Source organism: Rhizobium sp. TBD182, from assembly GCF_001950375.1.
In the GTDB taxonomy this organism is placed as follows: Bacteria; Pseudomonadota; Alphaproteobacteria; order Rhizobiales; family Rhizobiaceae; genus Agrobacterium; species Agrobacterium tumefaciens.
Genome location: NZ_BDLN01000004.1, coordinates 137,969 through 195,639, shown reverse-complemented (window position 1 = coordinate 195,639; position 57,671 = coordinate 137,969). Strand labels below are relative to the sequence as shown.

Annotated in this window: 40 protein-coding genes, 1 pseudogene and 1 riboswitch (1 of these 42 cut by a window edge); of the genes and pseudogenes, 20 read left to right on the top strand and 21 right to left on the bottom strand. The window is 59.3% G+C overall.

All coding sequences use genetic code 11. The annotated features are described in order from the left end of the window. Window positions 1–94: the beginning of an ABC-F family ATP-binding cassette domain-containing protein gene (locus T18_RS15065; RefSeq protein WP_038492460.1), read on the bottom strand. The gene continues 1,733 nt to the left of window position 1, outside the view; 94 of the gene's 1,827 nt are visible here — the first part of the coding sequence; the start codon lies at window positions 92–94; its stop codon lies beyond the left edge, outside the window. A gap of 4 nt (window positions 95–98) precedes the next feature. After that, window positions 99–752 carry a thiamine diphosphokinase gene (locus T18_RS15060; RefSeq protein WP_038492463.1) on the bottom strand — a complete coding sequence of 218 codons (654 nt, stop codon included), beginning with the start codon at window positions 750–752 and terminating at the stop codon, window positions 99–101. 90 nt (window positions 753–842) lie between these two features. Then, window positions 843–919: riboswitch (SAM riboswitch) on the top strand. Between the two features lie 82 nt (window positions 920–1,001). Between T18_RS15060 and metA the strand changes: the two genes are divergently transcribed. Then, window positions 1,002–1,928 (top strand): homoserine O-acetyltransferase MetA, encoded by a 927-nt coding sequence (gene metA, locus T18_RS15055; RefSeq protein WP_003516567.1) that lies wholly within the window; start codon window positions 1,002–1,004, stop codon window positions 1,926–1,928. 74 nt (window positions 1,929–2,002) lie between these two features. Further along, window positions 2,003–3,022, top strand: coding sequence for an aldose epimerase family protein (locus T18_RS15050; RefSeq protein ID WP_038492466.1), 1,020 nt, complete (start codon window positions 2,003–2,005; stop codon window positions 3,020–3,022). 16 nt (window positions 3,023–3,038) lie between these two features. Here the strand turns inward: T18_RS15050 and mtgA are convergent, their stop codons facing one another. Then, window positions 3,039–3,785 carry a monofunctional biosynthetic peptidoglycan transglycosylase gene (gene mtgA, locus T18_RS15045; RefSeq protein ID WP_003516563.1) on the bottom strand — a complete coding sequence of 249 codons (747 nt, stop codon included), beginning with the start codon at window positions 3,783–3,785 and terminating at the stop codon, window positions 3,039–3,041. 135 nt (window positions 3,786–3,920) lie between these two features. Between mtgA and T18_RS15040 the strand changes: the two genes are divergently transcribed. Next, window positions 3,921–4,835 (top strand): polyprenyl synthetase family protein, encoded by a 915-nt coding sequence (locus tag T18_RS15040; RefSeq protein WP_038492963.1) that lies wholly within the window; start codon window positions 3,921–3,923, stop codon window positions 4,833–4,835. A 32-nt stretch (window positions 4,836–4,867) separates the two neighbouring features. Here the strand turns inward: T18_RS15040 and T18_RS15035 are convergent, their stop codons facing one another. The 7 genes and pseudogenes from T18_RS15035 to T18_RS27730 form a co-directional block, all read right to left on the bottom strand. Then, window positions 4,868–5,530, bottom strand: a complete 663-nt coding sequence (locus T18_RS15035; protein ID WP_019566011.1) for an OmpA family protein — start codon at window positions 5,528–5,530, stop codon at window positions 4,868–4,870. Between the two features lie 66 nt (window positions 5,531–5,596). Next, window positions 5,597–6,847 carry a flavodoxin-dependent (E)-4-hydroxy-3-methylbut-2-enyl-diphosphate synthase gene (ispG, locus tag T18_RS15030; RefSeq protein WP_038492469.1) on the bottom strand — a complete coding sequence of 417 codons (1,251 nt, stop codon included), beginning with the start codon at window positions 6,845–6,847 and terminating at the stop codon, window positions 5,597–5,599. Window positions 6,848–6,967: 120 nt separating this feature from the next. Beyond that, window positions 6,968–8,158: an MFS transporter gene (locus T18_RS15025; RefSeq protein ID WP_003516553.1), complete on the bottom strand. Its 1,191-nt coding sequence runs from the start codon at window positions 8,156–8,158 to the stop codon at window positions 6,968–6,970. Window positions 8,159–8,170: 12 nt separating this feature from the next. Beyond that, a complete protein-coding gene (locus T18_RS15020; RefSeq protein ID WP_038492471.1) occupies window positions 8,171–8,971 on the bottom strand; it encodes a DeoR/GlpR family DNA-binding transcription regulator in 801 nt (266 codons plus the stop codon). Between the two features lie 144 nt (window positions 8,972–9,115). Continuing rightward, the gene (gene pyc, locus T18_RS15015; RefSeq protein ID WP_038492474.1) at window positions 9,116–12,577 is read right to left on the bottom strand and encodes a pyruvate carboxylase; all 3,462 of its coding nucleotides are present in this window, start codon (window positions 12,575–12,577) and stop codon (window positions 9,116–9,118) included. Between the two features lie 106 nt (window positions 12,578–12,683). Next, complete coding sequence (locus T18_RS27735; protein WP_233285227.1) at window positions 12,684–13,019, bottom strand: response regulator transcription factor; 336 nt, start codon at window positions 13,017–13,019, stop codon at window positions 12,684–12,686. 29 nt (window positions 13,020–13,048) lie between these two features. Then, window positions 13,049–13,420, bottom strand: a pseudogene (locus T18_RS27730) (autoinducer binding domain-containing protein); the annotation flags it as partial. A gap of 337 nt (window positions 13,421–13,757) precedes the next feature. Between T18_RS27730 and T18_RS15005 the strand changes: the two are divergent. Continuing rightward, entirely contained in the window at window positions 13,758–15,521 is a 1,764-nt protein-coding gene (locus T18_RS15005) for a glucan ABC transporter ATP-binding protein/ permease (protein ID WP_038492477.1), read from the top strand. Window positions 15,522–15,962: 441 nt separating this feature from the next. On the opposite strand, the gene T18_RS14995 is transcribed toward T18_RS15005, so the two are convergent. Next, complete coding sequence (locus tag T18_RS14995) at window positions 15,963–24,458, bottom strand: GH36-type glycosyl hydrolase domain-containing protein (RefSeq protein WP_038492483.1); 8,496 nt, start codon at window positions 24,456–24,458, stop codon at window positions 15,963–15,965. A gap of 567 nt (window positions 24,459–25,025) precedes the next feature. On the opposite strand from T18_RS14995, the gene T18_RS14990 reads away from it, so the two are divergent. Both T18_RS14990 and T18_RS14980 read left to right on the top strand, forming a co-directional pair. Beyond that, complete coding sequence (locus tag T18_RS14990; RefSeq protein ID WP_038492486.1) at window positions 25,026–26,204, top strand: M20 aminoacylase family protein; 1,179 nt, start codon at window positions 25,026–25,028, stop codon at window positions 26,202–26,204. 452 nt (window positions 26,205–26,656) lie between these two features. Beyond that, window positions 26,657–27,760 (top strand): NAD(P)/FAD-dependent oxidoreductase, encoded by a 1,104-nt coding sequence (locus T18_RS14980; protein WP_038492489.1) that lies wholly within the window; start codon window positions 26,657–26,659, stop codon window positions 27,758–27,760. A gap of 13 nt (window positions 27,761–27,773) precedes the next feature. On the opposite strand, the gene T18_RS14975 is transcribed toward T18_RS14980, so the two are convergent. The 4 genes from T18_RS14975 to denD form a co-directional block, all read right to left on the bottom strand. Then, on the bottom strand, window positions 27,774–28,748 hold the full coding sequence (locus T18_RS14975) for a threonine/serine dehydratase (RefSeq protein ID WP_038492492.1): 975 nt from the start codon (window positions 28,746–28,748) through the stop codon (window positions 27,774–27,776). A 127-nt stretch (window positions 28,749–28,875) separates the two neighbouring features. After that, entirely contained in the window at window positions 28,876–30,660 is a 1,785-nt protein-coding gene (locus T18_RS14970; protein WP_003516539.1) for an IlvD/Edd family dehydratase, read from the bottom strand. Window positions 30,661–30,669: 9 nt separating this feature from the next. Then, window positions 30,670–31,572 carry an NAD(P)-dependent oxidoreductase gene (locus T18_RS14965; RefSeq protein WP_019566003.1) on the bottom strand — a complete coding sequence of 301 codons (903 nt, stop codon included), beginning with the start codon at window positions 31,570–31,572 and terminating at the stop codon, window positions 30,670–30,672. Then, entirely contained in the window at window positions 31,569–32,555 is a 987-nt protein-coding gene (gene denD, locus T18_RS14960) for a D-erythronate dehydrogenase (RefSeq protein ID WP_038492495.1), read from the bottom strand. The genes T18_RS14965 and denD overlap by 4 nt, the downstream gene beginning before the upstream one ends. Before the next feature lie 200 nt (window positions 32,556–32,755). Here denD and T18_RS14955 point away from each other — a divergent pair, with 200 nt between their 5' ends. The 6 genes from T18_RS14955 to T18_RS14930 all read left to right on the top strand — a co-directional run bounded on the left by T18_RS14955 (window position 32,756) and on the right by T18_RS14930 (window position 39,377). After that, a complete protein-coding gene (locus T18_RS14955; protein ID WP_038492498.1) occupies window positions 32,756–34,201 on the top strand; it encodes an FAD-binding oxidoreductase in 1,446 nt (481 codons plus the stop codon). Between the two features lie 119 nt (window positions 34,202–34,320). Further along, entirely contained in the window at window positions 34,321–35,037 is a 717-nt protein-coding gene (locus T18_RS14950) for a FadR/GntR family transcriptional regulator (RefSeq protein ID WP_003516533.1), read from the top strand. Window positions 35,038–35,243: 206 nt separating this feature from the next. Beyond that, on the top strand, window positions 35,244–36,404 hold the full coding sequence (locus T18_RS14945) for a fumarylacetoacetate hydrolase family protein (RefSeq protein ID WP_025594629.1): 1,161 nt from the start codon (window positions 35,244–35,246) through the stop codon (window positions 36,402–36,404). A 116-nt stretch (window positions 36,405–36,520) separates the two neighbouring features. Then, the gene (locus tag T18_RS14940) at window positions 36,521–37,051 is read left to right on the top strand and encodes a TRAP transporter small permease (protein ID WP_003516529.1); all 531 of its coding nucleotides are present in this window, start codon (window positions 36,521–36,523) and stop codon (window positions 37,049–37,051) included. Between the two features lie 4 nt (window positions 37,052–37,055). Next, window positions 37,056–38,333: a TRAP transporter large permease gene (locus T18_RS14935; RefSeq protein ID WP_019566002.1), complete on the top strand. Its 1,278-nt coding sequence runs from the start codon at window positions 37,056–37,058 to the stop codon at window positions 38,331–38,333. A gap of 36 nt (window positions 38,334–38,369) precedes the next feature. Next, window positions 38,370–39,377 (top strand): TRAP transporter substrate-binding protein, encoded by a 1,008-nt coding sequence (locus T18_RS14930; protein WP_003516523.1) that lies wholly within the window; start codon window positions 38,370–38,372, stop codon window positions 39,375–39,377. A 105-nt stretch (window positions 39,378–39,482) separates the two neighbouring features. Here T18_RS14930 and acs read toward each other — a convergent pair whose 3' ends face one another. Continuing rightward, window positions 39,483–41,438: an acetate--CoA ligase gene (gene acs, locus T18_RS14925; RefSeq protein WP_003516521.1), complete on the bottom strand. Its 1,956-nt coding sequence runs from the start codon at window positions 41,436–41,438 to the stop codon at window positions 39,483–39,485. A 232-nt stretch (window positions 41,439–41,670) separates the two neighbouring features. Here acs and T18_RS14920 point away from each other — a divergent pair, with 232 nt between their 5' ends. Continuing rightward, window positions 41,671–42,375: a DUF1013 domain-containing protein gene (locus tag T18_RS14920; protein ID WP_003516519.1), complete on the top strand. Its 705-nt coding sequence runs from the start codon at window positions 41,671–41,673 to the stop codon at window positions 42,373–42,375. Between the two features lie 109 nt (window positions 42,376–42,484). Here the strand turns inward: T18_RS14920 and T18_RS14915 are convergent, their stop codons facing one another. Continuing rightward, a complete protein-coding gene (locus T18_RS14915; RefSeq protein WP_003516516.1) occupies window positions 42,485–43,144 on the bottom strand; it encodes a YggS family pyridoxal phosphate-dependent enzyme in 660 nt (219 codons plus the stop codon). A gap of 193 nt (window positions 43,145–43,337) precedes the next feature. Between T18_RS14915 and leuS the strand changes: the two genes are divergently transcribed. The 3 genes from leuS to holA are packed head-to-tail and all read left to right on the top strand — an operon-like array spanning window position 43,338 to window position 47,555. Beyond that, entirely contained in the window at window positions 43,338–45,968 is a 2,631-nt protein-coding gene (gene leuS, locus T18_RS14910; protein WP_038492503.1) for a leucine--tRNA ligase, read from the top strand. Between the two features lie 46 nt (window positions 45,969–46,014). Beyond that, a complete protein-coding gene (lptE, locus tag T18_RS14905; RefSeq protein ID WP_003516512.1) occupies window positions 46,015–46,506 on the top strand; it encodes an LPS assembly lipoprotein LptE in 492 nt (163 codons plus the stop codon). Window positions 46,507–46,517: 11 nt separating this feature from the next. Continuing rightward, a complete protein-coding gene (gene holA / locus T18_RS14900) occupies window positions 46,518–47,555 on the top strand; it encodes a DNA polymerase III subunit delta (protein ID WP_038492506.1) in 1,038 nt (345 codons plus the stop codon). An 86-nt stretch (window positions 47,556–47,641) separates the two neighbouring features. On the opposite strand, the gene fdxA is transcribed toward holA, so the two are convergent. The 4 genes from fdxA to T18_RS14875 form a co-directional block, all read right to left on the bottom strand. Continuing rightward, the gene (fdxA, locus tag T18_RS14895) at window positions 47,642–47,980 is read right to left on the bottom strand and encodes a ferredoxin FdxA (RefSeq protein ID WP_003516508.1); all 339 of its coding nucleotides are present in this window, start codon (window positions 47,978–47,980) and stop codon (window positions 47,642–47,644) included. A 158-nt stretch (window positions 47,981–48,138) separates the two neighbouring features. Then, on the bottom strand, window positions 48,139–48,555 hold the full coding sequence (locus tag T18_RS14890; protein ID WP_003516506.1) for an RNA-binding S4 domain-containing protein: 417 nt from the start codon (window positions 48,553–48,555) through the stop codon (window positions 48,139–48,141). Between the two features lie 3 nt (window positions 48,556–48,558). Beyond that, window positions 48,559–51,645, bottom strand: a complete 3,087-nt coding sequence (locus tag T18_RS14885; RefSeq protein ID WP_038492508.1) for a helicase-related protein — start codon at window positions 51,643–51,645, stop codon at window positions 48,559–48,561. Between the two features lie 461 nt (window positions 51,646–52,106). Continuing rightward, on the bottom strand, window positions 52,107–53,459 hold the full coding sequence (locus T18_RS14875; protein WP_410118141.1) for a ubiquinone biosynthesis hydroxylase: 1,353 nt from the start codon (window positions 53,457–53,459) through the stop codon (window positions 52,107–52,109). Between T18_RS14875 and tesB the strand changes: the two genes are divergently transcribed. The 4 genes from tesB to T18_RS27725 all read left to right on the top strand — a co-directional run. Next, the gene (tesB, locus tag T18_RS14870; RefSeq protein WP_038492516.1) at window positions 53,408–54,292 is read left to right on the top strand and encodes an acyl-CoA thioesterase II; all 885 of its coding nucleotides are present in this window, start codon (window positions 53,408–53,410) and stop codon (window positions 54,290–54,292) included. The two genes, T18_RS14875 and tesB, sit on opposite strands and share 52 nt — an antisense overlap. 211 nt (window positions 54,293–54,503) lie before the next feature. Further along, window positions 54,504–54,854, top strand: coding sequence for a P-II family nitrogen regulator (locus tag T18_RS14865; protein WP_019565993.1), 351 nt, complete (start codon window positions 54,504–54,506; stop codon window positions 54,852–54,854). 28 nt (window positions 54,855–54,882) lie between these two features. Further along, complete coding sequence (locus tag T18_RS14860; protein WP_003516494.1) at window positions 54,883–56,232, top strand: ammonium transporter; 1,350 nt, start codon at window positions 54,883–54,885, stop codon at window positions 56,230–56,232. Window positions 56,233–56,449: 217 nt separating this feature from the next. Next, the coding region (locus tag T18_RS27725; protein WP_323455228.1) for a DNA translocase FtsK 4TM domain-containing protein at window positions 56,450–57,671 on the top strand (1,222 nt) is incomplete at its 3' end.

Sequence of the window (57,671 nt, the reverse complement as noted above, 5' to 3'; positions counted from 1 at the left end):
CGCCCGGCTCCACCTGAAGATTGGCGCCGTCGAGCAGCGGGGTCACGCCGAAGGTCAGCTTGATGTCATCGAGTTTCAAAATTGGGGGTGCCAAGGCGTCAGGCTCCGGTCAGATCATAAGGGCGGGCGAGCACGATGGCTTTTCCGCTTTTCAGCGAGAAATGCACAGGGCCGCCATTCGCGACATTGGAAATAGTGCGGGAAGAGCCGAAAGCAAGCGGGAAATCCTTGAGAGGATAACGCACATTGCCGATATCGAGCCCCACAAGGTCGGTAAACCCGGCAACGGAAAACAGCGTACCGGGTGGCAGATCAAGGTCGAACGACCCCGCCAGCAGCGGGCGGGCCTCCTCTTCGCCGGAGGTCAGCGTAACGTTGAGACCACGCTCAGTAAGCGCCACCGCGTAAAGTAGGTGCTGAAGTGCGTGGTCGCTTCTCGCTCCACCAAGCGCACCGGCAAGCACCAGAGAACGCGCGCCGCGGGCAAGGGCCTCCGACACCGCAATTTCGCCATCGGTCACAGCCTTTGCAGCGGGATAGGGCTGTCGCACCACATCGGGCCAAGCGTCCAGCAGGTTCTTGTCGGTGGAATCGAAATCCCCCACCCAGAGCTCGGGTGTGAGCCCGAGCGGTGCGGCATGGCGCATGCCGCCATCGGCCGCAATCACACGGCTACCCTCAACCGCCGCTTTGAGGCGGTCGGTAACGGTGACATCGCCGCCAAGCAGAATGGTGAAGCGTTCTCTATCCATGCCCTGCCTTATCGCACCTCAGGCAAAAATGGAAAGGCAGAAACCCGATGAAATCAGCCGATATTGATTTTCGTCGGCTTCGGGATTATGAAACGCCTCAGTGGTGATTTGCCGACCGGCTTGCAGCCACTTTAAAGAAGTCGCTAAAGGGTCGAGGAAAAGGGTAATTTCCTGGGACCGGCTGCGATTTCGCTGCCGGTTTTTTTGTTTTCGCAACGTTCTTTACGTCATCCGAAAAGAGAGTTCGACATGCCGATCAAGATTCCCGATACGCTTCCCGCCTTCGACACCCTCGTTCATGAGGGCGTGCGGGTCATGACAGAAACGGCGGCCATCCGGCAGGATATCCGCCCGCTCCAGATCGGGCTTCTCAATCTCATGCCGAACAAGATCAAGACGGAAGTGCAGATGGCGCGCCTCGTCGGCGCATCGCCGCTGCAGGTGGAGTTTTCGCTGATCCGCATTGGCGGCCATCGTGCCAAGAATACGCCGGAAGAGCACCTTCTGTCCTTCTATGAGACATGGGAGGAAGTGCGCCACCGCAAGTTCGACGGTTTCATCATCACAGGCGCGCCCATCGAGATGCTTGATTATGAAGACGTGACCTACTGGAACGAGATGCAAAAGATTTTCGACTGGACGCAAACCAACGTCCATTCGACACTGAACGTCTGCTGGGGCGCGATGGCCGCCATCTACCATTTCCATGGTGTGCCGAAATACGAACTGAAGGAAAAGGCTTTCGGTGTCTATCGTCACCGCAATCTCTGCCCCTCGTCGATATATCTCAACGGTTTTTCCGACGACTTTCAGGTTCCGGTCTCACGCTGGACGGAAGTGCGCCGCGCCGACATCGAAAAACACCCGGAACTCGAAATCCTGATGGAGTCAGAGGAAATGGGCGTATGTCTGGTGCATGAAAAAGAGGGCAACCGCCTCTATATGTTCAACCACGTCGAATATGATTCAACCTCGCTTTCGGATGAATATTTCCGCGATGTGAACTCGGGCGTTCCAATCAAGCTGCCGCATGATTATTTTCCGCACAATGATCCCGAGCTTGCCCCGCTCAACCGCTGGCGCAGCCACGCCCATCTGTTTTTCGGCAACTGGATCAACGAGATATATCAGACGACGCCTTACGATCTCGAAGCGATCGGTAAACTAGCGGCGTAAATTGCGGGATTGCGAATTGCCGGAAAATGACGCAACGTCCGCCGGCAATTCAAAGATATCGGGAGAATGACGCAATGAGCGACGCGGCGGCACGGGAGAATTTTGGTTTCACGGCAACCGGCGAAAAGGTTGAGCGCGTCACCATCTCGAAGGGCGGGCTGACGGCCAAGGTTATCACCTGGGGCGCCGTCATTCAGGACCTGCGCCTCGATGGGCACCAGCCGCCGCTTGTTCTCGGCTTCGATACATTCGAGGACTACAAATATTCATCCTATTTCGGCGCCACACCCGGCCGCAACGCCAACCGTATCGGTGACGGAAAATTCTCGATCGACGGGCACGAATACCAGTTGGAGCTGAACGAAAAAGGCGTTAGCCACCTGCATGGCGGCAGCGACGGCATGGGCAAACGTAACTGGATGCTGATGGAACACGACGAAAGCCATGCGGTTCTGCAGATCATTGATCCCGACGGCCGCGCCGGTTATCCCGGCAATTGCACGGTGACCGCGACCTATACGATCCGCGACGGCGGCGTGCTTTCGGTGGTCTATGAAACGGTGACCGACCAACCGACCATCGCCAATATCTGCCAGCATTCCTATTTCAACCTCGACGGTGCTGATACCGCACTTGGACATGAGATCAGCATCGCCGCTGACTTTTATCTGCCAACCAACGACAAACAGATCCCGACAGGCGAAATCCGCTCCGTCGAAGGCACCGTCTTCGACCTGCGCCACCCGACGCCGATGCGGCGAACGGAGGATGGCGAGCAGGTGCTCTACGACCATAATTTCTGCCTTTCGCCAGAACGTCGCGCCAAGCGCAAGGTTGCCCGCGCCTATTCGCCCGCCTCCGACATTGCCCTTGAGGTTCACACCACCGAACCCGGCGTGCAATTCTATTCAGCCTTCAAGCTGAATGTTCCCGTTCCAGGCCTCGATGGCCGCCATTATGGCCCCTTTGCCGGTTTTTGTCTGGAAACGCAGATATGGCCTGATGCCGTCAATCATCCCGATTTCCCCTACGCGATCCTGCGTCCCGGCGAGACCCTGCGTCAGGAAACCGACTATATTTTCAAGAAGGGTTGAGGCGGCGGGGCTGGGCTCAGTCCAGCACGCATCCCACATAACCGCCCGATGCTCGGGCACGCCGTTCAATAAGGCCAGCAAGCCGTTGCAAACCACGCCCCGGCTTGCTGGCAACTCGATCGATGGGATTGGGCAGGGAAACGGCAAGCAGTGCCGCCTGGCGGGAGCTTAGCTTTGCCGCCGGTACCTTGAAATGGTGCTGTGCTGCGGCCTCGATGCCGTAAATGCCGGGTCCCCATTCGGCAACGTTGAGATAAATCTCCATCATCCGTTTTTTGGACCAGACGAAATCGGCAGCAATCGCCAGCGGCAACTCCAGCCCCTTGCGCAAGAACGAGCGGCCGTTCCAGAGGAACAGGTTCTTGGCCGTCTGCATGGGAATGGTGCTGGCGCCACGAGTAGACGCGCCTTCGAGCGCATTGTTGACCACGGACTGCATCTGGTTCCAGTCAACGCCGCCGTGGAAACAGAATTGTCCGTCCTCGGACATCATTACGGATTGCACAAGGCGCGGCGAAATATCCTCGAGCGGCACCCAGCGCCGGTCATAACCCTGAAGTGTCACCAGATCGGCAAGCATCAGCGTCGAGACCGGCCGCATGAAAGGCAGGGCGTAAACCGGGATCAGCAGATAGGGCAGGATCAGCAACGCCAGCAAGGTCATGATGATACGCTTTGCCAACGTGCGAAAATCCACCTTCGGACTGCTCCGGTCTTCCGCCAGCACGGCGTAATCTGCGTCGCTTTCAGGCGTACTGCTCAATATTCGTCAAAGCCCCGCACCAATCGAAGCCTTTCATATTCCATTGCCGCCTTCAAGGCGAGTCCAGTCAAACAGTTGACCTCAGGAATCACGAAAAGGTTGCCTGGCCCCGCGCGCCATGCCAAAGAGCGCGGCATGGACGCTCAGATGACGAATTTCGAAACGAAGCTGCGCGATAACGCGGCACAGACCGAATCCCTGCTTGGTCGCCTGCTTTCCGCAGAGGCGCGTGCGGATGAGATTACACGCCCGCAAAACCTGCTCGACGCCATGCGTCATGGTGTGCTGAACGGCGGCAAACGCCTGCGGCCCTTCCTGGTCATAGAAAGCACGGCCTTGCTCGGCGGAAATGCCGAAGCAGCCCATCACGTCGGTGCCGCGCTGGAATGCCTGCATTGTTACTCGCTGGTGCACGACGATCTGCCAGCGATGGATGACGACGACCTGCGCCGCGGCCAGCCGACAGTGCACCGCAAATTCGACGAGGCGACCGCCATTCTCGCGGGCGACAGCCTGCTGACACTCGCCTTCGACATTATCGCATCGGACGAAAATCCTCTCGAGGCAGACCGCAAGGCGTCTCTCGTGCTCTCGCTCGCCCGCGCCGCAGGCATCGGCGGCATGGCGGGCGGTCAGGCGCTCGATCTGGCTGCAGAAAAGAACGCACCTGATGAGACCGGCATTATTACATTGCAGGCTATGAAAACCGGTGCTCTGCTTCGCTTCGCCTGCGAGGCAGGCGCGATCATCGCCGGCAGCGATGTTTCCGAAAGGCAAAGACTGCGCCTCTTCGGTGAAAAGATCGGCCTTGCCTTCCAGCTTGCCGACGATCTCCTGGATCTGACCGCCGATGCCGCCACCATGGGCAAGGCAACCGGCAAGGACGCCGCACGCGGCAAAGGAACGCTCGTGGCACTACGCGGTGAAGACTGGGCGCGCCTCAAGCTTCAGGAACAGGTGGCGGAAGCCTCCGAACTTCTGGCCCCCTACGGCGAAAAGGCCGCGATACTCATCGCGGCCGCCAGATTCATCGCCGAACGGAAAAGCTGAGCCGGTTTCCCGGCTCACCGTTTTTCAGCCAATCAGCCCTTGAGCGGCGAAATTAGCACTTCGACACGACGGTTCTGGGCGCGGCCATCCGGCGTTGCGTTCGAAGCGATCGGCTGCGAGGGGCCGAAGCCGAGCGTCGAAATACGGCGCTGGTCGACGCCGCGTGCGCCGAGATAGTTTGCAACAGACGCCGCACGACGCTCGGAAAGCGCCTGGTTGTGCTGCTGGCTGCCGGTGGAGTCGGTATGGCCGTTGATGTCGATGAGCGTGCGGTTGAACTTGTTCAGCACGATGGCGACGGAATCGAGTGTCTGATAGAAAGGCGGGATGACCTGATCCTGGTCCGTCGCGAAGGTGATGTTTGACGGCATGTTGAGAACGATGCTGTCGCCACGGCGGCTAACGGAAACGCCAGTGCCCTGAAGCTGGGCGCGAAGCTCGGATTCCTGACCATCCATGTAATTGCCGATTGCGCCACCGGCGAGTGCACCGATGCCGGCGCCGATGAGGGCTGCGTTGCGGCGACCGACCGGCGAACCGCCAACAGCCAGACCACCGAGAGCACCGACGACAGCGCCGATACCAGCGCCGCCCGCCGTGTTCGACATCTTCTGCTCACCCGTATAGGGATCGGTGGTGGTGCACGCGGAAAGATAGGTCCCGCAAAGGGCAACGATCGCGATTTTTTTGATCATGTGTTTTGATGCTCCGAAGGGTTCAGGCGGTATGACAGTGGAATTTCGGCATTTTCACGGTAGTTTTTACTCCGCCGCATCTTTCCGGCCAAAACGCTTTTCGATGTAATCGATCACAAGCGCTTCAAAATCCGCGGCGATGTTGGGACCGCGCAGGGTGAGCGCCTTCTCGCCATCGATGAAGATCGGTGCAGCGGGGCTTTCGCCGGTTCCGGGCAGTGATATGCCGATATCGGCATGTTTGCTTTCTCCGGGGCCATTAACGATGCAGCCCATGACAGCAACATTGAGCGCTTCCACACCGGGATACTTTTCACGCCAGATCGGCATGTTCTTGCGAATGTCATTCTGGATATTCTGGGCAAGTTCCTGAAAGACGGTAGAGGTGGTGCGCCCGCAGCCGGGACATGCCGCAACCACCGGAATGAACTGGCGGAAACCCATGACCTGCAGCAATTCCTGCGCCACCTGCACTTCGCGGGTGCGGTCGCCGTTCGGCTCCGGCGTCAGCGAGACGCGAATCGTGTCGCCAATACCGTGCTGCAGCACATAACCCATGGCAGCAGACGAGGCGACGATGCCCTTGGAACCCATGCCGGCTTCGGTAAGACCGAGATGCAGTGCGTGGTTGGAGCGTTCCGACAGCATCGAATAAACGGCAATCAGGTCCTGTACCTGGCTGACCTTGGCAGACAGTATGATGCGGTTGCGCGGCAGGCCGATTTCTTCGGCAAGCTCTGCGGAAATCAGTGCCGACTGGACGATGGCTTCGCGGGTGACCTGACGGGCAGAGAGCGGAAAACCCTGCTCCTTGTTCTTGTCCATCAGCGTCGTCAGCAATTCCTGATCGAGCGACCCCCAGTTCACGCCGATGCGAACCGGCTTGTCATAACGGATCGCCATTTCGACGATTTCGCCGAACTGCTTGTCCTTCTTGTCCTTGAAGCCGACATTGCCGGGATTGATGCGGTATTTCGCCAGTGCTTCGGCACAGGCCGGATGATCGGCCAGAAGCTTGTGGCCGATATAGTGGAAATCGCCAATCAGCGGCACGTCCATGCCAAGGCGTAGCAGCCGTTCGCGGATTTTCGGCACAGCGGCAGCGCTCTCATCGCGATCGACGGTGATGCGCACCATTTCAGAACCGGCCTGGAAAAGTGCCGCCACCTGCTGCACGGTGGCGTCGATATCCGCCGTGTCGGTATTGGTCATGGATTGTACGACGACAGGCGCACCGCCACCCACGATGACGCCCCCTACGTCGACGGCAACGGATGCACGGCGGGGCTTTGGATCGTAATCGGCGTGTGACGTCATGGCGGTCTCTGGAGCTTGCGGCAAGGTCTGGCAATTGAGGTGAAACAAGGGGGCCTGCTTGTCAACACCCAACGCATAAGAGCTTCTACTTTACCGCAATCATGGCAAAATTCGAGACGCCTATTCCTTGCCCGCACCATCCGCATGCCGGGCGAGCCGCGAAAGCAGCAAAACCACCACATGCAACAACGGCAGAGCGAGAAATACGCTGGCCAGGCCGGTATGTTCGGCAATGAAGCCGATGGCCGAGGGTGCTACCAGAATCCCGGAATAACCCATGGTGGTGACGACCGACAGGCCGATGCCGGGTGCCAGTCCCGGCATGTTCCCCGCCGCCGAAAAGGCGATCGGCACCATGTTGGAAATACCGATGCCGGCAATCGCGAAGCCGATGATCACAAACGTGGAATTTCCCGCAAGACCCGCAATCAGAAGGCCCGCAATCGACATGACCGAGCAGAACCGCAGGGTGTTGACCGCGCCGAACCGGTCGCGCACCAGATCGCCGGCAAAACGCATGGCCGCCATGGTCATGGAAAAGGCCGCGAAAGCAAAACCGGACTGGGACACGGAAGCGCCGAGTTCATTGCGCAGATAAAGGGCACCCCAATCGAGGATTGCGCCTTCCGGAATCATCGAAAACAGCGCCATCAGACCGATAATCCACGGCAAGGGCGTCAGCGGCAAGCGACCTTTCGGACGCTCCTCCTCGGCATGCGGGCGATCCGCAAGAACGCGCGGCCACGCAACGACGAGCAAAACAAGGGCGATGACCGTCAACGCGATCGCATGTCCCTGCACGCCAATGGCCGTGATGAGATAGCCGCCAAGACCGGCGCCGATCAGGCCGCCCAGGCTCCAGAAAGCATGGCACGACGACATGATGGCGCGGCGCATGTCACGCTCGACCGCCACCGCATTGGCGTTCATGGCGACATCCATCGCCCCTGTCAGCCCACCGAACAGGAAAACCGCAATCACACCTGCCCAGATCGTGTCTGCCCAGGAGATGAAAAGCAGTGTCGGCAAGAAAATAGCCGCACTCGCAAGGCTGACCGTTCGCGATCCGAAACGGGCGATCTGGGAACCGGCGATCGGCATGAAAACCAGCGAGCCGACGCCGAAAACCAGAATGATCAGGCCAAGCGCACTTTCACTGAGGGATAAGCGCGCCGCAAATTCCGGTATTTTGGGCGCCCACGATCCCATCATGAAACCGTTCATCAAAAACAGCAGGGATACACCGAGCCTGTGCCGCGTCAGATAGGACGAGCGCTTGACCGTCGGCGAAAATGTCGTGGGGCCGTTCATCGGTAATATCCTTCAGACTTGACCGTGAGAGAGTTGGACGGCGTCATCGTCGCCGAAATGAACTTGTACGCCTTTAGCCGATAGCGCCTCGACCAATGTGCGGTCGGCGTCATGTTCCAGCACCAGGGAAAGAGGCGGAGAAAAGTCGTGCACGTGAAACGCCGCCTTGTGGCCCAGCTTTTCCGTGGTGATGGCGGCAACAATCCGCTGGCTGGCGCTACAGGCAAGCCGCTTGAACACGGCATCCTCGAAAATATCCGCCGACAGGCCGGTCTCAGCCGCAACACCGCAAACGCCAAGAATACACAGCTCGGGCCGCATCAGCTCGAGTTGCCGCAACGCCATGGCGTCGATGGCCGCACCGACGGCCGGATCGACCTTGCCGCCGATCATGATCAAAGCGATATCGGCGCGCCCCGTGAGTTCAGCGGCAATAGCAGGCGTATTCGTTACCACCGTCAATTTGAGACCGGCGGGGATAGCCCTTGCAATGGCCAGATTGGTGGAGCCGGCATCGATGAAGACGACCATGCCCGGCTCAAGCAGCGGAATTGCTGCGCGCGCCAACGAAGCCTTGCGATCGGCATCCTCGGCGATCCGTGTCTTCAGCGGCACCGTCTTGCTATCGGAAAGCAACGCCCCGCCATAGACGCGCAGACACTCCCCGCGCGCCGCCATATCCCGCAGATCCCGGCGGACCGTGTCTTCCGAAACGCCGAAATTCTGGGCCAGATCCTGCGCAAGCACTCGGCCGCTTTGCCGCAACTGTGCAAGGATGAGCGCCTGCCGCTCGCTGACAAAATGATCGCTCATCGAGACTCATGCATAAACAGGAATAAACGTGCACGAACATGCATATTTGAGTTTCAGCGAAGGTGCAACAGCAAAACGCCCGCCGGGAGGGCGGGCGTTTATAACGAAAGACAAAATATCGCTGCTAGCGATGCCGTATGGGCATCATTCCGCGTAAGCGATCAGCAGATCCTTTGCGTCGATCTGGTCACCCGGGCGCACGAGAACCTCGGCGACCTTGCCATCGCGTTCGGCGTGAAGCGCAGTTTCCATCTTCATGGCTTCGATGGAGAGCAGCACGTCGCCGGCCTTGACCTCCTGACCCTGGTTGATGAAGACGCGGCTGATGACACCCGGCATCGGCGCACCAATATGCGTGCCATTGCCGAGTTCCGCTTTGCGGCGCACCGCAGAGCCGGATGCGCCATGAGCGCGATCCGGCACCTTGATGCGGCGCGGCTGGCCGTTGATCTCGAAGAACACCGTCACCATGCCCTTATCGTCAGTGCCGGAAGAGGCTTGATTGACGATGACCAGCGTTTTGCCGCGCTCGATATCGGCAAACAGCTCTTCACCGTCCTCCATGCCGTAGAAATACGCATGGGTGGGAAGCACGGAAACCGGACCGTAGGTCTCGGAGGTCAGGGCGAAATCGGTAAACACCTTCGGATACATCAGATAGGATGCGAATTCGAAGTCGTTGACGGAACGCTCGAGTTTGGTCTCGATCGCCTTTCTCTCAGCATCGAGATCGGCATCCGGCAGCAAAGAGCCGGGACGAACCGTATAGGGCGCGTCACCCTTCAGCGCCTTTTTCTGCAGGGCTTCCGGCCAGCCGCCTGGCGACTGTCCAAGATCGCCCTTCAGCATCGAAACCACCGAGTCCGGGAAGGACACTTCGCGATCAGGATTTTCCACGTCGGCGACCGTCAGATCCTGGCTCACCATCATCAGCGCCATATCGCCGACAACCTTGGAGGACGGCGTGACCTTGACGATATCGCCGAACATCCGGTTGGCGTCGGCATAGGCCTGCGCGACCTCGTGCCAGCGGCTCTCAAGACCGAGCGAGCGCGCCTGCTCCTTGAGATTGGTGAATTGCCCACCGGGCATTTCATGCAGATAGACTTCCGAGGCAGGGCCCTTCAGATCGCTTTCGAAAGCCGCATACTGGTTGCGCGCCGACTCCCAGTAGAACGAGATGCGGCGGATCCATTCCGTATCGAGACCCGTATCGCGTTCCGATCCGGCCAGCGCTTCCACGATGGAACCGAGGCAGGGCTGGGACGTGTTGCCCGAAAGCGCATCCATGGCGGCATCCACCGCATCCACGCCCGCATCGACGGCGGCAAGCACGGTCGCAGCCGCAATACCGGATGTATCATGCGTGTGGAAATGGATAGGCAGGCTGGTCGCCTCCCTAAGCGCCTTGAACAGCACCTTGGCAGCGGCAGGCTTCAGAAGTCCCGCCATATCCTTGACGGCGATGATGTGCGCGCCTGCACGCTCCAGCTCGGCGGCGAGGTTGGTATAATATTTCAGGTCGTATTTTGGACGCGCAGAATTGAGGATATCGCCCGTGTAGCAGATGGCCGCTTCGCAGAGCTTGTTCTCCTCGGCGATCGCATCCATCGATACGCGCATATTCTCCACCCAGTTCAGGCAGTCGAACACGCGGAACAGGTCGATACCGCCCTTCGCAGCCTGACGGACGAAATATTTCACGACATTGTCTGGATAGTTCTTGTACCCGACGCCGTTCGCACCGCGCAGCAGCATTTGCAGCAGCAGGTTCGGCGCACCCTCCCGGATCAGCGCCAGGCGCTCCCACGGGTCTTCCGTCAGGAAGCGCATGGAAACATCGAAAGTGGCGCCGCCCCAGCACTCCAGAGACAGAAGCTGCGGCAAGGCCTTGGCATAGACACTTGCGACGCCGGCAATGTCATGGGTACGCATGCGCGTGGCCAGCAGCGACTGATGGCCGTCGCGCATCGTCGTGTCCGTTACCAGCACCCGCTTTTCGTTGCGCATCCAGTCGGCAAAGCCCTTCGGCCCCAGCCGGTCGAGCAATTGCTTGGTGCCATCAGGCGTCGGCGCATCGATGTAGGGAACCACCGGCTGTGCCGCATTTGCCGGTGGCTTAACGCGGCCCTTGGTTTCCGGATGCCCGTTCACCGTCACATCGGCAAGATAGGTGAGCAGCTTCGTAGCGCGGTCCTGACGCTTGACCTGTGCAAACAGCTCCGGCGTCGAATCGATGAAGCGGGTCGTATAGGTGTTGTTGCGGAAACTCGCATGGCCAATGATGGCCTCGAGGAAGGTGAGGTTGGTCGCAACACCGCGAATTCGGAATTCGCGCAGCGCGCGGTCCATGCGGCTGATTGCTTCATCCGGCTGCGGCGCCCAGGCCGTTACCTTCACCAAAAGCGGATCGTAATAACGGGTGATGATCGCCCCCGAATAGGACGTCCCGCCATCCAGACGAATGCCGAAGCCGGACGCCGAGCGGTACGCCGTTATACGGCCGTAGTCGGGAATGAAATTGTGCTCCGGGTCTTCCGTGGTGATACGGCACTGCAGCGCATGGCCGTTGAGGCGGATATCCTCCTGTTTCGGCACACCCGATTCCGGCGTGCCGATGGCGGCCCCTTCCAGAATATGGATTTGCGCCTTGACGATATCGATGCCGGTCACGACTTCGGTGACGGTATGCTCCACCTGAATGCGCGGATTGACCTCGATGAAGTAGAATTTGCCGGTATCGACATCCATCAGATATTCGACCGTGCCGGCGCCGATATAATTGGTCGCAGCCGCGATCTTCAAGGAATAGGCGGCCAGTTCCTGACGCTGCGCTTCGCTGAGATAGGGTGCCGGCGCGCGCTCAACCACTTTTTGATTGCGGCGCTGGATCGAACAATCGCGCTCGAACAGATGAACGACATTGCCGTGGGTATCACCGAGAACCTGGCTCTCGACGTGGCGGGCGCGCTCGAGCAGCTTTTCGAGATAGACCTCGTCCTTGCCGAAAGCGGCCTTCGCCTCGCGCTTGGCCTCGGTGACCTCGCGTGCCAGATCCTCCTTTTTGCGGATGGCGCGCATGCCGCGACCGCCGCCGCCCCAGGAGGCCTTCAACATCACGGGATAACCGATCTCTTCGGCCAGCCGCTCCACCTCGGCCATATCGTCCGGCAGCGGCTTGGTTGCAGGAACAACGGGAACATTGACCGAGATCGCCAGATTGCGGGCGGCAACCTTGTTGCCGAGCTGGCGCATCGTATCCGCCGTCGGTCCGATGAAGGTAATGCCAGCCTTGTTACAGGCCTCAACGAATTCGGGGCTTTCGGACAAAAGGCCGTAACCGGGATGGATCGCGTCCGCGCCGGAAAGTCTGGCCACGCGGATGACCTCCTCAATCGAAAGATAGCTCTCGATCGGTCCCATATCCTTGGCGAGATGCGGACCCCTGCCGACCTGATAACTTTCATCCGCCTTGAAGCGGTGCAAAGACAGCTTGTCCTCTTCCGCCCAAATGGCGACGGTTTTTATCCCCAGCTCGTTCGCTGCCCGGAAAACTCGGATCGCAATTTCGGATCGGTTGGCAACAAGTATTTTCGATATTTTCAAGACGGTCTCCCCACACGCCAAAACAGAATTTCTGCTGCACTGCGGAATTAAGCAGCAAAACCCGGTCTTGAAAAGGGCAATTCGGGAGAGAAGCGTACTGTCGTAACTAGCTCAGCAAGCCGTTGCGAAAGGCGAGTGCTACAGTATGCTGCCTGTTCTTGGCGCTGAACCGACGCTGGATTCCATTGATATACCAGTCGACCGTGTGATTGGAGATCGATAGCTGGCGTCCAATTTCGGTTGAGGTCATGCCATCAGCCATCAGCGTCAGAACTTCCATTTCCCGCCTTGTAAGTTCAAGAGCGGAAACATTCGGCGCGTTGTTGAGGTTATGGACCTGGCCTGAAAGATCGAGCAGACGCCAGAACACCGCGCGCGTGGCCGCATCCAGCAGCTCAACGTGCAACGAGGGCAATTGCCGGTCCTCGCCGCCAAGGAACACCGCGCCGATGAATCCCGCGGCCCGTGCACCGGAAAGGCATACCCACCCTGCAGACCGTAACGCCCGGCATCGTGAAAAAACACATTCGCCCTTTTTCGATGCATCGCGCGGGGCAGGCCCTCAAGCGCCTCTTTCCACTGAAACGGCTTGTGCACCATGCCGATCACCTTACGGACGGGATCGACAAGATTATACTTCTTGGCGCGGTAGACCTCGATCCACCCTTCCGGGAGATGTTGTGCGAGAATCTGGCCGGTGGAAGCAAGCTCCCCGGTCATCCGCAGGCTGACGAGGAAATATTCGAAACCATATTCGCGAATAAGTGTTACAAATTCGGAGCGAACACGATCAGCGTTTCCCGCCTGGTAGCACGCAGAGATGAAGTGAAGAATATCATGCATAAAGACACATGCCCGGAGCTTGGCTGGAAGGGATGACATGAAGGACATGGTCCCGCGAGGACATCATGTTACTCGGGCGCCGGTCGGTTCAGACTGAACATATCGTCGTTAGCAATCCCTGAAACGAACATGCAAAATCTTGTGACGGCGTCCCCTAGAAACATCGGGTTCAGTTTTTTTTCGGTTCGCACGCGTGCTCGGTTTGTTAAGCCGCCATTCAGACTGAAAGAGCGATAATTACACAAATTTCGCCGTCTCATGCAACCTTGCTAAAACAGCATTGTATTGAGACCGAACAATCAACCGCTCGAAACAGACGCTGGACTGGATTGAAAATTTGACTTTGTTTCAGGTTTACACACGCGCCCTGCGCTATCTGACCGTACATAAATGGCGGGTGTTGATCGTTGTCATCGCCAACATCATTCTTGCAGCGATCACCATTGCCGAACCCGTGCTGTTTGGACGGATCATCGACGCCATCTCCTCCGGCTCCGATGTCACGTCCATCCTCATCCTGTGGGCGGGTTTCGGCGTCTTCAACACCGTGGCTTATGTCGCTGTCGCCCGCGAGGCCGACCGGCTGGCCCACGGTCGCCGCGCGACCCTGCTGACGGAAGCCTTCGGCCGGATCATCTCCATGCCGCTCTCCTGGCACCATCTGCGCGGCACCTCGAACGCGCTGCATACGCTTCTGCGCGCCAGCGAGACGCTGTTCGGCCTGTGGCTCGAATTCATGCGCACGCATCTGGCGACTTTCGTCGCACTCGTACTGCTTATTCCGACAGCCATTGCCATGGACCTGCGCCTCAGCTTCGTCTTGATCGGTCTTGGCATCGTCTACTGGTTCATTGGCAAGTGGGTGATGGGCCGCACCAAGGATGGCCAGGCTTCGGTCGAGGAGCATTATCACAGCGTTTTTGCCCATGTCAGCGATTCCATCAGCAACGTGTCCGTCCTGCACAGCTACAACCGCATCGAGGCTGAAACGAAGGCGCTGAAATCCTTCACCGAAAAACTGCTGAGCGCCCAATATCCGGTGCTCGACTGGTGGGCTTTCGCAAGTGCCTTGAACCGCACTGCCTCCACTGTTTCGATGATGATCATCCTCGTCATCGGCACCGTGCTGGTGAAGAACGGCGAATTGCGCGTCGGTGACGTCATTGCCTTCATCGGTTTCGCCAATCTTCTCATCGGCCGTCTCGATCAGATGCGTCAGTTCGTGACCCAGATTTTCGAGGCGCGCGCAAAGCTCGAGGATTTCTTCGTGCTCGAGGATTCCGTCAAGGAACGGGAAGAACCGGGCGACGCCCGGGAATTGTCCAATGTCTCCGGCACCGTGGAGTTCCGCAACGTCAATTTCGGTTTCGCCAACACCAAGCAGGGCGTCCACGACATCTCGTTTACGGCCAAGGCCGGCCAGACGATTGCCATCGTCGGACCGACGGGCGCGGGCAAGACCACGCTCATCAATCTTCTGCAGCGTGTCTATGATCCGGATTCAGGCCAGATTCTGATCGATGGAACCGACATCTCGACGGTGACGAAGAACTCGCTCAGAAACTCCATCGCCACCGTGTTCCAGGATGCTGGCCTTCTGAACCGCTCCATCCGCGAAAACATCCGCCTTGGTCGCGAATCTGCTACCGACGCGGAGGTCGTGGAAGCAGCAGCAGCTGCTGCTGCGACGGATTTCATCGACAGCCGTATCACCGGCTACCTGACCCAGGTGGGTGAACGCGGCAACCGCCTGTCCGGTGGCGAGCGCCAGCGTATCGCCATTGCGCGTGCTATCCTGAAGAACGCTCCCATCCTGGTCCTTGACGAGGCAACCAGCGCGCTGGACGTGGAAACGGAAGCACGGGTTAAGGCCGCCGTGGACGCGCTGAGAATGAACCGCACGACCTTCATCATCGCTCACCGCCTTTCCACGGTGCGCGATGCCGATCAGGTGCTGTTCCTCGATCAGGGCCGTATCATTGAAAAGGGCACGTTCGACGAGCTCAGCCAGCGTGGCGGACGCTTCACCTCGCTGCTGCGCACCAGCGGCCTGCTGACAGAGGAAGAGGGCCAGCCCCGGCCTAAAGCCATCGCCTCCTGACACTCTGGCTTACGGAATATAATAAGGGCGGGCACCGTGGTGTCCGCCCTTTTTCTTTGTCCGTTTTCCAAAGTCTGCGAAGCTGGAGACATGTGCCTTGATAATGCAGGAAAGGGCCAAGCCTTAGCCTTAGCCTTAGCCTTAGCCTTAGCCTTGGCCATCAGCATTCAGCGATCCAACAGCGCAGAAACATGGCCCTGTAAAACTGCTCTGCCTGTGTGCCACGTCGAGAGGAGCGCGGCTCACATTCTCGTTGGCCCTTGCAAGACCGTCGCGAGGCTGTGTCATTTCTCTCATGAGATGATGCTGGAGATACCCGCCAGGACAAAGCTGTTACCGCGCCTCCGTGCAGACAAACAATACTAGGGCAGCCACAATAAAAATTAAGGCCCCTGCGTCACCGCAGGAGCCTTATTTTAAAAGCAAACGTAGAGCCGGTCGTCAGTCGAACGGGATCACCCGATCGTCAGCCGACAGGGGCTTGCCGTCGACGGATACCGAGACCTCCGCCGTGCCAGCCTTACGGCTGACGACGATGTCCTTTGCTTTACCGTCCAGCGTGATCTTCACCGAGAAGCCGCTCCAGTCTTCGGGCAGCGACGGCGCGATGTGAAGCTTGCCTTCGGTTCGGGTGATACCGAGAATGCCCTCGATCGCGGCGCGATAGAGCCAGCCGGCGGAACCCGTGTACCAGCTCCAGCCGCCGCGACCCGCATAAGCGCCCTCACCGTAGACATCGGCGGTCACCACATAGGGTTCGACCCGATAGGTTTCGGAGGATGCCGCGTCGAGCGCATGGTTGACGGGGTTGAGCAGCTTGAAGCAGTTCCACGCCTCCTGCGCACGCCCCTGCTTGGCAAGGGCAAGCACTACCCAGGTCGCCGCGTGGGTATATTGTCCGCCGTTTTCGCGCACACCCGGCGGATATCCCTTGATATAACCCGGATCATGCGGTGCCCGCGAGAATGGCGGGGTGAACAGACGGATGATACCGGCCTTTTCATCGACCAGATGCTCAATGACAGCGTCCATCGCCTGCCGTGACCGGCCTTCTTCACCCTCGCCGGAAAGAACGCTCCAGCTCTGGCCAAGTGAATCGATCTGGCATTCCTCGCTGGTGGCGGAACCGAGCGGCGTGCCGTCGTCGAAATAACCGCGACGGTAGTAGCTGCCGTCCCAACCCGCAGTTTCGAGATCATTGCGAAGCTTTTCGCGATGCGCCGACCACCTGCCGACACGGTCTGCATCACCGCGCTTTTCGGCGATCGCTATGAAATCGCGAAGCGCTCCGGCCAGGAACCAGCCAAGCCAGACACTGGTGCCCTTGCCGCCGATGCCGACACGGTTCATGCCGTCGTTCCAGTCACCGCCGAGGATCAGCGGCAGACCGTTTTCGCCGGTGCGATGGATCGCGAGATCAAGCGCCAGCGCCGCGTGTTCGTAGAGGCTAGCGGATTTGTCGCTCGTCTCCGGCTGGAAGAAGGCATCGTGCTGCCCCGGCATCAATGCCGGTCCCTTGATGAAGGGGATGTTTTCATCAAGGATGGCCGCATCACCCGTAGCCGAGACATACTGGTTGATCGCATAAGCGAGCCAGACCACGTCATCAGAGATCGTCGTGCGGACACCTGCACCGGTCAAAGGCAGCCACCAATGCTGGACATCGCCTTCAGCAAACTGGCGGCCTGCCGCACGCAGGATCTGCTTGCGAGCGAGATCCGGCTGGTAGAGCAGGAATGCCAGCGTGTCCTGAAGCTGGTCACGGAAGCCGAAGGCGCCGCTCGACTGATAGAAGGCCGTGCGCGCCAGGATGCGGCACGCCAGCGCCTGATAGGGCAACCAGCTATTGACCATGTGGTTGAAGCCGGCATCGGGCGTGGTAACCTGCAACTGGCCGGTAAAGCCAGTCCAGAACGCCTTGCTGCCCTCCAGCACCGACTGGAAATCCGCCGCGCGGACTTGTTCGACCAGCGTTGCCGCCTCCTCCGCATTGTCGGCATCGCCGAGAATGAAGGTCATATGCCGTTCTTCGCCTGGCTTCAGGTGGATTTCCTGCATCAAGGCGGCGCAGGGATCGCCGTCCACCTCGGTGCTGCCACTGAGTGCCGCACCGGACACGATGCCCTGTGGAGCCTGTGCAGAACCGAAGCGGCCGATGAATTCACGGCGGCTGGTGGTAAAGCCGCTTGCCTCGCTGTCGAGCGTCAGGAAGGCAGTGCGGGTGCTATAGTCGATGCTGTAAGGGTTCGAAGCAAAAATCGCATTGCTGCCGGCATCGTGCCTACTCAGGATGAACGGCGCAGATTTCTGGCCATTATTGCCCAGCACCCATTCCACATAAGCATAGACTTTCAGGCGGCGGCTTTTCGAACCCTTGTTGCGTACGATGAGCTGCGAGAACTTGACCGGCTTTTCACGGTCTACCGTCTGTGTCACCTCGACTTCAAGCTTATCCGTCTTGCCGGTCATTACGGAATAACCGAGACCGTGACGGGTTTCGAACAGGGCTTCCGGATCACGCGAAAGGGCAGCACAGGGCGTATAGAGCTTTCCTGTTTCCACATCGGCAACATAGAAGGCCTCGCCCGGCCGGTTGATGACCGGATCGTTGCTCCAGGGTGTCAGCTGATAGTCACGGGAATTGCGGCTCCAGGTGAAACCAGCGCCTTCCGCCGACACATGGAAGCCGAAACTTTCGTTCGAGATGACGTTGATCCAAGGATGCGGCGTGGATTGCCCACCATGCAGGCGCACGACATATTCCTCTCCGCTTTTGGCGAAACCACCAAAACCGTTCCAGAAATCGAGATCGCCCGCATCCTCGACAGCCTCAGCGACGGGGAACGCAGGCACCGGCAGGCGAGCCTGCGCGGCCTCAGTCGCGCCGTCAGGACCGCGATGCGCCGCAAAAAGCGACACGGCGCGGTTGATCTGGTCGACAATCTTGCCATTCCGCACATGCAGCACGACACGGGAGGCCGCCAGAAGCGCGCTCCAGGTCTCTTCGTCCATCAAGTCGCGGCGAACGGAGAACACATGCGGCCTACCACCATCGGCGGGATTGATGCGACGCTGTGCCTCGGAAATATGATCCAGCGCATGCTGCATATCCTGTGCATACGACGCGGCCCGTTCGTTGACGATGACGAGATCGAAGATCACCCCGCGCGAACGCAGATATTCGTGGGCGCTGAGCGCCTCACGGGCAATATCCATGTCCATATCGTCGTTGATACGAAGGCTGAAGATCGGGAAATCGCCCGAAATGGCAAGCGGCCAAAGCGCCCGCTGCGAAGCGAGGCCCGTTTTCAGCGTTTCCGAATCCGCGCGCAGATGCATGTCCGGATAGGTCAGATAACGGCCGAGATGCTGGAAAGCGGCGGCCTGCTGCGAAGTGACACCCACATGGCGCATCTGCACCTGCGTGCGCGTCCATGCATGCACGAGTTCATGGGCAAATGCGTCAGGATGGCGATACCGATCGATCGCCTTGTCGACTTCCTCGCGGCTCGGCGCGGCAATCGTCCAGAAAATCACGCTCACCTTTTTGCCGGCCGGTACGCGCACAGTGCGGCGCAACGACAGGATTGGATCGAGCGTGAAGCCGTCGGTGTTGGAAAGCGTGGCACCCGTATCGAATGCAGCCGCTTCACCGAGCGATCGGCCACGGCCGATGAACTTGGCACGGTCCGTCTCGAACTCCGTCGGGCGCGATGGGCCGGCGTTATCGGCAGCAAGATGCGCGATGATCGTTCCGGGCTCATTCGGGCTGCGGCGGTTACGCCAGGCGCGGATGACATCGCCGCGCCGGCCGATCTCCGTCTGCACGAACATGCGCGAGAACAGCGGATGGGCGTTGTCGTCGTCTTCCGACGCAATGACCGGCTCCATATAGGAGGTCACTTCAATGTAACGATCCTCGGAACCGACATTGAGCAGCGTGACGCGGCGGCCATCGGCATCGTGCTCGGTGGCGACGATGCATTCAACGACGCTCTGCAGATCGCCGACATTCTTGTGGAATTCGGCCTTGTCGTCGGTGAAGATCGTCTTGGTCTTTTCGCCTTCGATGACACGCGGCTCAGCCGTCGCACTCCACCATTGTCCATTGGTGGTATCGCGCAGGAAGATGAAGGTTCCCCAACGATCTTCGGTCGGGTCGGCCTTCCAGCGGGAAATCGCCTGACCGTTCCATTTCGAATATCCAGCACCGGTTGAGGTGAGCATCGTCGAATAATGGCCGTTCGACAGGAACACCACTTCGCGGTCGCGCACGGCCGGGTCGGCGATGGAGCGCACTTCCGCACGCAGCAGGTCTGCCTGTTCCTTGCCTGGGGTTTCCGGCTCGTATTTGGCGCTCATGACAGGCACTTCGCGCGGTGCCTTTTCCTGCAACAGGAGTTCGGCCGCCTCGATTACCGGGTCGGAATGGAAGAGTTCGCGCAATACACCGTCAAAGGCGACGTTGGCGACAGCCGCGATCGACATGCCGTGGTGGTGGGCATAATAGTTGTAGACCACCGCGCAGACCTTGCCGTCAGGCACACGTGTCGGCGTGAAATCCACGGCATCATGGAAGCCGTACTGTCCAAGCGCGCCAAGCTTGCGCAGCTTGTCGAGGTTTTCCAGCGCACCGTCAGGATCGTACTGGCTGGCGAGGATCGACGCATAGGGCGCGATGACAGCATTCTGGCCGAGACCGCGCTTGAGGCCAAGCGTCGGCACACCGAAATTGGTGTACTGGTAGTTCATGTTGTGATCGCGGGCGTTGAACGCCGCTTCGGAAATGCCCCATGGCGTGCCGAGACGGCGGCCGTGGTTCATCTGTTCCTTGACGATCAGATTGTTGGTCTGGTTGAGAATGCCACCCTGACGCTCCTGCATGACGAGCGGAGGCATCAGATATTCGAACATCGAACCCGACCAGGAGACCAACGCGCCCTGCGCACCGATCGGCACGACCTGGCGGCCGAGACGGTACCAGTGCTCGGTCGGCAGATCGCCCTTGGCGATGGCAAACAGGCTGGTCAGGCGGCATTCGGACGCCAGAAGGTCGTAGCAGGCCTCGTCCAGTTCCTTGCTTTCGACGCGGTAGCCGATCGACAGAAGACGGCGATCCTTGCGATAAAGGAACGTGAAATCCATCGAGAAAGCGAGGTTGCGGCTGCGGTCGCGCAGCGATGCAAGACGCTGGCGTAGCGGCTCCATATTGGTGAGGTCGATGGCGCTGTCTGAAATATGCGCCTCGCAGCAATCCACGAGCAATTGTGCCCAGCGTGTCACTTCCGCGCTCTGCGCAGACTTTACTTCGTGATCGACATTGGTAGCGAGCTTCTGGATGTCGCGCGCGAGTACCGCAAGATTGATGACGCGGATCGATGCGAATTCATGCTCGCGCTTGACCGAGGCAAGAGCGTTCGAAAAACCGATGATGCGTTCTTCGAGGCGGCGATGCAGCGGACGCAGGTTCTTGCGGTCGTCAGGCAGCGCTTTCAGCGTTTCGCGCAGAATACCGGCGAGATCGCCGATACCGTCGAGATTACCCTGAAGATGCGCGGAAGTCGCTTCCGCCCACTGGCGGCAGGCAGACGAAACCGCAATCAGGTGACCGGCGAGATTACCGCTGTCCACCGCCGAAACGTAACGGGGACCAAGCGTCTGCAGCGTGTCCGTATGGTACCAGTTGTAGAGATGGCCGCGATGTTTCTCCATCTTCTCGACGGTCTGGATCGTGTTCTCGATCCGCTCCAGCGTATCGGCAAAGCTGATCCAGCCAAACTGGCGCGCCGAAATGATGGAAAGCAGGTAAACGCCGATATTGGTAGGCGATGTACGCGAGGCAACAATCGGCTCCGGCGTTTCCTGGAAGTTGTCCGGCGGCAGGTGGTTTTCCTGCGGCGTCACGAAGGCTTCGTAATAACGCCACGTGCGACGCGCGATCTTGCGAAGCTCGAAAGAGACGTGTTCCGAAACGAACAGCCGGTCTTCGGTTTCCGCCGACTGGCTGACATACCAGGCAACGGCGGGAGACAGAACCCAGAGCAGAGTAAATGGAATGCCGATCAGGAAGGCATTGTCACCGGGCAGCGCCGCAAACAACAGGCCGAGCATGGCCACAACAGGCGCATGCCACATCTGGCGGAAATAATAGGTGATGCCGCCCTGGGCGCTAGACTGCATGCTGGCGGCGGTGCGCCATTCCAGCATCAGCTTGTGGCTGACGAGCAGACGGTAGAGCGAACGGACAATTGCATCCGTCATCATGCAGGCAGAATCGGCAATGAAGACGATACGCAACGCAACCTGCGCATTGGTGGCGCGGATTTCCGACCAGATGGTATGGAAATGGGCCTGCGGCACGATATCAGTGGAGCGCGGCACGAGCCCGGAAAGCAGCGAGAGCGTCGGAGCGACGAACAGCGAGAAGATCAGCAGGATCTGCCAGATCAGCGCACCGAGCGGGTCCATGAAATACCAGCCGAGGATCGAGGCGAAGAACCAGGCAATCGGCGTCAGCGAACGGCGAAGGTTATCGACCATCTTCCACCGGCCGATCGCGGTAACACCACGGGCGCGGTCGAGAATATAGGGAAGCAGCTGCCAGTCGCCACGCGCCCAGCGATGCTGGCGCGAGACTTCCACCTCGTAGCGGGTCGGGAAATCCTCGACCAGTTCCACATCGGTCACCAGCGCGCAGCGCGCAAAGGATCCTTCGAGCAAATCATGGCTGAGGATGGAGTTTTCCTCGATCCGGCCCTTAAGAGCCGCCTCGAAGGCATCCACGTCGTAAAGACCCTTGCCGGTGAAGGTGCCTTCGGAGGTCAGGTCCTGATAAACGTCGGAAACGGTGAAGACGTAGGGGTCTATACCGCGATTGATCGAGAAGACACGCTGGAAGACGGAAGCATCCTTGCCCGTCGTCAGCGAAGGCGTAACGCGCGGCTGCAACAGGCCGTAACCTTCAACCACACGTCCCGAGACCGGATCGATGACGGGGCGGTTGATCGGGTGATGCATCTTGCCGACGAGCTTGGTCACCGCATCGCGCATCAGGCGCGTATCGGCATCAAGCGTCATGACGTATTTAACATCGGCCGGCACGATATTGGCGCCACCGAGGAATGTCGTGTCCTTGTCGCCGCGCAGCAGCATGTTCAGTTCATGCAGCTTGCCACGCTTGCGCTCCCAGCCCATCCAGCAGCCTTCGGACGGGTTGTAGATGCGGCGGCGGTGCAGCAGGTAAAAACGCGTCTTGCCATCGAAGGCATAACGGCTGTTCAGCGCCGCCAGTTCGCGCTTGGCATATTCGAGAATCTCGAGATCGTCGCCGGACTGCTCATATTGGGCATCGCGCCAGTCGCTGACCAGCGCGAAATAAATCTCGCCATGCGGATTGGCGAGATAATGCACCTCGATATTGCGCATCATCTCGTCGACGCTGTCGCGGCTGGTCAACATGCAGGGCACGGCAACAAGCGTGCGGGCGTCCTGTGGAATACCGTTCTTGAACTCGTATCCGACCAACCGGAACGGCTTCACGAAGAAAGTGACGAGCGTGTTGAACAGACCGGTCGCGCCTTCCGAAGCAGGCAATGCAAACATCAAGAGGAATGCGGTCACCACATACCAGGGCATGCCCGCTTCGGCCAGGAACCAGCCGACGGCAAGCATGACGAGCGCGGTGATGAGAAACACTGGCGCCGCAATTGCGAGCCAGTTGAACTTGCGCATTGACCGGACGATATGCTGCGAGACCAGCGGCCGATAAGCGAGCACCTTTTCAAGCTCGAACCGGCGCTCGCCGACGAGTACGGAGCCGACATTGACGCGATGGTTTTCAGACACCTCGGCAGGCTCGCCGGATCTCGCCATTTCCACGGCGGCACGCGCGACCTCTACCTCTGTCTTGGGGGAGCGACGCGCCAGAAGCTCGATCGTGTTGCGATAGGTGTTGCGCGAACCGAAATCGAGAATCTCGTAATCAGTTTCCTCGCGCAGGACCTTGTCGATATGGCTGACTTCCTCGAACCACACCGACCATTCGGTATCGTCGATTTCCCTCAGGCTCTTGACGATATTGCCCATCGTCACATTGCCTGAGGCCAGCCGGTTGTGTTCCGACATCATGACGTTTTCAGCGTCGGTGCCCGCAGCATGCAGGCGTTCTTCAAGCCAGGCCACCGCAAAACCCGAAGTCTGCGAGCCGTTTCTGAGGCGATAGAGGAACTGCGTCGCAAACGTCGGGTCATCGACCAGCGAATCGACCTGCTTGAGGAGCGCTGCGGAGGCTTCCGCATCGTTCAGGCGAATGATTTCGTCGACGACTTCATTCGCCTTCTGGCGCATGCGGCGCGAGCGTTCCACGCGAATGGAAATGCGGCGAAGATTTTCGATGAGGACAAAACGGATGATGGGGGGCAGCGCCCACAATTCGCCGATCTGCAGCGTCTTCGACGTCTGATAGCCATCCACCAGCGCCGTCATGTTCTCGCGCGAGACCGTGCTGTGGGTATGGGCGACATAAAGCCAGCCGAGCGCCATGACCCGCGGGATCGTCACGCCGCCCACCGTCATTGTCGGCAGCTGGCGATAGAACTTGCGAGGAAAATCGCGGCGGACTTCCTGGATCGCCTCTTCGATGACGTAGTGGTTGTCGAGCAGCCATTCCGCCGCCGGCGTTATCGTCGCGCCATTTTCCGCGTCGACGGCCGTTGTGCGGTAGACCCGCAGGATTTCCTTCTCGTTCTCACGGTGGCGCTCGAAGAAGTCGAACTCCATGAAGCCGGGAAGGGTATCGGCACCGTCGCGCGAAAGCGCGGCACCGGCATCATGCAGTTCCTCGACCGTCATATAGGACGCGCGGATCGAATCATTGTGATCGATCTGCTTCGTCTCGGAATCACGGGCGGCGGCGGTCGGGGTAATATGAAATGACATCGGCTCGTATTCTGAACTTTATGGAGAATTGTTCGACTTGACCGGCGTTTCGTCCGTGGCGGGAATACGCACGAAATCGGGCCACGCTATATTTATGACTTATCCTGAACCTTCGGTGAACCGGATCAGACGTTGTGTGCAACGCATCGTCAAACGGCGAATATCCGCAAGCACGGCGTTTTGCTGCGCGATCCCTCCGAGCATGCAAAGCCGGGGATCTCTGCGGAGAATGGATTTTCGACGACAGGAAAATTTCGCCCTATGGCCCGGCAATGCCGTTCCAACCGGATTTCGCACCTTCCCCCACGGCGAAAATTGTTCGCGCAACGTCAGATAGTCCCCCTTTGACACCTGAAGGGCAACGCGAGGCCGAGAAGGCCTGCGCCACATCCGAAACGCTAATGCCCCAGGACGTCTATAGTTCCATGCCACCTGTCGCGATACGATGCAAGCGATGAATTTCAAGGCATTCCGGCTCCGGGAACGCCCCTTACATGCCCGCGTATATGCTGCTATGAAATTTGCAAAAAGCGCTGGAAAAAAGCGGCGTAACCATGGACTTCGAAAATGAACAGACAGACCGCAAACATTGCCTCCTTCGCCAACCATATGCCGGATGTGGTGGCAATCCGCCGCCACCTGCACCGGCATCCCGAAATCGGTCTTTCCGAATTCCAGACCTCGGATTTCATTGCCGGACAGCTGGTGGAAATGGGTTACGAAGTAACGCGCGGACTTGCCGGAACCGGTATCGTCGCCACGCTCCGCAATGGCGACAGTGCCCGCACGCTCGGCATTCGCGCCGATATCGATGCCCTGCCGATCCGTGAGGAAACCGGAGCGGAATATGCAAGCGCCAATGATGGCGTCATGCATGCCTGCGGCCATGACGGACACACGGCCATGCTCCTGGGAGCCGCGAAGATCATCGCCGAACGCAGGAATTTCGATGGGACCCTGCATCTGATCTTCCAGCCGGCGGAGGAGAATTTCGGCGGCGCCCGCATCATGATCGAGGACGGACTGTTCGACCGCTTCCCATGCGATGCGGTTTTTGCCCTCCATAACGATCCCGGCGTACCCTTCGGACAATTCGTCCTGCGCGACGGTCCAATCCTTGCCGCCGTCGATGAATGCAGGATCACCGTCAACGGATATGGCGGCCACGGCGCCGAACCGCAGGATGCGGCCGACCCTATCGTTGCGGGCGCCAGTATCATCATGGCCTTGCAGACGGTGGTGTCCCGTAACATCCATCCGCAACTGTCGGCGGTCGTCACTGTTGGCGCATTTCATGCTGGTGTTGCGAGCAACGTCATTCCCGAGAAGGCGGAAATGCTCCTCACCATCCGTTCCTTCGACGCGGGTGTGCGCGACGAACTGGAAAAGCGTATCCGGGCGATAGCCGAAGGCCAGGCGGCCAGCTATGGCATGAGTGTCACGCTCGATTACGAGCGCGGCTACAATGCGACCGTCAACCACAAGGCGGAAACGGACTATGTCGCCGGTCTGGCCCGTCGTTTTGCCGGGGCGGAAAAGGTGGTTGAAATGCAGCGCCCGTCCATGGGCGCGGAAGACTTCGCCTACATGCTCGAAAAACGGCCCGGCTGCTACTTCTTCCTCGGCACCGCGCGCACCGAAAACGACCCGCCGCTGCACCATCCGAAATTCGACTTCAACGACGATATCCTACCAATCGGAACCGCCTTCTGGGTCGATCTGGCGGAGGATTATCTGAAGGCGTGAATGAATATAAAAAGGCCGGTCGGAGGAGCGACCGGCCTTTTTTTCTCAAGTTTCCTGATGAGAAAATCTGGGAGGATCAGGGAACGAGACCGAGTATGACCGCCGCGACAAAAGCCACGCACACGCCGACAAGAGCCGCGTGAACCGAATCTCTCCAGTTTCGCTGCGACTGGGGCTGCGAGACAAAGTCTTTTGCTTTTCCGGCCTTGGAATAAGACATTGTACAACTCCCTTCCCTGCTCGGCCCGTCAAAGCGGGCACTGCTCATTTCCCGTAAAGAATAGCTGTATTCCCCACTGTTTCAGTAGAGATAAAATTCCATAAGTTCGGCGCATTGGGAAAAATACGGATCGCGACTTGCCGCCGGACAAGCATCAATCTACCCATTGCGCAGGATCAACGTCGCAGACGGCATTTCCGTTCAAAATCATTGGCAGGCTCGGATAAGGACCATGACGGATATAGACGCCATCATCATAGGAGCCGGGGTGATCGGACTGGCGACGGCCCGCGAGCTGGCGATGCGTGGTCTTTCCGTCATCATCCTCGAAGGCGAAAAGGAATTCGGTTCCGCCACCTCTTCGCGCAACAGCGAGGTTATTCACGCCGGGCTTTATTATCCTGAAGGCAGCCTCAAGGCACGCCTTTGCGTTGAAGGCAGGGAGCGGCTTTATACGTTCTGCCAGAGCCATGGCGTTTCGCACCGCCGCTGCGGCAAACTCATCGTGGCAGCGAACGCGGACGAGACGGCTCTCTTGGCGGCCCTCAAGGAAAAGGGTAACGCCAATGGCTGCGACGACCTCGAACTGGTCGATGCCACGCAGGCGCTGTCGCTCGAGCCTGCGCTCACCTGCGTAGCGGCCCTGCTTTCACCTTCGACCGGTATCATTGATAGCCATGGTTATATGCTGGCGCTGCTCGGCGACGCGCAAGACCATGGCGCAGCCCTCGCCCTGAATGCACCATTCGAAAGGGCGGAAGCGACCGGCAACGGTTTCCGCGTTCACGTTGGCGGCAAGGAACCTCTCAGCCTGACATGCCGGCTACTCGTCAACTCCGCCGGCCTTCTGGCACCGCTGGCGGCAAAACAGATCGAGGGATTGCCGAAGCACACGATCCCGGAGGCGCGTTTCGCCAAAGGCAGCTATTTTTCGCTGACCGGCAAGTCGCCTTTTTCACGGCTCATCTACCCCGCTCCGCACACCCACGGCCTTGGCGTGCACCTCACCCTGGATCTTGCCGGTCAGGCCCGTTTCGGGCCGGATGTGGAGTGGGTCGACACCATTGATTATGCCGTCGATCCCCGCCGCATGGAGGGTTTTGGCGACGCGATCCGCCGCTATTGGCCGGGCCTACCAGAACACGCGCTGATCCCGGCCTATTCGGGCATCCGGCCGAAGATTTCAGGACCCGACGAACCGGCCATGGATTTTCGCATCGACGGGCCGGAAACCCACGGACTTGCCGGTCTCGTCAATCTTTTCGGCATCGAAAGCCCCGGCCTCACCGCCTCACTGGCGATAGCCAACGAGGTTGCGGCACGGCTCGAGGCCTGATCCCACCCGGATCTCAGCCGAAACGGGACAGTGCGCTCGCCATGATCTCCGGATCGACATTGCCGCCGGAGGCAACCGCAATCACCGTTTCGCTCTCCAGCTCGTTGCCGTGAAACAGCGCCGCCGCCAAGGCCACCGCGCCGCCCGGCTCGACGACGACCTTCAGCCTGTTGAAGGCGAGAACCATGGCCCGCAGTGCTTCCTCTTCGGTCACGGCAATGCCTTTTCCGCAAAGCCCAACCATAATCGGGAAGGTGATGTTACCGGGCTGAGGCGTGACGATTGCATCGCAGATCGAACCGGAAGTCGTTGCATTCCGCTCGATCTTGCCCGCTGCGAGTGAGCGCGCCACATCGTCGAACCGCTCGGGTTCTGACGTCCTGACCTTGTAGTTCGGCGCTTTCGCCGCAAGGGCAAGGGAGATGCCGGATGTGAGGCCGCCGCCGCCGCAGGGCACGAGAACCTCGGCCGCATCGATACCGAGTTCCAAGCCCTGTTCGGCGATTTCCAGCCCGACAGTCCCCTGCCCTGCAATCACCAGCGGTTCGTCGTAGGGCCTGATAAGGGTCAGTCCGCGCTCGCTCGACAGGCGGTCGCCAATGGCGTCGCGATCGTCATTCGCCCGGTCGTAGAGCACCACTTCCGCACCATAGTCGCGGGTATTGTCGATTTTGATTTTTGGTGCATCGGACGGCATGATGATGACGGCAGGAACGCCGTGCAGACGAGCAGCAAGCGCGACGCCCTGCGCATGGTTGCCCGAGGAAAAGGCGATCACGCCACGGGCGCGCACATCGGCCGGCAGACCGGATACCGCCGACCAGCCGCCGCGAAATTTGAACGAACCCGTTCTTTGCAGGCACTCGGCCTTCACGAACAGCTTTCGCCCGGCAATCTCATCCAGAAAATGCGACGACAGAAGCGGTGTCCGCACCGCATGTTCGCCGATGCGCTGGCGCGCTGCCTCAATCATCGAAATATCTGTCATGCCCTGCCCCTGTAATGCGGATGTTGGGTGTACATTAGGAGGTCGCAATTAATAGTGAAACCGGCTGGACAAGAAAAATCCCCGGTCTTGGCCGGGGATCTTTCGTCATGCGCTTGCAAATGAATGGTCAATGGTTGTGCCGGGGCATCTTCTCGGCAATCCGGCGGAAATCCGCGGCCCCTTCCAGAACCGCACCGTCCGAAAGCTGGGTCACCGATTGACGATAGATGCGCTGCCAGGGCGTGGCATCCGCAGGCACCGCAGGAATGCCATCGGCCTTTCGGGCAGCAAGCTCTGCATCCGGTACCAACGCGTCGCACTTGCCCTGATTGAAGTCGATGCGGATTACATCACCCGTGCGAAGCCATGCCAGTCCTCCACCGGCGGCACTTTCTGGCGAGGCATTGAGGATCGACGGGCTATCCGCGGTTCCCGATTGCCGGCCGTCGCCGATTGTCGGCAGGCTGGTTATGCCTTTTTTCAACAGCGCGTCCGGCGGCTGCATGTTGACGACCTCAGCCGAACCCGGCCAGCCGAGCGGTCCGGCCCCGCGAATGACGAGAATGGTGCGCTCATCGATATCGAGAGACGGATCGTTGATACGGGCGTGATAGTCTTCCGAACCATCGAAAACCACACATTTGCCCTCGAAAATCCCCTCACGACCCGGCTCGCTCAGATAACGCTGCCGGAATTCCGCCGAGATCACGCTCGTCTTCATGATGGCGAAATCGAACAGATTGCCCTTGAGGACGAGGAAACCGGCCCGTTCCTTGAGCGGCTTATCGTAAGGCAGTATCACGTCGCGGTCGGTCGATTCCCGCCCGTCCAGATTTTCCGCCACGGTCTTGCCGGTCACGGTCGGACAGCTCCCATCAAGCTTGCCTGCCTTCAGAAGCTCCCACATGATGGCGGGCGTACCGCCGGCACGGTGATATTTCTCGCCCAGCCATTTTCCGGCGGGCTGGACATTGGCGATGAGCGGAATGTCATAACCGTGAACCTGCCAGTCTTCCTCGCGAAGTTCGACGCCCGCATGTTTCGCCATCGCCGCCAGATGCGGCTGGGCATTTGTCGAACCGCCGATCGCCGAATTGACGCGGATCGCGTTCAAAAACGCCTCGCGCGTCATGATATCCGAAGGCTTGATATTCTCGACAACCAGTTCGACGGCGCGGCGGCCGGTGCGATAGGCCATCTGGCCGCGTTCGCGGTAAGCGGCCGGGATTGCGCCGCAGCCGGTCAGCGACATGCCGAGCGCTTCGGCAATGGCATTCATGGTAGAGGCCGTGCCCATGGTGTTGCAGTGGCCAACCGACGGAGCGGATTCCAGCGCCGCCTGCAGGAATTCCTCGCGGGTGATTTCGCCGGCGCCATATTTGCGGCGCATGCGCCAGATGACCGTGCCGGAACCAACCAGATCGCCGTCATGGTACCCGTCGAGCATCGGCCCGCCGGATAAGACGATAGCCGGAATATCGACCGTGCTTGCCGCCATCAGCGCCGAAGGCGTGGTCTTGTCGCAGCCCGTGGTCAACACGACGCCATCGAGCGGATAACCGTAAAGCACTTCCACCAGGCTGAGATAAGCAAGATTGCGGTCAAGCGCCGCTGTCGGTCGCTTGCAGTTTTCGAACATCGGATGGGTCGGAAACTCGATGGGGATGCCGCCCGCATCACGGATACCATCGCGCACCCGCTTGACCAGCTCGACATGGACGCGGTTGCAGGGCGTCAGGTCGCTGCCGCTCTGCGCGATGCCGATGACCGGCTTGCCGGAACGCAGCTCTTCCGGCGTCACGCCATAATTCATGAAGCGCTCCAGATAGAGCGCCGTCATGTCGAGATGGTCAGGGTTGTCGAACCAGTCCTGGGATCGCAGCCGCCGCACGGGTGTCTTGTCGTCGCTCATGAGACCGCCTCAGCCCTGTTCCCGGTTGTTGAGTTTTTCGAGGTAAAGCAGGATACCGCTATGGTCGATATCGGCTCCACCATCGCTGACGAAATCATCGAACTCCCGCGTTACCTGCTGGGTCAAAGGCAACGTCAGGGACAAATCCTTCGCAGTCGCCAGCACCCCGTTCAGATCCTTGAGCTGGAACTTGGAGGGTCCGCCTGGCGCGAAATTGCGCTTCACCATGCGTTCGCCGTGCAATTCCAATATCCGGCTTTCGGCAAAACCGCCACGTATGGCGTTACGGAACCCTTCGCGGGATGCCCCGCCCGCTTCCACAAGCATCATCGCCTCGGCAACCGCGCCGATGGTGATGGCGACGATCTGCTGGTTTGCGAGTTTGCATAGCTGGCCCGCACCGGAGGGGCCGACATAGGTGAGCCTGCCCATCGGCGCGAAGAAATCCGAAAGACCAGAGATCAGCGCCTCATCGCCACCGGCCATGATCGCGAGCGTACCCGCCGTTGCGCCCGGCACACCGCCGGAGACCGGCGCATCGACATGATGAATGCCCATTGCCCGTAGCCGGGAGGAGTGTTCGCGCGCAATAGGCGGCGCAATGGAGCTGCTGTCGATGACAACAGCGCCTTTTTCCAGCGCTTCGGCCACACCCGCCTCGAACAGCACCTCGCCCACGGCTTTGCCATCGCTCAGCATGGTGATGACGATATCGGCACCCCTGGCGGCTTCGGCCGGCGATGCCGCGAGAACCGCGCCATCGGCAACCAGCGCCTCAGCCTTTTCGACGCTGCGGTTCCACACCGCAACCGAAAAGCCCGCGCCCAGCAGACGCCGGGCCATCGGCCCGCCCATCAGGCCTGTTCCGATAAAGGCAACCGACCGCTTCTTCTCCTCCCCGCCGACACTCATTTCAGTGAACCTCCCAGTTCGTCCTCGATATGAACCTGAATGATCTCTTCGAAGGAGCTTTCAGCCGTAAAGCCAAGTTCACGGGCGCGCTTTGCTTCGAAACCGGGCGCCCAGCCTTCGCACATGCGCATGATCATCTCATTCGGCTCGCGGCGAATGAGGGCAACGGCCTTTTCGCCTGCAACCTTGCGCAGCGCTTCAATCTGTTCGCCAACGGTGGCGCTGAGGCCGGGCATGGACAGGTTGCGGCGCGGACCGACATTTTCCACGTCGATCGTTGCGCCATGAAGAAGGAAACCAACAGCGGAACGCGGCGAAGCGTGCCAATGGCGAATGCTTTCCGGCACCGGCAGAACCGCTTCCTGGCCGACCAGCGGCTCGCGCAGGATGTTGGAGAAGAAGCCGGAAGCGGCCGCATTCGGCTTGCCGGGGCGAATGCAGATCGTCGGCAGGCGAATGCCGATACCGTCGAAGAAACCGCGACGGCTATAGTCAGAGAGCAGCAGCTCGCAGATCGCTTTCTGCGTGCCGTAGCTGGTCAGCGGCGTGGCGTGGAACTCATCCGGAATCGGATAGGGGAGCGGCGCACCGAATACGGCGATCGACGAGGTGAAGACCACGCGCGGCTTGTAACCGTCCTTGCCGTTGGCAATGCGGATGGCGTCGAAGAGATAACGCGTGCCATCGAGATTGATACGGTAGCCCTTGTCGAAATCAAGTTCGGCTTCACCGGATACGATGGCAGCAAGATGAAAGATCACATCGGGGCGGGCTTCGACCAGCTTTTCGGCTTCGCCCGGCGCGGACAGATCGGCTGCGCGCGCATCAACCGCACCGGAGAAGCCGGCGGGCGCTTCAGGCTGAAACACGTCGATAAGCGTGAATCTGTCAATCGACTTGCCGCCAAGCGATCCATCCTTGACGAGACGCTGCGTCAGCTTACGGCCAACCATGCCTGCAGCACCGATGATTGCGATATGCATATCTTCCTCCTCTTTGGCCCGGTCATTCTCCCGAGACCGAAAAAACATCATCGGCTCATGAACCGATAAATTAGCTTGTAAGGTTGTCTGATAACCTTATATGGTTTGATTGAAAATAGTATTTTTTCACAAACCGGCAAAAGCAAGGGCGAAAGACCTTTGCCCGGATATTTTAGGGCGGATTGGACGGAGAGGGTGGAATGACGATCGTGAGCGAACACGATATCGAGGAATTGCGGTTCTCGCTGAAGAACAGGCTGGGCGAGGCGTTGCTGCTGACATCGCAGGAAGACATGCTGCGCTATTGCCGCGACTGGCATGGCGACGTCACCAGTTCGGCGGTAGCCGTCATCCGCCCCCGTTCGACCAAGGAAGTCTCCGATACGGTTCGCGCCTGCGCCGAACTCGGTCTCGCCATCATCCCTCAGGGCGGCAATACCGGGCTGGTGCTCGGCGGCATTCCCGATGAGCCAAAGCGTCAGGTCGTGCTGAGCCTCGAGCGCATGAACGCCATCCGCACCATAGACAGCGACGATTTTTCGGCTGTCGTTGAAGCCGGCTGTATTCTGTCGGAATTCAAGGATGCGGTTCAGGACAAGGGAATGTTCTTTCCGCTGTCGCTCGGCGCGCAGGGCAGCTGCCGCATCGGCGGCAACGTCTCCACCAATGCTGGCGGCATCAACGTTCTGCGTTACGGCATGACCCGCGAACTGGTGCTGGGTCTCGAAGTGGTATTGCCTGATGGCACGATCTGGAATGGCCTGTCGACGCTGCGTAAGGACAATCGTGGCATTGACCTGAAGCAGCTTTTCATCGGCGCGGAAGGAACACTCGGCATCATCACGGCCGTGTCCGTAAAGCTCTACCCCAATCCAGAACATGTCGAGACGGCACTGCTCGGCCTCAATTCGCTGGATGACGCCATCAAGCTTTATCGCCGCGCCCGCCGCGAATGCTGCGACCTGATGTCCGCCTTCGAATTCATGCCGCCCGTCGCCTTCACGCTCGCAATCGAAGCAATCCCTGACCTTAAAATGCCGATCGCCGGAGATTATCCGGCCTATGTGCTGATGGAAATTTCCGGCTCGGGGCTAGTAGACACTGCCGACCTGATGGGACGGTTCCTCGAGGGCGTCATGGAAGACGGTCTGGTGCTGGACGGCGTCATCGCCTCCTCGCGAGCACAGGCGCAATCTCTGTGGCTTTTCCGCGAGGGCATGAACGAGGGTCAGGCGCTGCGCGGCAGCCATATGCGCACCGATATTTCCGTGCCGCTGTCAAAACTTGCGGCGTTCGTGGCCGAAGCAGAGGCTGAACTGGCGGAAAAACTGCCGGAATGCCTGGCGGTTTCCTATGGCCATGTCGGAGACGGCAACGTCCATCTCAATGTGCTGCCGCCAAACGGAGCAACGCCGCAGGAGCGCGAAACCTTCATCTACAAATCGAAAACCCTCGTCAACGAAGTCCTTGACCGTTACGTCGGCAGCATCAGCGCCGAGCACGGCATCGGCCGCCTGAAACGCTCCGATTTCGAAAGCCGGCTATCTGATGTGCAGCGCCGGATGATCACGGGTTTGAAAAATGCCTTTGACCCCGATTTGCGTATGAATCCCGGTTGCCAGATAACCCTGCAACCGGATAGCTAATCGAGAAACAGCAAAGGCGGCGGAATACGCCGCCTCTGAAAACCCCGCTGACGGCGAAGGAGGAAGTCGCCTGCCGCGGGAAAAAACGGACCAATCGTTTCTGTGGAACGGGAGCAATCATGACGCTGGAGTTCAGTCAGATACATCGCAACGATCATCTGCCCGGCCGGATCGCCGCGGAGATCGCCCGCGAAATCAATGATTCGAAACTCGGGCCGGGCGACAGGCTGCCGACGGAACATGTTCTGGCGAAAACCTTCGGCGTCAGCCGCTCGGTCATTCGTGAAGCGATCGCGCAATTGCGCAACGAAGGTTTTGTCGAAACACGGCAAGGCGTGGGCGCTTTCGTCACCGATCCCCGGCAGAGACTGTCAATTCGCATCGAGCGGTCCCGTCTGAACGATCCGGAAAATTTCCGCGATCTCTTCCAGCTTCGCATGCCGATGGAAATCGAGGCGGCGGGTCTGGCAGCACTCCACCGCAACCCGCAGCAGCTGGCGCGGCTGGCGGCGGCACTGGAAAAGATGCGAACGACCGACGACTGGTCGACGGAGGGCGTTGCGGCCGATCTCGACTTTCACCGTATTCTGGCGGAAGCGACGCAGAACGAATATTTCCTGATGTTTCTCGGCTTTATCGCAGAACGCATCAGCTCGGCTATCAACATCGCCTTCTCCCGTGCTATTTTCGGGGAAATCCTCGAGGTGACGATCGCCGAACACGTGGCAATCTTCGAAGCCGTCGAACGCGCCGATGCGACTGCGGCCAAGGATGCGATGCGCAAACATCTGCTCGGGGCAGCAAGCCGGGTCAATCTGGAACTGGATATCTTCTGAGCCGCAAACAGAAGCTTAAACGGCAAAGCTATAGGACAGGTTTCGCTGCTTTCCGGCAATCCAGAGGCGAAAGACGATAATTTTGTCTGCGGTGCCGCTAGACTCGCTGTAAAAGTCATACTAAGAAGAATGAGATTAGGTTGTCAGACATCCAGACAATATGACCGCAGGAGGCGGCTGTCGGAGGGCTGAAGGGGAGGATATATATGACCGGCTCAAGGTCCATCGACGCTACCGCTATTTTGCCTGAAGACTTTGAAAACGCCCTGCTCGTCGGCCGCGTATGGTCGAAAAGCGAAGGCGGCCCCTGCCCCGTTCTGCTCAAAGGCGGCGTGCTTTACGACCTCACCTCTCTTTCGCCGACCATGTCGGAACTTCTGGAAAAGACGGATCTGGTGGAGCTGCTTGCAGACACCGGCACATTCGTAGCGCTTGGCGCGCTCGAGGCCTTTCTGGATGGCTCCGCTGGTGAACTTCTCGCCCCCAACGATATTCAGGCCGTCAAGGCTGCAGGCGTGACCTTCGCCGACAGCATGCTGGAACGCGTGATCGAGGAGCAGGCCAAGGGCGATCCACTTCGCGCGCAGGAAATACGCGGACGGCTGGCGCCGGTTCTCGGCGACAATCTCAAGGGACTTGAGGCCGGTTCGGAAAAAGCAGCCGAAGTGAAGAAACTGCTGCAGGAAATGGGCCTGTGGTCGCAATATCTGGAAGTTGGCATCGGTCCGGATGCGGAGATATTCTCCAAGGCGCAGGCCATGGCCTCCGTCGGCTGCGGCGCGCTGATCGGCGTTCACCCGAAGTCGCAGTGGAACAACCCGGAGCCGGAAGTGGTGCTGGCCATTGCCTCCGACGGCCGTATCGTTGGCGCGACGCTCGGCAACGACGTCAACCTGCGTGACTTCGAGGGCCGCTCCGCCCTCCTGCTCAGCAAGGCAAAAGACAACAACGCATCCTGCGCAATCGGTCCCTTCATCCGCCTGTTTGATGGACGCTTTACCATCGAAGACGTGAAGAAGGCGCAGATATCGCTTCTGGTCGAAGGCGAGGACGGCTTCACCATGACCGGTGCAAGCGCAATGCAGGCGATCAGCCGCACGCCTGAAAACCTCGCTTCCCAGCTCTTGAACCGCAACCATCAGTATCCTGACGGCGCCGTCTTTTTCCTTGGTACGATGTTCGCGCCGGTAAAGGACCGCCATGGCCCGGGTCTCGGCTTCACCCACTCCAAGGGCGACCGTGTCGAAATCTCCACGCCCAAGCTCGGCAAGCTGATCAACTGGGTCACGACGACAGACGAATGCCCGGAATGGACATTCGGCACCGCGGCCCTCATGCGCAACCTGGCGAAACGCGGGCTGCTCTAGGCAATCCAGCAAAACTGCATCGCGGTTTTGCGCCCAGAATTGCGAAAACCCATAGGTGGAGCATTGAGGGCGATCCTTCGTCGAAAATGCTCCAGATATTTCTTCGGGAGGGGAAAATGCAAAAGACCATCAATCTCTTTTACCGGATTCTCGAAATCATTCTCGTCCTGCTGCTCGCCGGCATGTCGATCATGGTCTTCGTCAACGTTGTCATGCGTTACACGATGAATTCCGGCATCAATATCTCGGAAGAATTGTCGCGATACTTCTTCGTATGGCTGACCTTCATCGGCGCCGTACTGACCTTCCGTGAAAACAGCCATATGGGCATCGAAACTCTCGTGATGTTCCTGTCGCGCCGCGCCCGTGTTGTCTGCATGGTCTTGTCGAACATCATCATTCTGGGCTGTTCCGCCATCTTCTTCTGGGGAACATGGAAGCAGTCTGCCATCAACGCCAGCATGCATGCGCCTGTCACCAAGCTGTCGATGATCTGGGTCTACGGCATCGGCATGTTCACCGGCGGCCTGATGTTCATCATCGCTTTGGAACGCCTCTACCGTTATGTGACGGGCCGCGTGACAGAGGATGAAATCGCCCAGTTCGCCGGCGAGAACCTCACGATCGAACAGCTTTCGGAGCGCTGATACCATGACACTTTTCGTTTTTGTCGGCTCTCTTCTCGGAGCCATGGCGATTGGCGTTCCCGTCGCTTTCTCGCTGATGTTCTGTGGCGTCGTGCTCATGTGGTACATGGGCATGTTCAACACAGCGATCATCGCCCAGAACATGATCTCGGGCGCGGACACCTTCACGCTGCTCGCCATTCCCTTCTTCATTCTGGCTGGCGAACTGATGAACTCCGGTGGTCTTTCCCGCCGCATCATCGACTTTGCGATTGCGCTTGTGGGCCATATCAGGGGCGGTCTCGGCATCGTGGCGATTGTCGCGGCCATCATCATGGCCAGCATCTCCGGTTCGGCCGCTGCCGACACCGCAGCCCTTGCCGCAATCCTCATCCCGATGATGGCGAAAGCTGGTTACAACATTCCGCGCTCCGGCGGCCTCATCGCTGCAGGCGGCATCATTGCCCCGGTCATTCCGCCTTCCATGGCCTTCATCGTCTTCGGCGTCGCCGCCAACGTTTCGATCACTCAGCTTTTCCTTGCCGGTATCGTACCCGGCATTCTGATGGGCATTTCGCTGATCATCGCCTGGCTGATCGTGGTCCGAAAGGATAACATCAAGCCGCTGCCCAAGACCTCGGGCAAGGAACGTCTGGTTGCCACGGTCCGCGCCGGCTGGGCGCTTGGCATGCCGGTCATCATTCTGGGCGGCATCAAGGCAGGCATCATGACGCCGACGGAAGCCGCCGTTGTCGCTGCCGGCTACGCTCTTTTCGTTGGCATGGTGATCTACCGCGAACTGAAGCCGGCGGATCTGTTTCACGTTCTTCTGCGCGCCGCCAAGAGCACCTCGATCATCATGTTCCTTGTCTGCGCAGCCCTCGTCTCCGCATGGCTCATCACGGCTGCGAACATTCCAAACGAAGTCGCCGGTTATATCGAGCCGCTGATCGATCGTCCGATGCTTCTGATGGTTGCCATGATGGTGCTGGTCTTCATCGTGGGAACCGCGCTCGACCTGACACCGACCATCCTGATCCTGACGCCCGTTCTGATGCCCATCGTCAAGCAGGCAGGCATCGACCCGGTCTATTTCGGCGTCCTCTTCATCATCAACAATGCCATCGGCCTGATTACCCCGCCGGTCGGTGTCGTGCTGAACGTCGTCTCAGGCGTCGGACGCATCCCGCTCGGCAAGGTCACGATCGGTGTCTGGCCTTTCCTCGTTGCAGAAACCATCGTTCTGGCGTTGCTCGTGGTTTTCCCGGACATCGTGATGGTTCCGCTGCAGTACCTTCGTTAATCGCCACTTCTCAACCAAAATCCAAGGGAGGATATTATGAGAAAGCTTCTTCTGACCACCACGGCCATCGCTTTTGCGGTGGGCGCCGCAGCCCCGGCAATGGCTGAATTCAACAGCCGCAACATCCGCGTTTCGAACGGCATCAACCAGGACCACCCGGTCGGCAACGGCATCAAGGCCATGCAGGCCTGCCTCGACGACAAGTCGGGCGGCAAGCTGAAGCTGACGGCATTCTGGGGCGGCGCTCTCGGCGGCGACCTTCAGGCGACGCAGGCCCTGCGCTCCGGCGTTCAGGAAGCGGTTGTTACGTCCTCGTCACCGCTCGTCGGCCTGATCCCGTCGCTCGGCGTCTTCGACCTGCCGTTCCTGTTTTCCAATGCCAAGGAAGCCGATGCAGTGATGGACGGCGCCTTCGGCGACATGATGAACAAGAAGCTGGAAGAACAGGGCCTCGTAAACCTGGCCTACTGGGAAAACGGTTTCCGCAACCTCTCGAACTCCAAGCACGCCGTGAACAAGTGGGAAGACTTTTCCGGCCTGAAGGTTCGCGTGATGCAGAACAACATCTTCCTCGACACCTTCCAGAACCTCGGCGCCAATGCAACGCCGATGGCTTTCGGTGAAGTGTTCTCGGCTCTTGAAACCAACGCGATCGACGCACAGGAAAACCCCTATGTGACGATCGACACCTCCAAGTTCTACGAGGTGCAGAAGTACATCACCGAGACGAACCACGCCTATACGCCGTTCCTCTTCCTCTTCTCCAAGCCGATCTTTGACAGCTACACACCCGAAGAACAGACGGCCCTGCGCGAATGCGCAGTCGTCGGCCGTGACGAAGAGCGCAAGGTCATCCGCGAACTGAACCAGAAGTCGCTGGAAAAGATCAAGGCTGCAGGACTTGAAGTGAACTCGCTGTCTGCGGAAGAGCAGGCACGTATCCGCGAAAAGTCGATGGTCGTTTACGAAAAGCACAAGGCTGAAATCGGTGCCGACGTCGTTGACGCCGTTCTGGCGGACCTGAAGAAGATCCGCGGCCAGTAATCCTGTCTGGGTAAAATTAAAACACCCGGAGGTCAGCCTCCGGGTGTTTTTGTTTATGCGAATACAGAAAAGAAAAAGGCTGCCAAAGCAGCCTCTTCCAGAAAATCAGGACGCCGTGCGGTTTTGCCGGTTGGCGATGAGATCTTCGACCACCGCGGGATCTGCAAGCGTCGATGTATCCCCAAGCGCGCCGAAATCATCCTCCGCGATCTTGCGCAGAATACGCCGCATGATCTTACCCGAACGGGTCTTCGGCAGGCCTGGCGCGAACTGGATCTTGTCTGGCGTCGCAACCGGCCCGATCTCGTTGCGGACGTGCTTTACCAGCTCCTCGCGCAGCGCATAGTCGCCGCTCTGGCCCGCCATCAACGTGACATAACAATAAATGCCCTGCCCCTTGATGGCATGCGGGTAACCCACGACCGCCGCTTCCGAAACCTGATGATGCGAAACAAGTGCCGACTCGACTTCGGCGGTGCCGAGGCGGTGGCCGGAGACGTTAAGCACGTCATCGACGCGGCCAGTGATCCAGTAATAACCGTCCTCATCGCGCCGGCAGCCGTCACCGGTGAAGTACTTGCCCTTATAGGTCGAGAAGTAGGTGTCGACGAAGCGCTGGTGATCCCCGTAAACAGATCGCGACTGGCCCGGCCAGCTATCAATGATGCAGAGATTGCCGTCGGCCGGCCCCTCCAGCACGTTGCCTTCGGCATCGACCAGCTGCGGCTGCACGCCGAAGAACGGCCTCGTCGCCGAACCCGGCTTCAGGTCCGTAGCACCCGGCAGCGGCGAGATGAGAATGCCGCCCGTTTCCGTCTGCCACCAGGTATCGACGATGGGGCTCTTATCCTCGCCGACCACATGGTAATACCACTCCCACGCTTCGGGATTGATCGGCTCGCCCACCGTGCCGAGAAGCCGCAGGCTTTCGCGCGACGAACGCGTGACGAACTGGTCGCCCGCCCCCATCAGGGATCGGAGCGCCGTCGGTGCGGTGTAGAAGATGTTGACCTTGTGCTTGTCGATGACTTCCCAGAACCGTCCCTGATCCGGGAAGTTGGGAACGCCTTCGAACATCAGCGTCGTCGCACAGTTCGCCAGCGGCCCGTAGACGATGTAGGAATGGCCGGTGACCCAGCCGACATCGGCGGTGCACCAGAAGACCTCCCCGTCCTTGTAGTCGAAGACATATTCATGTGTCATCGACGTATAAACGAGATAGCCGCCCGTGGTGTGCAGCACGCCCTTCGGCTTGCCGGTGGAGCCTGACGTGTAGAGGATGAACAGCGGATCTTCCGCCCTCATCTTCACCGGCGGGCAATCCGGTTTCACCGTGGCGATTTCCTGATGGTACCAGATGTCGCGGCCGGGCGCCCAGCCGGTCTTGCCGCCGGTGCGGCGCACGACCAGAACCTTGTTGACGATGACATATTGCTTGGCGGCAATATCGATCGCCTTGTCGGTATTTTCCTTGAGCGGGATCGGCTTGCCGCCACGCACGCCTTCATCGCAGGTGATGACGAAGGTGGACTGGCAATCGACGATGCGGCCGGCCAGGGCTTCCGGCGAGAAGCCGCCGAACACGACCGAATGAATGGCGCCGATGCGGGCGCAGGCGAGCATGGCATAGGCCGCCTCGGGTATCATCGGCATATAGATGGTGACCCGGTCGCCCTTCTTGACACCATGCTTCTTCAGCACGTTCGCCAGGCGGCAGACATAATCATAGAGCTGATTGTAGGTGATCTTCTTGTCGATATAGGGATTGTCACCTTCCCAGATGATCGCCGTGCGTTCGCCATGCGTCTTCAGGTGCCGGTCGATGCAGTTGTAGGAGACGTTCGTCAGGCCGTCCTCGAACCACTTGATCGGCACTCTTCCCTTGAAGGACGTGTTCTTGACCTTGGTATAGGGCTTGAACCAGTCGATCCGCCGGCCGTGCTTGTCCCAGAACTTTTCGGGATCCTCGACGCTCTCCTGATACCATTTCTGGTAACGCTCATTGTCGATGAGCGTGCGGGCTTTCGCCGATTTGAGCACGGGGTAGATTTTGGCAGACATGAACTCCTCCTGGAACCAGATATGGCTTGATATGCGCGACCTTGAGACTCCCACCTCAGGCATGTGTTGAATTCATAGCAGTTCAAATGCACACGGCAATTAGACAAAGGCATTTGTTTCGCAAAGAATTGCAATTATGATGCAATCCGGTTATAGAGCGCCAATATCCCGGAAATCAGTGGTTGATACCACGCCCGCGACCCCGGCGCGGACGGACAGAAGGACTGTATCTATGGCTCAACAATTGCTCATGCCAAAAGCTACGGCTGTATGGCTGGTAGACAACACCGCGCTGTCGTTCGATCAGATCGCCACGTTCTGCAAACTGCATCCGCTCGAAGTCAAGGCAATCGCCGACGGTGAAGCCGCGCAGGGCATCAAGGGTCTCGACCCGATCGCGACCGGACAGCTTTCCCGCGACGAGATCGCCCGCGCTGAAGGCAACCCGAACCACAAGCTCAAGCTTTCCGAGCCAAAGGTTCGTGTGCCGGAATCCAAGCGCCGTGGCCCGCGCTACACGCCGGTTTCCAAGCGTCAGGATCGTCCGAACGCCATTCTCTGGCTGGTCCGCAATCATCCTGAGCTGAAGGACGCGCAGATTTCGCGTCTTGTTGGCACCACCAAATCCACCATCGAGCAGATCCGCGACCGCACCCACTGGAACTCGGCAAACCTCACCCCGATGGACCCGGTAACGCTTGGTCTCTGCAGCCAGATCGATCTCGATCTTGAAGTTGAACGCGCATCGCGCGGCCGCCCGCTGCCGACAGCAGAAGAACTTGGCAACACGCTGCAGCCGGCAACGGCGACGGAAGGTCTGGATTACAACTTCCAGCGCGACGAAGAAGAAAAGCAGATCGACGCGGACGCCGTCTTCAAGAAGCTCAGCTCGTTGAAATCGGCTCCGAAGGACGAAGACGAGGACGATCACTACTGATCGAAAGTCTTTCCGTTTATGAAAACCCGGCCGTCGTGCCGGGTTTTTTTGTTTTCAGAGCTTCAGGGCATTTCCAGTAAACCGGCTATGCGCTTTTAACGGAAATGCTCTAGCGGGCACCGAAGATTGCCGAGCCGACACGCACGCTGGTGGCGCCGAATTCTATCGCCGTCTCGAAGTCCCCCGACATGCCCATGGAGAGCTTCTCGAGGCCGCATTGTCTGGCAAGCTTCGCCAGAAGCGCAAAATGCGGACCGGGATTTTCATCCGCAGGCGGAATGCACATCAGGCCCTCGACCGACAATTTCAGCTCGTCCCGGCAAAAAGCCACGAAGGCGACGGTCTCGCGTGGATCGATGCCAGCCTTCTGTGGCTCCAGCCCGGTATTGACCTGCACATAAAAACGAAGGCTGCGGCCCTGTTTGACGCATTCCTCGGAAAGCGCACGGGCGATCTTTTCCCGATCAACGCTCTGTACGACGTCGAACAGCGCAACGGCATCCGCCGCCTTGTTGGATTGCAGCGGCCCGATCAGGTGCAGCTCTATACCCGATGTCTTTTCTTTAAGCGCAGGCCACTTGCCCTGCGCTTCCTGTACGCGGTTCTCGCCGAACACGCGCTGGCCGCTGTCGATGACCGGCTGGATCTCTTGCGCATCGAACGTCTTCGAGACGGCGACGAGAGAAACATCCGTCGCCTTGCGGCCGGACTTTTCCGCTGTCTCCGCTATGCGTTGCCTGACATCCTCAAGACGTGCTTCGATTTCCATCACAGGACCTCTATTTGAAACATTCTGAACGCTAACTAGACGCCGATTGCCTTGATGCCAAGCGGGTTTAGCACCATTTGAGGCACGCTGGCCAAGATTGAACGCCCGGAGGCCCCGCCAAACTTGACGCCCCGGTCGTTTCATGGTGAAGGTCAGCGCAAATTTTTCCCCTCGATACCCGGAATTCTAAACAATGGCCATCGAACGTTACAATCCTCGCGACGCCGAGCCGCGCTGGCAGCAGAAATGGAACGAAGACAAGGTTTTCGTGACCGACAACAGCGATCCGCGCGAGAAGTATTACGTTCTAGAGATGTTTCCCTACCCGTCGGGACGCATTCACATGGGCCACGTCCGCAACTACGCGATGGGCGATGTCGTTGCGCGCTACAAGCGCGCGCGCGGCTTCAACGTTCTGCACCCCATGGGCTGGGACGCCTTCGGCATGCCTGCCGAAAACGCGGCTATGCAGAACAAGGTTCACCCGAAGGACTGGACCTATCAGAACATCGCCACCATGCGTGGCCAGCTGAAATCCATGGGCCTGTCGCTGGACTGGACCCGCGAATTTGCGACCTGCGATGTGGAATATTACCACCGCCAGCAGGCGCTGTTCGTCGATTTCATGGAAAAGGGTCTGGTCTACCGCAAGCAGTCCAAGGTTAACTGGGATCCGGTCGACCATACCGTTCTGGCCAATGAGCAGGTCATCGACGGCCGCGGCTGGCGTTCCGGCGCGCTGGTCGAACAGCGCGAATTGACGCAGTGGTTCTTCCGAATCACCGATTTCAGCCAGGATCTGCTGGACGAGCTGGACACGCTGGATCAGTGGCCGGAAAAAGTACGCCTGATGCAGAAGAACTGGATCGGCCGCTCCGAAGGCCTTTCGCTGCGCTGGCAGACCGTTGCTGGCACAGTGCCGGAAGGCTTTGCCGACATCACTGTTTATACCACGCGTCCCGACACTCTGTTCGGCGCATCCTTCCTGGCAATCGCCGCCGACCATCCGCTGGCAAGAGAGCTGTCGGAGAAGAACCCTGATATTGCCGAGTTCTGCGACGAGTGCCGCCGCCATGGCACGTCTCTCGCAGCGCTGGAAACAGCGGAAAAGAAGGGTATCGATACCGGCGTCAAGGTCGTGCATCCGCTGGACCCGACGTGGGAACTGCCGGTCTATGTCGCCAACTTCGTGCTGATGGACTACGGCACCGGCGCGATATTCGGCTGCCCTTCGGGTGACCAGCGCGATCTGGATTTCGCCCGTAAATACGATTTGCCGGTGGTGGCCGTCGTTGCACCGGAAGGCCCCGACGCTGCCAGCTTCACCATTGAAGACGTCGCCTTCACCGATGATGGCGTGATGATCAACTCCGGCTTCCTGAACGGCATGAACACCGCTGACGCCTTTGAAGCGGTCGTGCAGAAGCTCTCTGCCCAGACGCTGGGCAACACGCCGCAGGCCGAGCGCAAGGTCAATTTCCGCCTGCGCGACTGGGGCATTTCCCGCCAGCGTTACTGGGGTTGCCCGATACCCGTCATCCATTGCGAAGTCTGCGGCGTAGTTCCGGTTCCGAAAAAGGACCTGCCGGTCAAGCTGCCCGACGACGTGACCTTCGACGTGCCCGGCAACCCACTGGATCGCCACCCCACATGGCGTCACGTCGCCTGCCCGCAATGCGGCCATGACGCACGCCGTGAAACCGACACGATGGACACATTCGTCGATTCCAGCTGGTACTACACGCGCTTCACCGCGCCTTGGGAAGATGAGCCGACGGATCCGAAGGTCGCAAACCACTGGCTGCCGGTGGACCAGTATATCGGCGGCATCGAGCATGCTATTCTGCACTTGCTCTATTCGCGCTTCTTCACCCGCGCCATGCGCGAGACCGGCCATGTCGGCGTCAAGGAGCCCTTCAAGGGCCTTTTCACGCAGGGCATGGTTGTGCACGAGACCTACAGCCACGGTGAAGGCCTGACCCGTGAATGGGTAGCGCCCGCCGACCTGCGCATCGAAGAGACTGACGGTGCCCGCCGGGCATTCCTCTTGTCCTCCGGTGCGGAAGTGAAGATCGGCTCGATCGAGAAGATGTCGAAGTCGAAGAAGAACGTGGTCGACCCGGATGACATCATCGCATCCTATGGTGCGGATACCGCTCGCTTCTTCGTCCTGTCGGATTCTCCGCCCGACCGCGACGTCATCTGGTCCGAAGCCGGTGTGGAAGGCTCAAACCGCTTCGTACAGCGCGTCTGGCGCATCATCGGCGAAGTCGCGACCGAACTGAAGAGCGTCACGCCGAAGCCCGCGAGCGAGGGCGAGGGCCTGGCAGTATCCAAGGCGGCCCACAAGACGCTGAAGGCCGTTCAGGAGGATCTGGACAAGCTCGCCTTCAACAAGGCGATCGCCCGCATCTACGAACTGGTCAACGCGCTCGCAGCTCCGCTGGCGGATGTCGCGGCTGGTGGCAAGCCTGATGACGTCAAGGCGGCGGCGCGTGATGCCGTCGAAATCCTCATTCGCATCATTGCCCCCATGACGCCGCATCTGGCCGAAGAATGCTGGTCGGCGCTGGGCAACGAGGGTCTCGTCGCCCAGACGCCGTGGCCAACTTTTGTACCCTCGCTGGTCGAGGAAAACGATGTGGTCATGCCCGTTCAGGTCAACGGCAAGAAGCGCGGCGAATTGACAATCGCGCGCGATGCGGATCAAGATGCGGTCCGAGCGGCTGCCCTTGCGCTGGATGCCGTCAAATCCATTCTTGCCGGTGGCGAGCCCAAAAAAGTCATCGTGGTTCCGCAGAGGATTGTGAACATTGTTGTCTGACGTTTTTTCGAGATGGAGCCGCGTTGCGGCAGCAGTTTCCGTCGTGATGATGGCCGGTCTTCTGGCAGGCTGCCAGGTCCGCCCGCTTTACGGCGAGGCTTCCGGAACCAAGGAGAGACTGGCGGCTGTCAGCATCTCGAATGCCGGCGACCGCATAACGCAGGAAGTGCGCAATCAGCTGATCTTCCTGGTGTCCGGCGGTGCGGGTGAACCGGCTACGGCTCAGTACAACGTCAAGTTATCCGTAAGCTCGAGCGCCACGTCCACGGAAGTCGAGAACTACGATCTGACGACCCGTACCAACAGCAATTATAACGGCCCTTACCCAGGCCGTGTTGTGATGAACGGTAATTACGTCCTGACGCGTATTTCCGACGGCCAGATCCTGCGCTCCGCGCGGCGTAGCGTAACGGCGCAGGTGGATCTGCCACAGCAGGAATTCGCCAAGATCAGGGCGATCCGCGACGCAGAAAACCGTGCGGCCCGGGAACTGGCTGAAATCATCCGTACCGATATCGCTGCCACCCTTGGCCGCTGAGAGCGGCGGCCGTGGCAGAGATAAAATCGCATGAATTTGATCGCTTCGCCGAAAATCCGGCGGAGCGCTTTCGCGTTTTCGTGCTCTACGGCCCGGATCGCGGCCTCGTGTCGGAGCGGGCCAACCTCATCGCCAAAAAGACCGGCATTGACCCGGATGACGCCTTTGCATCGTTGAAGCTGAGCGCATCCGACCTGCAGGGCGATCCCGGCCGCCTTCTCGACGAGGTGAACGCCATCGGCCTTTTCGGTGGCGAAAAACTCGTCTGGATCAAAAGTGCCTCGGCTGAAAAGGCGCTGGTGGATGCTCTCCAGATTCTGGCTGAGACGCCGCCCGAAGCCAGCTTCCTCATCATCGAGGCCGGCGACATCAAAAAAGGTACGGGCCTGCGCAAGATCGCAGAACCCGCTCGCTCTATCGCAGCAATCCCGTGTTATGCGGATGACGCCCGTTCGTTGAATGCGTTGATCGATCAGGAACTGTCTGCCGACAATCTGCGCATTGCCCCGGCCGCACGGCAGAGGCTGATCGAGCAGTTGGGCGGCGACCGGATTGCCTCGCGCAACGAGATCCGCAAGCTTGCGCTCTATTGCCGTGGTGCAGAGGTGATCGAGGAAGATGATGTGCTGGCAATCATCGGCGATGCCAGCACGGTTTCGGCTGACGACGCCGTCGATGCCATCCTGAAGGGCGACAGAAACGCCTTTTTCCACGCCACCCAGAAGATCGTCTCGTCGAAGACGCCGATCTTTCTCGTGCTTCAGGGATGCCTCAAGCAATTTCAGTTGCTGGATCAGATGCGCGCCGAAATGGATGAGAAAAAGCAGCAGGCCGGGCAGGTCATGCAAACGCTTGGACGCCACATCCATTTTCGCAGGAAACCGGTTATCGAAAGGGCGCTGCGAACCTGGCAGCCAGCGGCGATCGCCCGTGAGATGAACCGCCTGCAAGCGGCCATATTGCAAAGCCGCCAGCGCCAAAGCCTGGAAGACAGCGTGGCGCTTTTGACCCTGCTATCGACCACATTGCAATCAGGCCGCGGCGGATAACTCGCTGAAGATCGGCAAAAAGCCCTCACGCTGACGCTCCGAGGGCTTTTAAAATCATGATACCAAGGACACCAGTCGTTGAGAACTCAGTCGCCCTTACCCGGCTCGGCAGAGAAATAAAGCTCGAGCTTGCCTGTCACGCCATCCATTTCCTTGGCTTCCGGCAAGGGGTCGCGCTTGATGGTGATATTCGGCCAGATCGCCGCATATTCCGTATTCAGCTTCAGCCACTTGTCGAGACCCGGCTCAGTGTCAGGCTTGATCGCTTCGGCAGGACATTCCGGTTCGCACACACCACAATCGATGCATTCGTCAGGATTGATAGCGAGGAAATTTTCACCCTCGTAAAAGCAGTCGACAGGGCAGACTTCAACGCAATCGGTGTATTTGCAGCGGATGCAATTGTCGGTCACGACATATGTCATGATGAACTCCAGAATATGCAGGCCGGGTCTGTGGGCTTCGGAACACAAGCCGTCGCCCGGAATTCAGACAGGGCAATTTTGCAAGTGAGGTAATGCCTTTGCCTTCAGATAGCAAGGATAAACAATTCTGAAAAACCGCTAAGACTTGAAGGTTTATTCTATTCTTTGTTTCCGTCGCTGTCCGACAGGAACCTGTCGAGCGCCCTGCGCTCTTTTTTGGTGGGGCGACCGCTTCCGGGCTGACGTATCGCCTGCTCCAGCGGGCTCAGCCTGTCGGAAGGCTCACGCGGCGGCGTCAGATCGTCGTAGAGAAGTTTGGCCTCTTCATAGGGCCCGCGCCGCTCGCCCCCGGATTTGACGACAAGCACCTTGTCCATGCGCTCGAAACCGATATCGAGCCTGTCACCAGCCTTTACCAGATGGCTGGGCTGGCGAATGGAGACACCGTTGACCTTGACCTTGCCCGACTGAATGTAGCTTTGGGCAAGTGAACGGGATTTGGCCATGCGGGCAAAGAACAGCCACTTGTCCAGACGCTGACGCGTGCTTTCGAGTGGCTGTTCGTTGCTCCCCATAGCTTACTTCTTCAGCTGCTCCTTGAGAGCAGCAAGCTTGGCGAAGGGCGAATCCGGATCGATCGGCTTTTCCTTGCGCGGCGGCTTGGCTTCGAAACGCTGCTGACCCTGCGGTTTCCCGCCACGGTCATTGCGGTCCGGCCTGTCCTTGCGCTCCCCGCGATCCTGACGATCATTATTGCGGTTGCTGCCACGGTCGGGACGTCCGCCATCACGCTTGCGCTCGCCGTCACCGCCACGATTGGCAGCCTCGCGATTTGCTCCGTCACGATTATCGCGACGGCCTTCGCCACGACGTTCACCCTGTTCGCGTGGCGCCTGATCGCGACCCTCGCCACGGCCTTGACCGCGGTTGCCGGGACGACGGTTTTCACCACGCTGGTTTTCGTTGCGACCACCCGGACGCCACAGAAGAACAGGCTTCGGCTCGGCAGCCTCGGCGCTTTCCGTCGGCGCAGCCTCGCTAACAGCAGCCTCTTGGCCCACAGCTTCCGCAACCGGCGCTTCTTCAGCAGCTTCGACAGTCGTCGTCTCGGAAACCTGCTCTTCCGAAGCCGGTTCCTCGTGTTCGGTCTCTGCGCTCTCGTCTTCCGTCACCGCTTCAGAAGCGGCCGGAGCGGCAGCACCGGTCTGGTTGGCGAGGAAGGCCTGCGCCTCTTCCGCCGTTACCTGATCGGCACGATAACCGAGACCCTTGAGGATTTCTTCCATGTCGTCGAGCGTTGCGCCGAGAATGGAAAGCATCGCGGTCGTCGTCGTGAAACGGCGGCCGTCATAAGCGCCTTCCGGACGCGGCTGCTGACCGGGCTTCCACTGCAACAGCGGACGGATGAGATCGGCCAGACGCTCGAGAATGTCGATACGCACGGCGCGCTTTCCAAGGAAACGGAAACCGGCGAGCTTGTAGAACATCCGCTCGAAGGTCGGGTCCGTCACGACAGAGGTGCGACCGGCGGCCAGCACCGGAATGAGATCGCCGTAACCCGGCTTGCCGAGACCATCGTTCTTCAGCGCCCAGAGCAGCGTGACAAGCTCCGCCGGGGCGGGCTTGAGAAGCGCGGGCAGGAAGACGTGATAGGCGCCGAAACGCACGCCGTAGCGGCGCATGGAGGCACGCGCATCCTGATCCAGCGACTTCACGTCTTCGGTGACGTCACGGCGGAACAGGACACCGAGATTTTCGACCAGCTGGAACGCCAGCCCCTTCGCCAGACCCTGAAGGTCTTCGGCGCGCGAAATATCGTCCAGCGGCTTCAGCACGGTCGCAATCTGATGATTAACGAAACGTTCGACGCGCGCCAGCGCATGATCGCGGGCATTGCCGCTCAACTGCTCGTCGGCAAAGAGGATCACGCGCGGCTTCATGATATTGTCGCCTGCCGAAAGGCGGGCCACCGGTTCGCCCAACCAGCGAACCAGACCATCGGAGCTCAAAGCGAGATCACCGTTTCCGCTGGCGTGCAGACGCGCGGCACGCGCCTCGTATTCGAGCGCGAGCGCCTTCTGCGCAGCAGCCTGCACGGCCTTCTGATCCGGCCCTTCCATTCCCGGCACCGGCGTGAACCGGAACCCGGCCAACTGGCCGACGTGATGTCCTTCTACGAAGACATCACCATTTACACTGATTTCAGCTTCAAGCATCGCATTCTCTCTCAGGCGCCTCATGAGCACAGATGTCCTGCGATCAACAAAGCGTTTCGTCAACCTTTCATGTAGAGCATCGGACAATCGATCTTCGATTTCCCGCGTCTTTTCTTGCCAGTGTGTCGGATCGGCAAGCCATCCTGGGCGGTTCGATACATAAGTCCATGTTCTGATCTGCGCAATCCTTGCAGACAAGGTATCGATCTCTCCATCGGTACGATCGGCGCGGCGCACCTGTTCGCCCATGAAATCTTCGTTCACCGTGCCACGTTTTACCAGATCGAAATAGAGCGTTGAGATCAGATCAGCATGTTGAGCGGGCGCAATGCGGCGATAATCCGGAAGCGCGCAGGCCTCCCAGAGTTTTTCCACCCGCGCCTCCGTCGTCGCCACGTCGATGATTTCAGGGTAGCGCGACAGATATTCGAGCGCCTGCTGGTCGATCGCCGGCAAGGCCCGTGACAGTCCCTGGATCGCCGGGGCGGCTTCGAGGCTCAGACGCAGATTGGTGATGGAGGAAAAATCGAAATTTTTCGTCCGCCATTGCAGCACCTTCACCGAGTCGAACTGATGGGTTTCGATACGCTCCACCAACTCGTCGTCAAATGGATCAACGCGCCCCGTCACGCCAAAGGTGCCATCGCGAAGATGGCGGCCGGCGCGGCCGGCGATCTGGCCGATCTCGCCCGGATTGAGATTGCGGAACTGATAGCCGTCGAACTTGCGGTCCTGCGCAAAGGCGACATGATCGACATCAAGGTTGAGGCCCATGCCTATGGCATCCGTCGCCACGAGATATTCGACGTCGCCGGACTGGTAGAGCCCCACCTGCGCGTTGCGCGTACGCGGCGAAAGCGCGCCCATCACAACGGCTGCGCCACCACGCTGGCGGCGCACCAGCTCGGCAATGGCATAGACCTCTTCCGCCGAAAAGGCGACGATTGCCGTGCGTTGCGGCAGGCGGGTTATCTTCTTCTGGCCCGCATAAAAAAGCTGTGACAGGCGCGGACGTTCGACCACGGTAATTCCCGGCAGCAGCTTTTCGAGGATCGGGCGCATCGTGCCCGCACCCAGAAGCAGCGTTTCCTCCCGCCCGCGCAGATGCAGCACGCGGTCGGTAAAGATATGCCCGCGCTCCAGATCACCGGCCAGCTGCACTTCATCGATGGCGACGAATGCGGCCGTTGTCTCGCGCGGCATGGCTTCCACCGTGCAGACGGAATATTTGGCTTTAGGAGGGGCGATCTTTTCTTCGCCGGTTATCAGCGCCACATTCGGCGCGCCCACCTTTTCGACAAGACGGGTATAGACCTCACGCGCCAGAAGGCGCAGCGGAAGGCCGATGACACCGTTGCCATGTGCCACCATGCGCTCGATGGCGTAATGGGTCTTGCCGGTATTGGTGGGGCCGAGAACGGCCGTGACACCGCGGCCGCTCAGGATCATGGGGCGAAAATTCAACGTACTATCCGTGAATCGACTTCATCTGCTTGCTGTACCGCCCGCCATTCACTGATACGGGCCGCACACGCAACACACATGGCAACGCCCGCCGACAAAGGCAATAGGCCTTGTCCGCAAAGTGGTAACAGGTCCTTCCCCGCCGGAATTTTCCTTTTTGATTCAGATACTTGAAATATTAAAAAGAATCCGGCGAAACCGGAATCGATTCGGATACGGAACAGTCTGCGAACGAATCGAATACGAATCGCTGACTCCAATGGATTCAGCTTTTGTTCTCCGCAACATCTGGTTGGCAGATGCCTGCCCTATACCAGATTGTGAATCCGGGTAAGTCATTGTCCGGATTTAGCTTTGCGGCACCGGCTTCCGGCGGAAAACACCGGAATCGACTGTCAAGCGGCAATCGCTGGAAAGCCGCTCCGGCACAGGCAGGAACGGCAGTATCAGAGCGCCTCGCCGGCAAGCAGGCGCGGCGCGCCCGCATCTGTCGTGCCGGCAGCCTGACCGATGAAATAGGATTTCAGACCCGGCAAACGATCGACTACACCCAGACCGAAATCACGCATGACGCGAATGGGACCGACATCATTGGAGAAAAGCCGGTTCAGCACATCCGTCGTCACGCCCATCCGCAACGTGTCGAAACGCCGCCAGGACTGGTAACGGTCGAGAACGTTGAGAGAGCCGATATCAAGGCCGAGACGGTCAGCCTCGACCACGGTTTCGGCCAGTGCCGCAACATCCTTGAAGCCGAGATTGAGGCCCTGACCGGAAATCGGGTGAATTCCATGCGCCGCATCGCCGGCAAGTGCAAAACGTGGCGCGACGAAGGAACGCGCCAGCGTCAAGCCCAGCGGAAAGGCGCGACGGGGACCGACGGGACGGACCGGACCGAGCTTGTGGCCGAACCGGCGTTCAAGTTCCTCCTCGAACACCAGATCGTCGGCAGCAACCAGCCTGTCGGCATCGGCCGTACGTTCGGTCCAGACAAGCGAGGAGCGGTTCCCTTTCAAGGGAAGCACGGCGAAAGGCCCCGACGGCAGAAAATGTTCCTCCGCGCAGCCCTCATGCGGCCGCTCGTGTTCAACGGTGGTGACGATCCCGGACTGATCGTAATTCCAGTGCACGGTTTTTATTCCTGCCATATCCCGCAAAGCCGAGCGGACCCCATCGCAGGCTATGAGCAGTCGCGCCTCAAGCGACGAGCCGTCGGAAAGTGAAATAGCCGTCGATTGCGGGCCGGCGGAAAAGCCGGAAACACTGAGACCATGGCGGATTTCGACGCCGAGGCGCTCACACAGGCCTCGCAGCGCACCCACCATCGCGACATTCGGGACCATATGAGCGAAGGGCCTGCCCTCCTCCACCGCGCCGTCGAATGTCAAAAACACCGGGCGAACCGGATCGGCGGTGTTCGAATCGGTGACGATCATCTTGTGGATCGGCTGGGCCTCCGGCTCGATCTCGTTCCATATGCCGAAAACGTCGAGCATGCGCGTGGCCGCCGCGATAATGGCGGAGGCGCGGACGTCCTTCTTCCAGACATCCTCGGGAGCGGCTTCAACCACCTGCACATTAAGATGTCCGGCTGCCTGCTTAATTGCGACAGCAACGGAAAGGCCGACATAACCGCCGCCTGCCACCACCACGTCCAGCATCGCGCTTCTCCTCAAATCTTGTGCACGCATCATCGGCGCACTATAGACCATGTGACGTCTTCCTACAGCCGGAGCAGGCCGAAAAAATGTCGCATCCCTCGCAAACGTCAGATCCGATGGCCAATCTGATCTCCACACTCGATCTCGAGAAGCTGGAAGAAAACCTGTTTCGGGGTGAAAGCCCGCAAATCGGCTGGCAGCGCGTTTTCGGCGGCCAGGTCATCGCGCAGGCATTGATTGCAGCTCAACGAACCGTGGATGATGACCGTTTCGTTCATTCACTGCATTCCTATTTCATGCGCCCCGGCGACCCGCTGGTGCCCATCCTCTACCAGGTGGAGCGCATTCGCGACGGTGCGAGCTTCTGCACCCGGCGCGTGGTCGCCATCCAGCATGGCAAGGCGATCTTTTCCATGTCGGCGTCGTTCCAGATCGTCGAGGACGGATTCGATCATCAGATAAAAATGCCGGATGTGACGCCGCCCGAAAGGCTGATGAGTGAAGATGAGATGCAGGCGGCCTTCCTCGCCAACGCACCCGCTTCGATCCGCAAATACTGGAGCAACAAGCGCCCGATAGAGATCAGGCCGGTTTCGCTGACCCATTATATTTCGAAGGAAAAGCTGGAACCGCAGCAGGATATCTGGGTTCGCGCTGTCGGCAATGTGCCGGACGATCCACGTTTCCAGTCGGCCATTCTCGCTTATCTCTCGGATATGACGTTGCTCGACACGTCGCTCTATGCCCATGGGACGACAATCTTCGATCCGGCCATTCAGGTGGCGAGCCTCGATCACGCCATGTGGTTCCACCGTCCCTGCCGGCTGGACGACTGGCTGCTCTACACGCAGGACAGCCCCAGCGCCTCGGGAGCACGCGGTTTGACCCGTGGCAATATTTTCACCAGACAGGGTGAACTGATCGCCTCCGTCGCACAGGAAGGTTTGATCCGCAAAAGGGCAAATGCTTAAATAATGCGCTTTTTTAAAAAATCGCACATTTAATAGACGAAAATTGCGCCACCCGATGCCCGTTTTTCAGACGCCTGTCATATAATTTTTATATTTCAATAACTTAGATGCCGCATCAAAACTGGCACGCCCCTTGAATGTATGTCCGTGGTCGCTGTTACTGATCTGCCAGCGCGAGGAGAGTCGGCTCCGTGCCGAGGACAAACAAAGGATGGGAAACCAGATGAAAATTGTGATGGCCATTATCAAGCCGTTCAAGCTGGATGAAGTGCGCGAAGCGCTCACCGGCGTCGGCATCCAAGGCCTGACCGTGACCGAGGTAAAGGGTTACGGACGCCAGAAGGGACATACCGAGATTTATCGCGGCACGGAATATGCGGTGAGCTTTCTTCCCAAACTGAAGATCGAGATCGCGGTTGCATCAGACGTCGTCGACAAGGCTGTCGAGGCAATCGCGTCGGCTGCAAAAACCGGGCAGATCGGTGACGGCAAGATCTTCGTCTACTCTATCGAACAGGCCGTGCGCATCCGTACCGGCGAAACCAACACAGAAGCGCTTTGAAGCACGGCTGACAGGGAGTTTTCTAGCTATGCAACTCAACAAGTTTTCAACGCTCGGCAAACTGGGTGCCGGTGTGGCAGCCCTGATGGCCCCGGCAATCGCCTTTGCGCAGGATGCCGCGCCGGCAGTAGCAGCGGCGGCCCCCGTTCCGGAAAAAGCCGATACCGCATTCATGTATGTCGCGACGATCCTCGTGCTTTTCATGATCATTCCGGGTCTCGCCCTGTTTTATGGCGGCCTCGTGCGCACAAAGAACATGCTCTCCGTTCTCATGCAGTGCACGGTCATCGGCGCGGTCATGATGCTCGTCTGGGTAATCTACGGTTACTCCTTCGCCTTCGGCGGCGGCACCGGCCCGTATTTCGGCGGTTTCGGCAAGCTGTTCCTGTCCGGCGTTTCGCTTGACAGCACCTCGGCAACCTTCTCCCAGGGCGTCGTGATCTACGAATACACCTTCATCGCCTTCCAGATGACCTTTGCGGCCATCACGCCCGCGCTGATCATCGGTGCATTCGCGGAACGCGTGAAGTTCTCGGCAGTCATCCTGTTCACCATCCTTTGGGCCACCTTCGTCTACTTCCCGATCGCTCACATGGTCTGGGACGCGAACGGCCTGATCTTCGGCATGGGCGCTCTCGACTTCGCCGGCGGCACCGTCGTCCACATCAATGCCGGTATCGCCGGTCTGATCGGCGCGATCATGGTCGGCAAGCGTACCGGCTTCGGCAAGGACATGATGGCCCCGCACTCCATGACGCTGACGCTGGTTGGCGCAGCCATGCTGTGGTTCGGCTGGTTCGGCTTCAACGCCGGCTCCAACCTCGAAGCATCTGGCGGTGCGGTTCTTGCAACCATGAACACCTTCCTCGCCACTGCAGCAGCCATCGTTTCCTGGTCGCTGGTTGAAAGCTTCACCCGCGGCAAGGCTTCCATGCTGGGCGCAGCTTCGGGCATGATCGCCGGCCTCGTCGCCGTAACGCCTGCGGCCGGTTCCGTCGGACCCATGGGCGCTATCGTTCTCGGCCTCATCGTCTCGCCGATCTGCTACTTCTTCGTCTCGGTTGTGAAGAACAAGTTTGGCTACGATGACACAGCTGACGTCTTCGGTGTCCACGGCATCGGCGGCATCATCGGCGCCCTCGGCACCGGCATCTTCACGTCTCCGCTGCTTGGCGGCACGGGCAAGGCGGACTTCTCCATCTCCTCGCAGCTCTGGACGCAGTTCGTTGCCGTCGCCATCACCATCGTATGGTGCGCAGTCGTCTCGGCAATCCTCTACAAGATCGTCGACGTGATCGTTGGTCTGCGGGTTCCGGTCGAAGCGGAACGCGAAGGTCTCGACCTTGCGACCCACGGCGAAGCCGCCTACCACTCCTGATATCCGGGAAAAGGGGTTCTCCATCCCCTCTCCCAAAAGAAGGCCCGCTTCGGCGGGCCTTTTCTTTGCCGCAAATCCGGAAGCGGCTTTTAAAAAACCGCATGGTTAACACGACATTAACCAGCAGGCTGTTAGTTTTCCCTGTCAATCCGGGATCTGGTCAACTGCCGGATCTTGCCGAAACCACAAAAACTACGGGTTCAGGGACATGGGCAGAATGAATTCTCCGACATTCGACGGTCGTCACACGCGTTTCGTGCTGACGGCGTTTTTCGTGCGGCAGGTCATGGCTCTTGCCGGTTTTGCCTTGCTTGCCACGATTGCGCTGGGGATTACCGCACTTGCGACATGGAACGTGGCGGACCCGAGCCTGTCCTATGCAACAGGCAACCAACCCACCAATCTTCTCGGTTACGGCGGCGCAATCTTCGCCGATATCGTGATGCAGTTCCTCGGCCTTTCCGCAATCATCGCGCTTTTGCCGGTGATTGCCTGGGCGATCGCCCTGATCGCCGGTCGCAAGTTCAACCGGATACCCGCCCGCCTCGTCGCCTGGATCGCCGGCGCCATCGTCTGCGCCGCCTCGCTCGGCTGTTTTCCCGCGCCCGTGACATGGCCGCTGCCGAACGGCATCGGTGGCGTCATCGGCGATATGATCCTGCGCTTCCCAGCTCTCTTCATCGGCGCTTACCCCACCGGCACGATTGCGACGGTGCTGGGCGCTATATTCGCTGCTCCCGCCGCCTTGATGATGCTGTTTGCCGCCGGTCTCGTGGGACGCCCGGAAGATGACCTGGAACAGGAAGAACGCGCGCCGGTCGCAAACAAGGCCCGTGCCACCCGTCAGGTCGACGAAGAAGACGATGACGAGGGCGAAGGTTTCTTCGCCAATATTCTCGCCTTCGGCGCAATCGCACATTACTGGTACATCTCGCAGGCCCGACTTCGCCGCCTGTTCGGCCTGAAGTCGAAATCCCTGCACGGTGAATTCGAACACCCTTACGATTTCAACGAATATGAATTCGGCACGCTGAACGAACCCTCTCGCCTCAAGACGGCGATCAACCGCCTCGACCAGCGCGCGGAACCGTCTTTCGAAGAACGCGCCGCATCCCGTCGCCAGATGTCGCCTCCCTCCATCGCGCCCGATCATGATGCGGACGGGGACGACGAACCGTCGTTGGACGCAGACAGTCGGCGGTTGCCCAACGGCATTCTCTCGGACGACCACAGCCTGGACGAGAACGACCCGAAGTTCGTGGCAAGACAGGCACCTGGGCGCGGCCAGCCCAGAATAACCGCCCCTTCCGCACGCCCGAAGCCCAGCGAGCGCGTGGCAAGGGAAGCGCAGGCCTCCTTTATTGCCGCAGACGGTTTCCAGCTGCCCACCGTGCATCTTCTGGCGGAACCCAAGAACGTCGTTCGCGACCATACGCTGA

What these genes read in the sequence shown, in the direction of transcription:
- T18_RS14955 (WP_038492498.1), top strand. Translation starts at nt 32,756, where the DNA reads ATGACGATCGTGAGCGAACACGATATCGAGGAATTGCGGTTCTCGCTG.
- T18_RS14995 (WP_038492483.1), bottom strand. Translation starts at nt 24,458, where the DNA reads ATGTCATTTCATATTACCCCGACCGCCGCCGCCCGTGATTCCGAGACG.
- T18_RS14975 (WP_038492492.1), bottom strand. Translation starts at nt 28,748, where the DNA reads ATGACAGATATTTCGATGATTGAGGCAGCGCGCCAGCGCATCGGCGAA.
- T18_RS14950 (WP_003516533.1), top strand. Translation starts at nt 34,321, where the DNA reads ATGACGCTGGAGTTCAGTCAGATACATCGCAACGATCATCTGCCCGGC.
- denD (WP_038492495.1), bottom strand. Translation starts at nt 32,555, where the DNA reads ATGCATATCGCAATCATCGGTGCTGCAGGCATGGTTGGCCGTAAGCTG.
- T18_RS15040 (WP_038492963.1), top strand. Translation starts at nt 3,921, where the DNA reads ATGGACGCTCAGATGACGAATTTCGAAACGAAGCTGCGCGATAACGCG.
- T18_RS14970 (WP_003516539.1), bottom strand. Translation starts at nt 30,660, where the DNA reads ATGAGCGACGACAAGACACCCGTGCGGCGGCTGCGATCCCAGGACTGG.
- T18_RS15025 (WP_003516553.1), bottom strand. Translation starts at nt 8,158, where the DNA reads ATGAACGGCCCCACGACATTTTCGCCGACGGTCAAGCGCTCGTCCTAT.
- fdxA (WP_003516508.1), bottom strand. Translation starts at nt 47,980, where the DNA reads ATGACATATGTCGTGACCGACAATTGCATCCGCTGCAAATACACCGAT.
- leuS (WP_038492503.1), top strand. Translation starts at nt 43,338, where the DNA reads ATGGCCATCGAACGTTACAATCCTCGCGACGCCGAGCCGCGCTGGCAG.
- T18_RS14865 (WP_019565993.1), top strand. Translation starts at nt 54,504, where the DNA reads ATGGGAAACCAGATGAAAATTGTGATGGCCATTATCAAGCCGTTCAAG.
- T18_RS14915 (WP_003516516.1), bottom strand. Translation starts at nt 43,144, where the DNA reads ATGGAAATCGAAGCACGTCTTGAGGATGTCAGGCAACGCATAGCGGAG.
- T18_RS15035 (WP_019566011.1), bottom strand. Translation starts at nt 5,530, where the DNA reads ATGATCAAAAAAATCGCGATCGTTGCCCTTTGCGGGACCTATCTTTCC.
- T18_RS14885 (WP_038492508.1), bottom strand. Translation starts at nt 51,645, where the DNA reads ATGATCCTGAGCGGCCGCGGTGTCACGGCCGTTCTCGGCCCCACCAAT.
- T18_RS15020 (WP_038492471.1), bottom strand. Translation starts at nt 8,971, where the DNA reads ATGAGCGATCATTTTGTCAGCGAGCGGCAGGCGCTCATCCTTGCACAG.
- T18_RS14965 (WP_019566003.1), bottom strand. Translation starts at nt 31,572, where the DNA reads ATGAGTGTCGGCGGGGAGGAGAAGAAGCGGTCGGTTGCCTTTATCGGA.
- T18_RS14920 (WP_003516519.1), top strand. Translation starts at nt 41,671, where the DNA reads ATGGCTCAACAATTGCTCATGCCAAAAGCTACGGCTGTATGGCTGGTA.
- T18_RS15050 (WP_038492466.1), top strand. Translation starts at nt 2,003, where the DNA reads ATGAGCGACGCGGCGGCACGGGAGAATTTTGGTTTCACGGCAACCGGC.
- T18_RS14890 (WP_003516506.1), bottom strand. Translation starts at nt 48,555, where the DNA reads ATGGGGAGCAACGAACAGCCACTCGAAAGCACGCGTCAGCGTCTGGAC.
- lptE (WP_003516512.1), top strand. Translation starts at nt 46,015, where the DNA reads ATGATGGCCGGTCTTCTGGCAGGCTGCCAGGTCCGCCCGCTTTACGGC.
- T18_RS14940 (WP_003516529.1), top strand. Translation starts at nt 36,521, where the DNA reads ATGCAAAAGACCATCAATCTCTTTTACCGGATTCTCGAAATCATTCTC.
- T18_RS14990 (WP_038492486.1), top strand. Translation starts at nt 25,026, where the DNA reads ATGAACAGACAGACCGCAAACATTGCCTCCTTCGCCAACCATATGCCG.
- ispG (WP_038492469.1), bottom strand. Translation starts at nt 6,847, where the DNA reads ATGACGTCACACGCCGATTACGATCCAAAGCCCCGCCGTGCATCCGTT.
- tesB (WP_038492516.1), top strand. Translation starts at nt 53,408, where the DNA reads ATGTCGCATCCCTCGCAAACGTCAGATCCGATGGCCAATCTGATCTCC.
- T18_RS14930 (WP_003516523.1), top strand. Translation starts at nt 38,370, where the DNA reads ATGAGAAAGCTTCTTCTGACCACCACGGCCATCGCTTTTGCGGTGGGC.
- acs (WP_003516521.1), bottom strand. Translation starts at nt 41,438, where the DNA reads ATGTCTGCCAAAATCTACCCCGTGCTCAAATCGGCGAAAGCCCGCACG.
- T18_RS14935 (WP_019566002.1), top strand. Translation starts at nt 37,056, where the DNA reads ATGACACTTTTCGTTTTTGTCGGCTCTCTTCTCGGAGCCATGGCGATT.
- T18_RS15060 (WP_038492463.1), bottom strand. Translation starts at nt 752, where the DNA reads ATGGATAGAGAACGCTTCACCATTCTGCTTGGCGGCGATGTCACCGTT.
- metA (WP_003516567.1), top strand. Translation starts at nt 1,002, where the DNA reads ATGCCGATCAAGATTCCCGATACGCTTCCCGCCTTCGACACCCTCGTT.
- T18_RS14860 (WP_003516494.1), top strand. Translation starts at nt 54,883, where the DNA reads ATGCAACTCAACAAGTTTTCAACGCTCGGCAAACTGGGTGCCGGTGTG.
- T18_RS14945 (WP_025594629.1), top strand. Translation starts at nt 35,244, where the DNA reads ATGACCGGCTCAAGGTCCATCGACGCTACCGCTATTTTGCCTGAAGAC.
- T18_RS14980 (WP_038492489.1), top strand. Translation starts at nt 26,657, where the DNA reads ATGACGGATATAGACGCCATCATCATAGGAGCCGGGGTGATCGGACTG.